This window comes from Lelliottia jeotgali, assembly GCF_977070485.1.
In genome coordinates this window covers 1-55,744 of the sequence record NZ_CDRVFO010000014.1, presented here as the reverse complement: position 1 = coordinate 55,744, position 55,744 = coordinate 1, and the positions used below count along the sequence as shown (strand labels likewise).

General features: G+C 60.8%; 54 protein-coding genes and 1 tRNA gene (1 of these 55 cut by a window edge). 20 read left to right on the top strand and 35 right to left on the bottom strand.

Translation table 11 applies throughout. The features are described from left to right. The 3 genes in view from ssuC to ACW4TB_RS19940 are tightly spaced (at most 44 nt apart) and all read left to right on the top strand, a layout consistent with a single transcriptional unit that may run on beyond the window. Positions 1 to 760 carry the 3' portion of an aliphatic sulfonate ABC transporter permease SsuC gene (ssuC, locus tag ACW4TB_RS19950; RefSeq protein ID WP_012316729.1) on the top strand. It extends 38 nt beyond the left edge of the window, so the window shows 760 of its 798 coding nt (coding positions 39-798); the start codon falls outside the window, past its left edge; the stop codon is at positions 758 to 760. Next, a complete protein-coding gene (gene ssuB / locus ACW4TB_RS19945) occupies positions 757 to 1,569 on the top strand; it encodes an aliphatic sulfonates ABC transporter ATP-binding protein (RefSeq protein ID WP_012316728.1) in 813 nt (270 codons plus the stop codon). The genes ssuC and ssuB overlap by 4 nt, the downstream gene beginning before the upstream one ends. Before the next feature lie 44 nt (positions 1,570 to 1,613). Continuing rightward, positions 1,614 to 1,829, top strand: a complete 216-nt coding sequence (locus tag ACW4TB_RS19940; RefSeq protein ID WP_008095172.1) for a TOBE domain-containing protein — start codon at positions 1,614 to 1,616, stop codon at positions 1,827 to 1,829. A gap of 122 nt (positions 1,830 to 1,951) precedes the next feature. Here ACW4TB_RS19940 and ACW4TB_RS19935 read toward each other — a convergent pair whose 3' ends face one another. The 4 genes from ACW4TB_RS19935 to ACW4TB_RS19920 form a co-directional block, all read right to left on the bottom strand. Then, entirely contained in the window at positions 1,952 to 2,578 is a 627-nt protein-coding gene (locus ACW4TB_RS19935; protein ID WP_012316727.1) for a TetR/AcrR family transcriptional regulator, read from the bottom strand. Then, a complete protein-coding gene (gene gshA, locus ACW4TB_RS19930; protein WP_279933368.1) occupies positions 2,578 to 4,155 on the bottom strand; it encodes a glutamate--cysteine ligase in 1,578 nt (525 codons plus the stop codon). The genes ACW4TB_RS19935 and gshA overlap by 1 nt, the downstream gene beginning before the upstream one ends. Positions 4,156 to 4,309: 154 nt before the next feature. Further along, a complete protein-coding gene (locus tag ACW4TB_RS19925) occupies positions 4,310 to 4,693 on the bottom strand; it encodes a PaaI family thioesterase (protein ID WP_279933370.1) in 384 nt (127 codons plus the stop codon). Further along, entirely contained in the window at positions 4,693 to 6,999 is a 2,307-nt protein-coding gene (locus tag ACW4TB_RS19920) for a Tex family protein (protein ID WP_279933372.1), read from the bottom strand. The genes ACW4TB_RS19925 and ACW4TB_RS19920 overlap by 1 nt, the downstream gene beginning before the upstream one ends. A 227-nt stretch (positions 7,000 to 7,226) precedes the next feature. Here ACW4TB_RS19920 and ompR point away from each other — a divergent pair, with 227 nt between their 5' ends. Both ompR and ACW4TB_RS19910 read left to right on the top strand, forming a co-directional pair. Further along, positions 7,227 to 7,967: an osmolarity response regulator transcription factor OmpR gene (gene ompR / locus ACW4TB_RS19915; protein ID WP_012316723.1), complete on the top strand. Its 741-nt coding sequence runs from the start codon at positions 7,227 to 7,229 to the stop codon at positions 7,965 to 7,967. Positions 7,968 to 7,980: 13 nt separating this feature from the next. Beyond that, positions 7,981 to 9,294 (top strand): ATP-binding protein, encoded by a 1,314-nt coding sequence (locus ACW4TB_RS19910; protein WP_012316722.1) that lies wholly within the window; start codon positions 7,981 to 7,983, stop codon positions 9,292 to 9,294. Between the two features lie 69 nt (positions 9,295 to 9,363). On the opposite strand, the gene rimK is transcribed toward ACW4TB_RS19910, so the two are convergent. Together rimK and rimB are read right to left on the bottom strand one after the other, a co-directional pair. Beyond that, on the bottom strand, positions 9,364 to 10,269 hold the full coding sequence (gene rimK / locus ACW4TB_RS19905; RefSeq protein ID WP_012316721.1) for a 30S ribosomal protein S6--L-glutamate ligase: 906 nt from the start codon (positions 10,267 to 10,269) through the stop codon (positions 9,364 to 9,366). Further along, entirely contained in the window at positions 10,266 to 10,748 is a 483-nt protein-coding gene (gene rimB / locus ACW4TB_RS19900; RefSeq protein ID WP_039603122.1) for a retropepsin-like aspartic endopeptidase RimB, read from the bottom strand. Before rimB ends, rimK begins: the two co-directional genes overlap by 4 nt. 109 nt (positions 10,749 to 10,857) lie before the next feature. Here rimB and ACW4TB_RS19895 point away from each other — a divergent pair, with 109 nt between their 5' ends. Continuing rightward, positions 10,858 to 11,259, top strand: a complete 402-nt coding sequence (locus ACW4TB_RS19895) for an RNA-binding S4 domain-containing protein (protein WP_254466782.1) — start codon at positions 10,858 to 10,860, stop codon at positions 11,257 to 11,259. Between the two features lie 27 nt (positions 11,260 to 11,286). Here the strand turns inward: ACW4TB_RS19895 and ACW4TB_RS19890 are convergent, their stop codons facing one another. Beyond that, positions 11,287 to 12,036: a phosphatase PAP2 family protein gene (locus ACW4TB_RS19890; protein ID WP_455843059.1), complete on the bottom strand. Its 750-nt coding sequence runs from the start codon at positions 12,034 to 12,036 to the stop codon at positions 11,287 to 11,289. 164 nt (positions 12,037 to 12,200) lie between these two features. On the opposite strand from ACW4TB_RS19890, the gene hslO reads away from it, so the two are divergent. Both hslO and ACW4TB_RS19880 read left to right on the top strand, forming a co-directional pair. After that, positions 12,201 to 13,100 (top strand): Hsp33 family molecular chaperone HslO, encoded by a 900-nt coding sequence (hslO, locus tag ACW4TB_RS19885; RefSeq protein WP_279933379.1) that lies wholly within the window; start codon positions 12,201 to 12,203, stop codon positions 13,098 to 13,100. Positions 13,101 to 13,279: 179 nt separating this feature from the next. Beyond that, positions 13,280 to 14,821, top strand: a complete 1,542-nt coding sequence (locus ACW4TB_RS19880; protein WP_012316716.1) for a phosphoenolpyruvate carboxykinase — start codon at positions 13,280 to 13,282, stop codon at positions 14,819 to 14,821. Positions 14,822 to 14,873: 52 nt separating this feature from the next. Here ACW4TB_RS19880 and ACW4TB_RS19875 read toward each other — a convergent pair whose 3' ends face one another. Both ACW4TB_RS19875 and ACW4TB_RS19870 read right to left on the bottom strand, forming a co-directional pair. After that, the gene (locus ACW4TB_RS19875) at positions 14,874 to 15,146 is read right to left on the bottom strand and encodes a type II toxin-antitoxin system RelE/ParE family toxin (protein ID WP_012316715.1); all 273 of its coding nucleotides are present in this window, start codon (positions 15,144 to 15,146) and stop codon (positions 14,874 to 14,876) included. Then, positions 15,146 to 15,610 (bottom strand): hypothetical protein, encoded by a 465-nt coding sequence (locus tag ACW4TB_RS19870; RefSeq protein WP_223255173.1) that lies wholly within the window; start codon positions 15,608 to 15,610, stop codon positions 15,146 to 15,148. The genes ACW4TB_RS19875 and ACW4TB_RS19870 overlap by 1 nt, the downstream gene beginning before the upstream one ends. Before the next feature lie 101 nt (positions 15,611 to 15,711). Here ACW4TB_RS19870 and ACW4TB_RS19865 point away from each other — a divergent pair, with 101 nt between their 5' ends. Next, positions 15,712 to 16,152, top strand: a complete 441-nt coding sequence (locus ACW4TB_RS19865) for an acyl-CoA thioesterase (protein ID WP_279933382.1) — start codon at positions 15,712 to 15,714, stop codon at positions 16,150 to 16,152. Positions 16,153 to 16,199: 47 nt separating this feature from the next. On the opposite strand, the gene ACW4TB_RS19860 is transcribed toward ACW4TB_RS19865, so the two are convergent. The 3 genes from ACW4TB_RS19860 to fdhD form a co-directional block, all read right to left on the bottom strand. Then, entirely contained in the window at positions 16,200 to 16,685 is a 486-nt protein-coding gene (locus ACW4TB_RS19860; protein WP_455843058.1) for a glycine zipper domain-containing protein, read from the bottom strand. A gap of 214 nt (positions 16,686 to 16,899) precedes the next feature. Beyond that, on the bottom strand, positions 16,900 to 19,245 hold the full coding sequence (locus ACW4TB_RS19855) for an FdhF/YdeP family oxidoreductase (protein ID WP_279933384.1): 2,346 nt from the start codon (positions 19,243 to 19,245) through the stop codon (positions 16,900 to 16,902). Positions 19,246 to 19,250: 5 nt separating this feature from the next. Then, on the bottom strand, positions 19,251 to 20,081 hold the full coding sequence (gene fdhD, locus ACW4TB_RS19850; RefSeq protein ID WP_012316710.1) for a formate dehydrogenase accessory sulfurtransferase FdhD: 831 nt from the start codon (positions 20,079 to 20,081) through the stop codon (positions 19,251 to 19,253). Positions 20,082 to 20,273: 192 nt separating this feature from the next. Between fdhD and lysM the strand changes: the two genes are divergently transcribed. Further along, positions 20,274 to 20,714: a peptidoglycan-binding protein LysM gene (gene lysM / locus ACW4TB_RS19845; protein WP_279933387.1), complete on the top strand. Its 441-nt coding sequence runs from the start codon at positions 20,274 to 20,276 to the stop codon at positions 20,712 to 20,714. A gap of 114 nt (positions 20,715 to 20,828) precedes the next feature. On the opposite strand, the gene yrfG is transcribed toward lysM, so the two are convergent. Then, a complete protein-coding gene (gene yrfG / locus ACW4TB_RS19840; protein WP_012316708.1) occupies positions 20,829 to 21,491 on the bottom strand; it encodes a GMP/IMP nucleotidase in 663 nt (220 codons plus the stop codon). A 64-nt stretch (positions 21,492 to 21,555) separates the two neighbouring features. Between yrfG and nudE the strand changes: the two genes are divergently transcribed. Both nudE and cysQ read left to right on the top strand, forming a co-directional pair. Then, positions 21,556 to 22,122, top strand: coding sequence for an ADP compounds hydrolase NudE (nudE, locus tag ACW4TB_RS19835; protein ID WP_046788238.1), 567 nt, complete (start codon positions 21,556 to 21,558; stop codon positions 22,120 to 22,122). A gap of 11 nt (positions 22,123 to 22,133) precedes the next feature. Continuing rightward, positions 22,134 to 22,946, top strand: coding sequence for a 3'(2'),5'-bisphosphate nucleotidase CysQ (cysQ, locus tag ACW4TB_RS19830; protein WP_455843062.1), 813 nt, complete (start codon positions 22,134 to 22,136; stop codon positions 22,944 to 22,946). Here the strand turns inward: cysQ and ACW4TB_RS19825 are convergent. The 5 genes from ACW4TB_RS19825 to rfbC are packed head-to-tail and all read right to left on the bottom strand — an operon-like array spanning position 22,935 to position 28,045. Beyond that, on the bottom strand, positions 22,935 to 23,390 hold the full coding sequence (locus ACW4TB_RS19825; RefSeq protein WP_012316705.1) for a thioesterase domain-containing protein: 456 nt from the start codon (positions 23,388 to 23,390) through the stop codon (positions 22,935 to 22,937). The genes cysQ and ACW4TB_RS19825 overlap by 12 nt on opposite strands. After that, a complete protein-coding gene (locus ACW4TB_RS19820; RefSeq protein WP_279933394.1) occupies positions 23,387 to 24,796 on the bottom strand; it encodes a sigma-54-dependent transcriptional regulator in 1,410 nt (469 codons plus the stop codon). Before ACW4TB_RS19820 ends, ACW4TB_RS19825 begins: the two co-directional genes overlap by 4 nt. Next, positions 24,793 to 26,607: a sensor histidine kinase gene (locus ACW4TB_RS19815; RefSeq protein WP_012316703.1), complete on the bottom strand. Its 1,815-nt coding sequence runs from the start codon at positions 26,605 to 26,607 to the stop codon at positions 24,793 to 24,795. The genes ACW4TB_RS19820 and ACW4TB_RS19815 overlap by 4 nt, the downstream gene beginning before the upstream one ends. Before the next feature lie 38 nt (positions 26,608 to 26,645). After that, positions 26,646 to 27,506, bottom strand: coding sequence for a dTDP-4-dehydrorhamnose reductase (rfbD, locus tag ACW4TB_RS19810; RefSeq protein WP_279933396.1), 861 nt, complete (start codon positions 27,504 to 27,506; stop codon positions 26,646 to 26,648). After that, complete coding sequence (gene rfbC, locus ACW4TB_RS19805; RefSeq protein ID WP_012316701.1) at positions 27,503 to 28,045, bottom strand: dTDP-4-dehydrorhamnose 3,5-epimerase; 543 nt, start codon at positions 28,043 to 28,045, stop codon at positions 27,503 to 27,505. Before rfbC ends, rfbD begins: the two co-directional genes overlap by 4 nt. 191 nt (positions 28,046 to 28,236) lie before the next feature. On the opposite strand from rfbC, the gene ACW4TB_RS19800 reads away from it, so the two are divergent. The 4 genes from ACW4TB_RS19800 to ACW4TB_RS19785 all read left to right on the top strand — a co-directional run bounded on the left by ACW4TB_RS19800 (position 28,237) and on the right by ACW4TB_RS19785 (position 34,524). Beyond that, positions 28,237 to 31,137, top strand: coding sequence for an aminotransferase (locus tag ACW4TB_RS19800; RefSeq protein WP_279933399.1), 2,901 nt, complete (start codon positions 28,237 to 28,239; stop codon positions 31,135 to 31,137). Between the two features lie 153 nt (positions 31,138 to 31,290). Beyond that, on the top strand, positions 31,291 to 32,397 hold the full coding sequence (gene aguA / locus ACW4TB_RS19795) for an agmatine deiminase (protein ID WP_012316699.1): 1,107 nt from the start codon (positions 31,291 to 31,293) through the stop codon (positions 32,395 to 32,397). A 180-nt stretch (positions 32,398 to 32,577) separates the two neighbouring features. Beyond that, positions 32,578 to 32,775 carry a hypothetical protein gene (locus ACW4TB_RS19790; RefSeq protein WP_012316698.1) on the top strand — a complete coding sequence of 66 codons (198 nt, stop codon included), beginning with the start codon at positions 32,578 to 32,580 and terminating at the stop codon, positions 32,773 to 32,775. Positions 32,776 to 33,207: 432 nt separating this feature from the next. Continuing rightward, positions 33,208 to 34,524 carry an OprD family porin gene (locus ACW4TB_RS19785; protein ID WP_455843061.1) on the top strand — a complete coding sequence of 439 codons (1,317 nt, stop codon included), beginning with the start codon at positions 33,208 to 33,210 and terminating at the stop codon, positions 34,522 to 34,524. A 149-nt stretch (positions 34,525 to 34,673) separates the two neighbouring features. On the opposite strand, the gene ACW4TB_RS19780 is transcribed toward ACW4TB_RS19785, so the two are convergent. Then, positions 34,674 to 36,335, bottom strand: coding sequence for an FMN-binding glutamate synthase family protein (locus ACW4TB_RS19780; protein WP_279933741.1), 1,662 nt, complete (start codon positions 36,333 to 36,335; stop codon positions 34,674 to 34,676). A 242-nt stretch (positions 36,336 to 36,577) separates the two neighbouring features. Here ACW4TB_RS19780 and ACW4TB_RS19775 point away from each other — a divergent pair, with 242 nt between their 5' ends. Further along, a complete protein-coding gene (locus tag ACW4TB_RS19775; RefSeq protein WP_279933742.1) occupies positions 36,578 to 37,030 on the top strand; it encodes a DUF2442 domain-containing protein in 453 nt (150 codons plus the stop codon). A gap of 594 nt (positions 37,031 to 37,624) precedes the next feature. Here ACW4TB_RS19775 and ACW4TB_RS19770 read toward each other — a convergent pair. From ACW4TB_RS19770 to ACW4TB_RS19720, 11 genes are all read right to left on the bottom strand, one after another. Further along, positions 37,625 to 37,987, bottom strand: coding sequence for a hypothetical protein (locus ACW4TB_RS19770; RefSeq protein WP_279933743.1), 363 nt, complete (start codon positions 37,985 to 37,987; stop codon positions 37,625 to 37,627). Further along, positions 37,987 to 38,235: a hypothetical protein gene (locus ACW4TB_RS19765; RefSeq protein ID WP_279933744.1), complete on the bottom strand. Its 249-nt coding sequence runs from the start codon at positions 38,233 to 38,235 to the stop codon at positions 37,987 to 37,989. Before ACW4TB_RS19765 ends, ACW4TB_RS19770 begins: the two co-directional genes overlap by 1 nt. Then, complete coding sequence (locus ACW4TB_RS19760) at positions 38,228 to 38,455, bottom strand: hypothetical protein (RefSeq protein ID WP_279933745.1); 228 nt, start codon at positions 38,453 to 38,455, stop codon at positions 38,228 to 38,230. Before ACW4TB_RS19760 ends, ACW4TB_RS19765 begins: the two co-directional genes overlap by 8 nt. Positions 38,456 to 38,468: 13 nt before the next feature. Further along, positions 38,469 to 39,284: an ATP-binding protein gene (locus ACW4TB_RS19755; RefSeq protein ID WP_279933746.1), complete on the bottom strand. Its 816-nt coding sequence runs from the start codon at positions 39,282 to 39,284 to the stop codon at positions 38,469 to 38,471. 29 nt (positions 39,285 to 39,313) lie between these two features. Further along, positions 39,314 to 41,224, bottom strand: a complete 1,911-nt coding sequence (locus ACW4TB_RS19750) for a UvrD-helicase domain-containing protein (RefSeq protein WP_279933747.1) — start codon at positions 41,222 to 41,224, stop codon at positions 39,314 to 39,316. After that, a complete protein-coding gene (locus tag ACW4TB_RS19745; protein ID WP_279933748.1) occupies positions 41,214 to 43,517 on the bottom strand; it encodes an AAA family ATPase in 2,304 nt (767 codons plus the stop codon). Before ACW4TB_RS19745 ends, ACW4TB_RS19750 begins: the two co-directional genes overlap by 11 nt. A 317-nt stretch (positions 43,518 to 43,834) precedes the next feature. Next, a complete protein-coding gene (locus ACW4TB_RS19740; RefSeq protein ID WP_279933749.1) occupies positions 43,835 to 44,110 on the bottom strand; it encodes a hypothetical protein in 276 nt (91 codons plus the stop codon). Continuing rightward, positions 44,107 to 45,087, bottom strand: a complete 981-nt coding sequence (locus ACW4TB_RS19735; RefSeq protein ID WP_279933750.1) for an integrase domain-containing protein — start codon at positions 45,085 to 45,087, stop codon at positions 44,107 to 44,109. The genes ACW4TB_RS19740 and ACW4TB_RS19735 overlap by 4 nt, the downstream gene beginning before the upstream one ends. Positions 45,088 to 46,015: 928 nt before the next feature. Next, positions 46,016 to 47,335: a tyrosine-type recombinase/integrase gene (locus ACW4TB_RS19730; protein WP_279933751.1), complete on the bottom strand. Its 1,320-nt coding sequence runs from the start codon at positions 47,333 to 47,335 to the stop codon at positions 46,016 to 46,018. Positions 47,336 to 47,498: 163 nt separating this feature from the next. Next, positions 47,499 to 47,574 (bottom strand) — tRNA-Thr (locus tag ACW4TB_RS19725). A gap of 98 nt (positions 47,575 to 47,672) precedes the next feature. Next, entirely contained in the window at positions 47,673 to 47,927 is a 255-nt protein-coding gene (locus ACW4TB_RS19720) for a hypothetical protein (RefSeq protein ID WP_039604502.1), read from the bottom strand. 547 nt (positions 47,928 to 48,474) lie between these two features. Between ACW4TB_RS19720 and ACW4TB_RS19715 the strand changes: the two genes are divergently transcribed. Next, the gene (locus ACW4TB_RS19715; protein ID WP_254466761.1) at positions 48,475 to 48,756 is read left to right on the top strand and encodes a hypothetical protein; all 282 of its coding nucleotides are present in this window, start codon (positions 48,475 to 48,477) and stop codon (positions 48,754 to 48,756) included. Then, positions 48,746 to 49,018, top strand: coding sequence for a DUF3077 domain-containing protein (locus ACW4TB_RS19710; RefSeq protein ID WP_279933752.1), 273 nt, complete (start codon positions 48,746 to 48,748; stop codon positions 49,016 to 49,018). The genes ACW4TB_RS19715 and ACW4TB_RS19710 overlap by 11 nt, the downstream gene beginning before the upstream one ends. A 284-nt stretch (positions 49,019 to 49,302) precedes the next feature. On the opposite strand, the gene ACW4TB_RS19705 is transcribed toward ACW4TB_RS19710, so the two are convergent. The 5 genes from ACW4TB_RS19705 to ACW4TB_RS19685 all read right to left on the bottom strand — a co-directional run bounded on the left by ACW4TB_RS19705 (position 49,303) and on the right by ACW4TB_RS19685 (position 53,568). Continuing rightward, entirely contained in the window at positions 49,303 to 50,508 is a 1,206-nt protein-coding gene (locus tag ACW4TB_RS19705) for a methyltransferase (RefSeq protein WP_279933753.1), read from the bottom strand. Between the two features lie 85 nt (positions 50,509 to 50,593). Further along, the gene (locus ACW4TB_RS19700) at positions 50,594 to 51,283 is read right to left on the bottom strand and encodes an ABC transporter permease (RefSeq protein WP_012316687.1); all 690 of its coding nucleotides are present in this window, start codon (positions 51,281 to 51,283) and stop codon (positions 50,594 to 50,596) included. After that, positions 51,280 to 51,975: an ABC transporter permease gene (locus tag ACW4TB_RS19695; protein ID WP_012316686.1), complete on the bottom strand. Its 696-nt coding sequence runs from the start codon at positions 51,973 to 51,975 to the stop codon at positions 51,280 to 51,282. Before ACW4TB_RS19695 ends, ACW4TB_RS19700 begins: the two co-directional genes overlap by 4 nt. A 55-nt stretch (positions 51,976 to 52,030) precedes the next feature. Then, on the bottom strand, positions 52,031 to 52,783 hold the full coding sequence (locus ACW4TB_RS19690; RefSeq protein ID WP_115273105.1) for an ABC transporter substrate-binding protein: 753 nt from the start codon (positions 52,781 to 52,783) through the stop codon (positions 52,031 to 52,033). 11 nt (positions 52,784 to 52,794) lie between these two features. Continuing rightward, positions 52,795 to 53,568 carry an ABC transporter ATP-binding protein gene (locus tag ACW4TB_RS19685; RefSeq protein WP_012316684.1) on the bottom strand — a complete coding sequence of 258 codons (774 nt, stop codon included), beginning with the start codon at positions 53,566 to 53,568 and terminating at the stop codon, positions 52,795 to 52,797. Positions 53,569 to 54,208: 640 nt separating this feature from the next. Here ACW4TB_RS19685 and gabP point away from each other — a divergent pair. Then, positions 54,209 to 55,594, top strand: coding sequence for a GABA permease (gene gabP / locus ACW4TB_RS19680; protein ID WP_279933754.1), 1,386 nt, complete (start codon positions 54,209 to 54,211; stop codon positions 55,592 to 55,594). Positions 55,595 to 55,744: the final 150 nt, after the last annotated feature.

The window sequence follows — 55,744 nt, the reverse complement described above, 5'->3', positions numbered from 1 at the left end:
GGCGCCGTGGGCGCTGCCGGTACTGCTGTTGGCTGTCTGGCAGCTGGCGGTCAGTGCTGGCTGGTTGTCGACGCGCATCCTGCCTGCACCCAGCGCCGTAGTCAGCGCCGGTGTCGAGCTGGTACGCAGCGGTGAAATCTGGACGCACCTGGCCATCAGCGGCTGGCGTGCCGGCCTGGGCTTTCTGATCGGTGGCAGCATTGGGCTGGTGCTGGGCTTCATCACAGGCTTGTCGAACTGGGGCGAACGCCTGCTCGACAGCTCGGTGCAGATGATCCGCAACGTGCCGCATCTGGCGCTGATCCCGCTGGTGATCCTGTGGTTCGGTATCGACGAGTCGGCAAAGATCTTCCTGGTCGCGCTGGGCACGCTGTTCCCGATCTACCTGAACACCTATCACGGTATCCGCAACGTCGACCCGGCGCTGGTGGAAATGGCCCGCAGCTATGGCCTGTCCGGCTTCGGCCTGTTCCGCCAGGTGATCCTGCCGGGTGCGCTGCCCTCGATCCTGGTCGGTGTGCGCTTTGCCCTGGGCTTCATGTGGCTGACCCTTATCGTTGCCGAAACCATTTCGGCCAACGCCGGTATCGGTTACCTGGCAATGAATGCCCGTGAATTCCTGCAGACCGACGTGGTTGTCCTGGCCATCGTCCTGTATGCCGTGCTCGGCAAGCTCGCCGACCTCGCCGCCCGTGGCCTGGAACGTGTCTGGTTGCGCTGGCATCCGGCCTACCAAGTCGCCAGGAAGGAGGGCGCATGACCATTCTCAAGGAGCAACCGCCGCGCTTGTTGCGGGGTATCCCGTTGGCCGCCAATGGCCTGCGCAAGACCTTTGGCCAGCGTGAAGTGTTGCGTGGTATCGACCTGCACATTCCGGCCGGCCAGTTCGTTGCCATCGTCGGGCGCAGCGGCTGTGGCAAGAGCACCTTGCTGCGCCTGCTGGCCGGGCTCGACCAGCCCGGCGCCGGTGAGCTTCTGGCCGGTGCCGCACCGCTGGCCGAGGCCCGCGAAGATACCCGCCTGATGTTCCAGGACGCTCGCCTGCTGCCTTGGAAAAAGGTGATCGACAACGTCGGCCTGGGCCTGTCCGGCCACTGGCGCCCCCGTGCGCTGGAAGCACTGGAGGCGGTTGGCCTGGCTGACCGCGCCAATGAATGGCCGGCAGCGCTCTCGGGTGGCCAGAAGCAGCGCGTGGCGTTGGCCCGGGCGCTGATTCATCAGCCACGCCTGCTGCTGCTGGACGAGCCGCTGGGTGCGCTGGATGCCCTGACCCGTATCGAGATGCAGCACCTGATCGAACGCCTGTGGCGTCAGCACGGCTTCACCGTGCTGCTGGTCACCCATGACGTCAACGAAGCCATTGCCGTGGCCGACCGGGTGATCCTTATCGAGGACGGCGCAGTCGGCCTGGACCTCAACGTCGATCTGGCACGGCCAAGGGTGCGTGGTTCGCACCGTCTGGCCGCGCTGGAAAGCGAAGTGCTCAACCGTGTTCTGTCGGCCCCGGGCACTGCGCCCGAGCCGGACCCTGTAGCCCCTCTGCCCACGCAACTGCGTTGGGCGCACTGAATGACTCACATACCAGACTGAAGCCATAGAGAAGGAAGCACATCATGACTATCAAAGCCATCAACGTCCGCAACCAGTTCAAAGGCACCGTGAAAGAAATCCTCGAAGGCCCGGTATTGTCGGAAATCGATGTGCAGACCGCCTCCGGCATCGTCACCTCGGTGATCACCACCCGCTCTGTGAAGGAGCTGGAACTGCAGGTGGGCAGTGAAGTGATCGCTTTTGTGAAATCGACTGAAGTGTCCATCGCCAAGCTGTGATGTGGGCATTTGGGGCTGCTTTGCAGCCCTTTCGCGACACAAGGCCGCTCCTACAGGGGAACGCGATTTCCTGTAGGAGCGGCCTTGTGTCGCGAAAGGGCCGCAGGGCGGCCCCAGCAAGATCAGCGTTTAGTAAGAAACGGCGGCAGGTACAAGCCCAGGTACGCCTCGAACACCCGCTTGCCTTCCTCGGCCATGCGCGGGGTAATCGCCTCGTGCAACTGTACCGAGCGCGCATACACCCGGTCGCTCAACTCCATGGCCAGTGCAAACACATCCACGTCCGCAGGCATTACCGGCAACCGGAAATGCTGGTCGAACAGTTTGTGCATCAACTCACCCAGCTCCATGTCGTGCTGCCGGTCCGCCTGCACCACTTCGCTCAGGCCATGCTGGGCCAGGATCAGCTGACGCGCTGCAGCATCCTCGTTGTAGATGTCGAGCATGCGCTGTTCGATCAACCGTGAAAGCTCATGCCAGGTGCCAAGCGCGCTGCTGTCTATCGGTGCGCTCAACGCCTCGCGAAAAGCCCGGTGCACATCGGCCGTCAGCGCTTCGAGCAGTGCCGGCACGCTGGCAAAGAAGTGATACACCGACGAGGGTGGAATCTGCGCCCGTTCGGCCACGCTGTAGATCGACAATGCTGCCACCCCTTGCTCGGCCAACAGCTCGCGCGCCGCCGCCAGGATCGCCGCGATCCTGGCCTGGCTGCTGGCGCGCGGCTTGCGCGGGGTGGTGCTGCGGGTCATCAGTTGCTGATCGCCAGGATGCTGGCCTGATAGGCGCCGACGAACAGGTCGAAGTCGCCGACCTCTTCCTGCTCTAGGCGTGACTGCTCGGCCAGCGAATTGCGGGCGAGTGTCTCGTAGGCTTGCTGGCGTTCTGTGGGCAGCGGTTGTTCACGGAACGTTTCAGCGTGCAGGCGGCTCTGGCGCAGAGAGAACTGGATGAAGCTTTCCTCATGCTCGCCCATGCGCGCAAGCACTTGGGCCGATGGCGTCAGCGAAGCGTCGTCCACTTTGGCCTGCTGTGCGGCCAGGGCTTTGGCATGTTCGTCGCCGCCCTGGGCGCGATCGAGCAGCTCAGCCAGCTGGTCGATGCGCCCAAGCAGGTCGCTGGCCCAGGCTTTTAGCTCGATCGGTTGGCCGTCCCGGCGCAGCTCAAGGCCTGGGCGACGGCCTTCCTTGACCACGGTCAGGAAGTTGTCGGTGCATTGGCCGCATTCGCCATTGTCCAGCAGCGGGCTGTCTTCCAGGGCACAGAACAGCAGGAACGCATCGAGGAAGCGCGCCTCGGTCAGGTCGATGCCGACCGGCAGGAACGGGTTGATGTCCAGGCAGCGCACCTCGACATACTGTACGCCGCGTGAGGTCAGGGCCTGGATCGGCCGCTCGCCGGTGTAGGTGACACGCTTGGGGCGGATGTTCGAGTAGTACTCGTTCTCGATCTGCAGGATGTTGGTGTTCAACTGCACCCATTCGCCGTCGACGTGCGTGCCGATCTCGACGTAGGGCGGGTAGGGCGTGCCCACCGCCTTGCGTAGGCTGTCGGTATAGCTGGCCAGGTTGTTGTAGCAGGGAGTGAGGCCGGCCTGAGCATTGCTCTGGTAACCCAGGTCGCTCATGCGCAGGCTGGTGGCGTAGGGCAGGTACAGGGTTTCGGCGTCGAGCTCTTCGAGCTGGTGCGGGCGGCCGCGCAGGAAGCCTTTGTCCAGGGCTGGCGAGGCACCGAACAGGTACATCAGCAGCCAGCTGTAACGGCGGAAATTGCGGATCAGCGCAATGTACGCCGCCGACTGGTAGTCGCGGTCGCTCTGCTCGTTGCCATCGCTGGCGCGTAGCAGCGGCCACAGCGCTTCAGGCAACGAGAAGTTGTAGTGGATGCCGGCGATGCACTGCATGGTGCGGCCGTAGCGCAGGGCCAGGCCCTTGCGGTAGACGTGCTTGAGCTTGCCGATGTTCGAGGCCCCGTACTCGGCGATCGGGATGTCCTCCTCGGCCGGGAGTGTGCACGGCATCGACGGGCTCCACAGCAATTCGTCGCCAAGCTTGCTGTAGACGAAGCGGTGGGTTTGCTCGAGGCTTTCCAGCACCTGGGCCGGGTCGGGCAGGGCCGGGGTGATGAATTCCAGCAGCGACTCGGAATAATCGGTGGTGATCTGCTCGTTGGTCAGCGCCGAACCCAGGCTTTCCGGATGCGGGGTCTGAGCCAGGCGACCTTCGTCGGTGACGCGCAGGCATTCACGCTCAATACCGTGCAGGCACTGCTTGAGCAGGGGGAGATTGGCGCCGAGCAGGCTCAGGCGGCGGTTGAGGAGGTCGCTCAAGATGGTTTCCTTCACGCATCAGTCGCCCCAATATGGGGGTAGAGTTGACGGTCTACAAGGGTAGGAGGAAAGGAACTGGCGTTGTCGCCTGGTTTACGCGGTTACGGCAGTGCCAGCGCACTGCCGCAAAATACCGCAGATACCGTTTGGTGAGCTAGAGAACCGCGAAGGTTCCCTGCGCTTTGGCGACCAGTTTGTCGCCTTGGACTACGTCGGCGTCGACCACCAGGGTGCGGCGCCCGGCGTGCAGCACCCGCGCTGTGCACAGTACCTCGCCGTCACCGACCGCACGCATGTAGTTGATCTTGCATTCGATGGTCACGCTCTGCTGGTCGAAACCATGGCTGGCCGAGCAGGCCAGGCCCATGGCGATGTCCACCAGGCTGTAGATGGCCCCGCCGTGCAGCTTCTGGCCGCGGTTGCGCAGTTGCGGCTCAAGCGCCAGTGCCACCTCTGCCACGCCGTTGTCAAGGCGTTGCAGGCGGCAGCCCAGTAGCTGGCTGTAGGCGCTTTCAACGAGCTCTTTGGGGATCTCCATCACTTCTTTTTCAACTGCTTGGCGTTGGCAAAGAGCGCAGCCATGGCGTTGTTCGCCGGGGCGGCGCTAGCGGTTTCGCGCTGGCGTGGTGCCTGCTGCTGACGGTTGCCGCCACGGTTGCCTTCGACTTTTTCGCCCGGGGTATCGCTCATGCGCATGGACAGGCCGACACGTTTGCGCGGGATGTCCACTTCCATGACCTTGACCTTGACCACGTCACCGGCTTTGACAGCTTCGCGCGGGTCCTTGACGAACTTCTCGGACAGCGCCGAGATGTGCACCAGGCCGTCCTGATGCACGCCGATGTCGACGAAAGCGCCGAAGTTGGTGACGTTGGTGACCACGCCTTCGAGAATCATGCCGGGCTCCAGATCTTTGAGGTCTTCGACGCCGTCCTGGAAGGTGGCGGTCTTGAACTCGGGGCGCGGGTCACGGCCGGGCTTGTCCAGTTCCTGGAGGATGTCGGTGACGGTGGGCAGGCCGAAGGTTTCATCGGTGAACTGCTTGGGGTCCAGGCGCTTGAGGAAGCCGCTGTCGCCGATGAGCGAGCGGATGTCACGTCCGGTGTCGGCGGCGATGCGTTTTACCAGCGGGTAGGCCTCGGGGTGCACGGCGGAGGCATCCAGCGGGTTGTCGCCGTTCATTACGCGCAGGAAGCCCGCGGCCTGTTCGAAGGTTTTCTCACCCAGGCGGCTGACCTTCTTGAGTGCGGCACGGGTGGCGAACGGGCCATTGGCGTCGCGGTGCGCGACGATGTTCTGCGCCAGGGTAGCGTTGAGGCCGGAGATGCGGGTCAGCAGCGCGACCGAAGCGGTGTTGACGTCCACGCCCACGGCGTTCACACAGTCCTCGACCACCGCGTCCAGGCCGCGTGCCAGCTTCACCTGGGATACATCGTGCTGGTACTGGCCGACACCGATGGATTTGGGGTCGATCTTCACCAGTTCTGCCAGCGGGTCCTGCAGGCGGCGGGCAATCGACACGGCGCCACGAATCGACACGTCCAGGTCAGGGAATTCACGGGCAGCCAGCTCCGATGCCGAGTACACCGACGCACCGGCTTCGGAGACCATGATCTTGGTGATCTTCAGCGCCGGGTATTTTTTAACCAGCTCGGCGATCAGTTTGTCGCTCTCGCGGCTGGCGGTGCCGTTGCCAATGGCAATCAGCTCCACCGAGTGTTTGGCGCAAAGTGCGGCCAGTACCGATATCGTGCGGTCCCAGTCGTTGCGCGGTGCGTGCGGATAGACCGTAGCCGTGTCCAGCAGCTTGCCGGTGGCATCGACCACCGCGACCTTGCAGCCGGTACGCAGGCCCGGGTCGAAGCCCAGAGTGGCACGCGGGCCGGCCGGGGCGGCCAGCAGCAAGTCGTGCAGGTTGTGGGCGAAGACGGTGATCGCCTCGCTTTCGGCATTGTCGCGCAACTCACCGAACAGGTCGGTTTCCAGGTGGGTGTACAGCTTGACCTTCCAGGTCCAGCGCACCACCTCGCCCAGCCACTTGTCAGCCGGCCGGTTGCGGTTTTCCACGCCGAAGTGGCTGCCAATCATCATTTCGCACGGGTGCAGGGTGCCCGGCAGCTCTTCGCCAACCTTCAGCGATGCGCTCAGCACGCCTTCGTTACGGCCGCGGAAAATGGCCAGTGCACGGTGCGACGGGCAAGTGCGCAATAGTTCGTCATGGGCGAAATAATCGCGGAACTTGGCGCCTTCCTCTTCTTTGCCTGCCACCACACGGGCGCTGAGCACCGCTTCCTGCTTGAGGAAGTTGCGCAGCTTGTCGAGCAGGGCAGCGTCTTCGGCGAAGCGCTCCATGAGGATGTACTTGGCGCCTTCGAGGGCGGCCTTGACGTCGGCGACACCCTTGTCGGCATCGACGAAGCGCGCGGCTTCGCTTTCCGGCGCCAGTTGCGGGTCGTTGAACAGGCCGTCGGCCAGCTCGCCCAGGCCGGCTTCCAGGGCGATCTGGCCCTTGGTGCGGCGCTTTTGCTTGTACGGCAGGTAAAGGTCTTCGAGGCGGGTCTTGGTGTCGGCCAGCTTGATCTCGCGGGCCAGCTCAGGGGTCAGCTTGCCCTGTTCCTCGATGCTGGACAGGATGCTCGCACGGCGCTCGTCCAGCTCGCGCAGGTAGCGCAGGCGCTCTTCCAGGTGGCGCAACTGGGTGTCGTCCAGGCTACCGGTCACTTCCTTGCGGTAACGGGCGATGAAGGGCACGGTAGAGCCTTCGTCCAACAGGCCCACGGCCGCCTCGACCTGCTGAGGGCGTACGCCCAGTTCCTCGGCGATACGGCTGTTGATGCTGTCCATGTAAACCACCTGACAATTGTGAATACGGGGGCTGCGAGGCGCTTGTTCCGCCCGGCGGCGCTGGAGAAAGCCGCGCATTATACCCATCGGAGAAGGCTTGCGGTGATGGCGCCAGGCCAGTCGCAGAGGCCGGGAAGTGGCGCCGGGGGAAAAATCTGCTAACAATGCTCACGGCACGCGTGGCAATGGCTACGCCATAATGCGCGGCGATCTCAGAGGAGTTATTCATGACCGGCACCGCAAACACCGCTGAAGGTGACAAGATTCTCATCGTCGACGACGATCCGGGGCTCAGCAGCCTGCTGGAACGTTTCTTCACCAGCAAGGGCTACCGTGCCCGCGCGGTGCCCAACACCGAACAGATGGATCGCCTGCTGCAGCGCGAGGTATTCAACCTGGTGGTGCTCGACCTGATGCTGCCGGGCGAGGATGGCTTGTCCGCGTGCAAGCGCCTGCGCCAGTCGAACAACCAGATCCCGATCATCATGCTCACCGCCAAGGGTGACGAACTCAGCCGCATCAAGGGGCTTGAGCTGGGCGCTGACGATTACCTCGGCAAGCCGTTCAACCCGGACGAGCTGATGGCGCGGGTCAAGGCCGTGCTGCGCCGTCAGGCACCTACGGTACCGGGCGCCCCGGGCAGCGAGGACGAGTCGGTCACCTTCGGCGATTACGAGCTGTCGCTGGCCACCCGTGAACTCAAGCGTGGTGAAGAAGTGCACATGCTCACCACCGGTGAATTCGCCGTGCTCAAGGCCCTGGTCATGCACGCCCGTGAGCCGTTGACCCGCGACAAGCTGATGAACCTGGCCCGTGGCCGTGAGTGGGATGCACTGGAGCGTTCGATCGACGTGCAGATTTCGCGCCTGCGCCGCATGATCGAGCCGGACCCGTCCAAACCGCGGTATATCCAGACTGTGTGGGGCGTAGGTTACGTCTTCGTACCGGACGGAAACGCCAGCAAATGAAGCCTGGCCTTCGATGAAAACTCCGGTCTGGTTCCCGCAAAGCTTCTTCGCCCGTACCCTGTGGCTGGTGCTGATCGTTGTCCTGTTCTCCAAGGCGCTGACCCTGGTCTACCTGCTGATGAACGAGGACGTGCTGGTCGATCGACAGTACAGCCATGGTGTGGCGCTGACGCTGCGCGCCTATTGGGCGGCCGATGAAGAAAACCGCGACAAGATTGCCGAAGCCGCAGGCCTGATCCGGGTGACCGGCTCCGGCGTGCCGGAGGGCGAGCAGCACTGGCCCTACAGCGAAATCTATCAACGGCAGATGCAGGCCGAGCTGGGCGAAGATACCGAAGTGCGCTTGCGCATCCACGCACCGCCTGCGTTGTGGGTCAACGCGCCGAGCCTCGGCCCGGGCTGGCTGAAAGTGCCGCTTTATCCGCACCCGTTGCGTGGCCAGAAAATCTGGAACGTACTTGGCTGGTTCCTGGCCATCGGCCTGTTGTCCACCGCTTCGGCGTGGATCTTCGTGCGCCAGCTCAACCAGCCGCTCAAGCGTCTGGTGTTCGCTGCCCGTCAGTTGGGCCAGGGCCGCAGTGTACGTCTGCCGATCAGTGATACGCCGAGCGAAATGACCGAGGTGTATCGCGCGTTCAACCAGATGGCCGAGGATGTCGAGCAGGCCGGGCGTGAGCGCGAGCTGATGCTGGCGGGTGTGTCCCACGATTTGCGCACGCCACTGACGCGCCTGCGGCTGTCGCTGTCCTTGCTGAACAGTGACAACGACCTGAGCGACGACATGGTCCGCGACATCGAGGACATGGATGCGATTCTTGACCAGTTCCTGGCCTTCATTCGCGATGGCCGCGACGAGCCGCTGGAGGAGGTAGACCTGGCCGACCTGGTGCGCGAGGTGGTGGCGCCCTACAACCAGCCGCAAGAGCGTGTGCGTTTGTGCCTGGAGCCTATTCCGCCATTCCCGCTGCGCAGGGTTTCACTCAAGCGCATGCTGGGCAACCTGATCGGTAACGCGCTGCATCATGCGGGCAAGGGGGTCGAGGTGGCCGCCTATGTGTCGGGCGACGAGAGCGCGCCTTATGTGGTGCTGAGCGTGCTGGACCGGGGGGCAGGGATCGATGAGTCGGAGCTGGAGACCATCTTCAACCCGTTCATTCGTGGGGACCGGGCGCGGGGTGGCAAGGGCACCGGGTTGGGGCTGGCGATCGTCAAGCGGATCGCCGCCCAGCATGGCGGTAATGTCGAGTTGCGCAACCGGTCCGGGGGCGGGATCGAGGCGCGGGTAAGGTTGCCGTTGGGGCTTTTGCTACCGCGTAATGCGGTTTGAGCCTTCGCTGTCAGTGATGGCCCTATCGCCGGCTTGCCGGCCATGGGGCTGCACGGCAGCCCCAAAACCTCAGCCTTTGCCCTTGGTTCGGGTCTGATTCGGCCCGCCATTTTTCTCCAGATGCTCGATGATCATCCCGGCCACGTTCTTGCCGGTTGTCACCTCGATACCTTCCAGGCCCGGTGAAGAGTTCACCTCCATCACTAGCGGCCCGTGGTTGGAGCGCAGAATATCCACCCCCGCCACGCTCAGGCCCATCACCTTGGCCGCACGAATGGCGGTTATCCGCTCTTCAGGCGTGATCTTGATCAGGCTGGCCACACCGCCGCGATGCAGGTTGGAGCGAAACTCGCCTGGCTTGGCCTGGCGCTTCATCGAAGCAATCACCTTGTCGCCCACCACGAAGCAGCGGATATCGGCACCGCCGGCCTCCTTGATGTATTCCTGAACCATGATGTTCTGCTTCAGGCCCATGAACGCTTCGATCACTGACTCGGCCGCTTGGGTTGTCTCGCACAACACCACGCCGATCCCTTGCGTGCCCTCCAGCACCTTGATGACCAGCGGGGCGCCATTGACCATCTGGATCAGGTCGGGGATGTCGTCCGGCGAGTGGGCGAACCCGGTAATGGGCAGGCCGATGCCGCGCCGGGACAGCAACTGCAACGAACGCAGCTTGTCACGCGAACGGGCGATGGCCACCGACTCGTTGAGCGGGTAAACGCCCATCATCTCGAACTGGCGCAGCACCGCGCATCCGTAGAACGTCACTGAGGCGCCGATGCGCGGGATCACTGCATCGAAACCCTCCAGCGGCTTGCCACGGTAATGGATCTGCGGCTTGTGGCTGGCTATGTTCATGTAGGCCCGCAGGGTGTCGATCACCACCATTTCGTGGCCACGCTGAGTGCCGGCTTCGACCAGCCGGCGGGTGGAATACAGACGCGGATTGCGCGACAGCACAGCGATCTTCATGCAGCACCTGTGACAGGAGATAGGGTGGCCGGGTAGGCCGGTTTGTCTTGCACGTACTTGAGCCCGGGGTTGACCACCAACTGGCCGTGAATGAGTGCCTTGGAGCCGAGCAGCAGGCGATAGCGCATGTTCTTGCGGCAGGCCAGGGTGAACTCTACCTCCCAGACGCCATCGCCCAACGCCAACGAGGTGCGGATCACGTAACGGGTCTGCGCATGGCCGTTGGAGCTCTTGATGGTCTTCATGGTGACCAGCGGGGCTTCGCAGCGGCGGTGGCGCAATTGCACGATCGAGCCCAGGTGGGCCGTAAAGCGCACCCATGGCTGGCCGTCGCGCTCGAAGGGCTCCACCTCGGTGGCATGCAGGCTGGAGGTGCTGGCACCGGTATCGATCTTGGCGCGCAGGCCCGCCACACCGAGGTCGGGCAAGGCGACCCACTCGCGCAGGCCGATTACAGTCAGATGGTCAAATGTCTTCACGAAGCACACCCTGCGAATGAGGTGGTGAACTGTAAGCACGGCGGGGACTTTTTGCATCCGTCAGTTACGGTAGTACAGTTCGATGAAAGACAGAATTCGAGGCAACGGGATGGCACACAAAGCGGAAGAAGACGACAAGGTACGCCTGGACAAATGGTTATGGGCGGCGCGGTTCTACAAGAGCCGTGCGCTGGCCAAGGCCGCCATCGAGAGTGGCAAGGTGCATTGCCGTGGCGAGCGTTGCAAACCCGGTAAAGAGCCGCGGGTGGGTGATGAGTTCGTGCTGCGTACCGGTTTCGACGAGCGCACCGTGGTAGTCAAGGCGCTGTCGGTGGTACGCCGGGGCGCGCCTGAAGCGCAGGCCCTGTATGCAGAAACCGAGGAGAGTGTGCGCCGCCGCGAGCAGGCAGCCGAGCTGCGCAAGGCCGGGGCCATGGGCGTGACCACCGACGGCCGGCCGAACAAGAAGCAGCGGCGGCAGATTCACCAGCTGCACGGCAATTTTGATTGAATGGGGCTGCGCAGCAGCCCCAGCCGTCTAGCGGACCACCGCCAGGCGCCCGACCAACGGTAGCCTGGCAGCGAGGGCAAACAAAGGCGCCGTCCACCGCACCAGCAATGCGCTACCTTTGGCCGCCAGCGGCGTATGGCAGCTCCAGCCCAACGCTAGGACTGCCATCAGCAAGCCACCGATGTAGTCATCCTGCCCCCAGTGCGCGCCTGCGACCAGGCGCGGCAGCATGAACAGCAACGCCAGGCACCAGATCACGAGGTGCTGGACCAGGCGCCGGCTGAACAGGCTCATGAACAAGGCCCAGATCAGCAATACCGAGGCGTGGTCGCCCGGGAAACTGTTGCTGGAACGGTCTTTCAGCTCCCATGCCTTCTCAAGGTTCGGGTAGTAGTCGCTCAGGTGCACAACGTTGGTGAATACCATTGATGGGCTGTCATGCTGCCAGCCCATTGCATCTACCCACTTGGAAAACAGCGCGCGAATCACCACTAAGAGGATCAGCGTAACCAAAAAGCCGAAGAAGGCTTCACGCACCTGGCTGGCTTTGAACACCCAGTCGCCCCGAATCAGCACGGCCAGAAGGACCAGGCCAACGACGATGTCGAAGGGGCGCAGGCTGCCGATGGTCCAGATATAACGCCAGGTGTTGTTGTCGGCCAGGGGTGCATTGAGGCTGTGGAACAGCCATTCGTCGAAAGTCAGGCACAGGATCTGGCCAAAGGGCCATAACCAGAAACACAGTAGAGCGATGGGCAGCAAAGTGCAGGCTGCCAAGGGGCCCCAAGACCACCTTGCTTTTAACAGTGGTCGATTGTCCATAAAATACCTCTATTGCAATCAGGAATCGGAGCGCCTTGTGAGCGCTCTGTCACGGGAACTCGCGAGTGTTCGACATCCCGTGTAACCATTTTGTCATCATTTCTAGATAGCCAAAACCTATGAGCGATTTGCCGGATACCGATTTCACCCAACGTTTCATCTTCGACGACCGCGATATTCGCGGCGAGTGGGTGGCACTCGATGACAGCTACGCCGCGGTGTTGGCTCGTCATGCATACCCACAGCCCGTTGCCACATTGCTCGGTGAGCTGATGGCCGCTACCTCGCTGTTGGTGGGCGCGCTGAAGTTCGACGGCCTGCTGATCCTGCAGGCGCGTTCTGCTGGCCCCATCCCCCTGCTGATGGTGGAGTGCTCGGGCGAGCGCGACATCCGCGGCATGGCGCGTTACGAAGCGGACCAGATAGCAGCCGACGCGACCCTGGCTCAGCTGATGCCCGACGGCCATCTGACCCTGACCATCGACCCGGTCAAAGGCCAGCGCTACCAGGGTACCGTCGAGCTCGACGGCAAAAACCTGTCCGAGTGCTTCACCAACTACTTCGTGCAGTCTCAGCAGCTCAACACGCGCTTCTGGCTCAACGCCGAAGGCGGCAAGGCTCGCGGCCTGTTGCTGCAGCAGTTGCCGGTGGATCGCCAGCGTGACGAAGAAGAGCGCGAGGACAGCTGGCAGCATGTGATTGCCCTGGCCAACACCCTCAAGCCGCAGGAGTGGGCCGAGGCCAACGAAACCTTGCTGCACCGCCTCTATCATGAAGACGCGGTACGCCTGTTCGATATCCAGCCGCTGCGCTTCAAATGCAGCTGCTCGCGCGAACGTTCCGGCAATGCGCTGGTCAGTCTTGGCGAGCAGGATGCCAAGCAGCTGGTTGAGGAGTGCGGGGGCAAGGTCGAGATCGATTGCCAGTTCTGCAACGAGCGTTATTTCTTCGATGCCAGCGATGTGGCACAACTGTTTGCCGGTGGTGGCACTGACACGGCGTCAGAAAATCGCCACTGAAACGTTTAATTTCAGGGAAATCTCCTGTCGAATTGCGCAAAAGGGCAGTTACGACAGGAGGGGCCTACTTTTTTTGGGCGTTTCTGGCATAATCCGGCCACTTTTTTCGCTGTAGTAGTTTTTTACAGACAACTACAAAACGTTTGGAGCACTCGGCCTCGGGCCGGATGGGGTATCTCATGACGCAAGCCAACAACACCGTGTACACCGACCTGAGCGTCGATGAGCTGGTAAAAGAAGCGCTGCAACGCGGTGAAGGCGTGCTAGCCGATACCGGCGCACTGGTCGTCGAGACCGGGCACCGTACTGGCCGTTCGCCGGCTGACCGTTTCATCGTCGAAGAACCTTCCACCCAGGACGCCATCGCCTGGGGCCCGATCAACCGCAAGTTCCCGGCCGACAAGTTCGATGCCCTGTGGGACCGCGTCGAGGCGTTCAACAACGCCCAGGATCACTTCGTTTCCTACGTTCACGTAGGGGCTGCCGCCGAGCACTACCTGCCGGTGAAGATGACCACCCAGACCGCCTGGCAGAACCTGTTCGGCCGTTGCCTGTTCATCAACCCTGAGCAGTTCAACCCGGCAGGCCGCGACCAGTGGCAGGTCCTCAACGTTGCCAACTTCGAGTGCGTGCCTGAGCGTGACGGCACCAACTCCGACGGTTGCGTCATCATCAACTTCGCCGCCAAGAAAGTGCTGATCGCGGGCATGCGTTATGCCGGCGAAATGAAGAAAGCCATGTTCTCGGTGCAGAACTTCCTGCTGCCGGCTGCCGACGTGCTGCCAATGCACTGCGCTGCCAACATCGGTGAAGAAGGCGACGTCACCCTGTTCTTCGGCCTGTCCGGCACCGGCAAGACCACCCTGTCGGCTGACGAGAGCCGTTACCTGATCGGTGACGACGAGCACGGTTGGGGCGAAGGCGTTGTCTTCAACATGGAAGGCGGCTGCTACGCCAAGTGCATCGACCTGTCCGAGAAGAACGAGCCGGTCATCTGGAAAGCCATCAAGCATGGCGCCGTGCTGGAAAACGTCGTCCTGGACGGCAACAAGCACGCCGACTACGCCGATGTCAGCCTGACCCAGAACAGCCGCGCCGCCTACCCGCTGGAGCACGTCGCCAAGCGCGCCGAAGCCAACCTGGGTGGCGAGCCTAACGCAGTCATCTTCCTGACCTGCGACCTGACCGGTGTTCTGCCGCCAGTTTCGATCCTGAACAACGAGCAGGCGGCCTACCACTTCCTGTCGGGCTACACCGCGCTGGTCGGTTCCACCGAAATGGGTTCGGGCGGCGGCATCAAGTCGACCTTCTCCACCTGCTTCGGCGCACCGTTCTTCCCGCGCCCGGCTGGCGAATACGCCGAGCTGCTGATCAAGCGTATCAACGCCTTCGGCTCCAAGGTCTACCTGGTCAACACTGGCTGGACCGGTGGTGGCTATGGCGTCGGCAAGCGTTTCAGCATCCCGACCACCCGTGGCGTGATTGCTGCCATCCAGAGCGGCGCCCTGGTAGGTACCGAGACCGAGCACCTGGACATCATCAACCTGGACGTGCCTAAGGCCGTTCCGGGCGTCGAGACCGAGCTGCTCAACCCGCGCAACACCTGGGCTGACAAAGCTGCCTACGACGAAGCTGCAAAAGGCCTGGCCAAGCTGTTCACTGAAAACTTCAAGAAGTTCGAAGTGTCCGACGCCATCAAGGCTGCTGGCCCACAGCTGTAAGCTGTCGCCGGTTGCAACGAGAAAGCCGCCCCCAAGGGGCGGCTTTTGTGTTTCAGGGCCATTGCTGCCTTGCATGCAGGATGCGGATGATTTCCACGGCTTCCCTTGTAATCCGATAGACCATCACGTAGTTGGGGTGGATGATGATTTCCCGGGTCCCCGGATAGCGCCCGGGTTTGTACATGGAAGGAGTCTGCGCAGCGAGCCTGGCTTTTTCGGCAAATTTTTCGTCTAGTGAAATGGCGGCAGCGGGATTGTCCTGGGCTATATGGTCCATAATGCGAAAGCGATCATTGCGGGCCATCTCACGCCAAGCCAGGCGCATCAGCGGACTCTGGCTTTGAGTTCGCTGCGGCGAGCCGCGAACAGCAGCTCTGCTTCTTCATCCTCCATCGCGGGCGACGAATCATTCAGGCTTGCTTCGACTTGTTCTGCGAACCACGCCTCGTAAGCGGCTGCTTCATGAGCCCGCTTCAACGCTTGAGCGCGATCAGGACGTTGGTAAGTGCTCATCAGGCCAGGGTCAAAGGCTGAGGTGTCCACCTCGAAATGGTCGATGCCCATCTCACGCAGGTAGATGACCAAGGTTTCAAACTTTTTGAAAAGCCTTACATTGCCGCTACGTTGGGCAATCAGCAGGTGCTCTTGCTGATTGATATCGACCTGGATGGCCCAGCCACCTGGCTGGCCGACGATGTGCGTAGCGTTGATTCGGCCTGATTCCACCAGTCGGCTCAAGTTGGCATGATCTAATTGATGAGTTGGCATCGGTGTCTTTCTCAGTTTCATCAGATACACCATGGTATGCAATCTATAGTTGATTGCGACTATAGTCCTTCCTGTCTTGGTGTGGGAAGCTTCCTCACGGTGTAACCAATTGTGGATATCTCATGACCGAATCCCCTCAGCGCAGCGCGTTCTCCCACTTCCACCCCATCCTCACCCGCCCCCAAGACAACGACCATAACGGCCACATTGCCGGTGCCACAGTGCATGGTTTCTTCGAAACCGCCATCCAGGCCTTTCTGGTCGAGCAAGCTGAATTCGACCTGCGTGAAGGTGAGCTGGCGGCGTTCGTGGTCAGTTCGGCAGCAGACTTTTTCGCGCTGCCGGGCTTTCCGGACGTTCTAGAGGTGGGTCTGGGCGTAACTCGCCTTGCAGGCAGCACGGTGGAGTACCGGCTGGCGCTGTATCGCCCGGGGGAGGCCGATGCTTGTGCGGCAGGGACCGTGGTGCAGGTGTTCATCGAGCGAGCCAGCGGCCGGCCGGTACCGCTGCCGGCGGCGCTGCAAGTCATTTTGTCGGGCCTGCAGCTCGGTTCGCAGGCATGAAAAAGCCCCGCTGGTGAGGGCGGGGCTTTTGCTGCCTGAGGATGGTCTCAGGTATCAGTCGCGCCAGTGACGCTTGTGCTTGCGGTGGCCGTAGTGGCGGCCACGGTCGTAATGACGGCGGTCGTCGTAGCCGCGACGGTAGCGGCGGTCGTCGTGACGGTCGTCATCATCGCCTTGTTGCCCAGGTAGTTACCGAGCGCGCCACCGGCGCCGCCGCCTGCGGCTGCACCAATGTAGCTGCCGGTGGTACCACCCACCGAGCGACCGACCACGTTACCGCCTGCAGCGCCCAGTGCGCCGCCGATAGCGGCCTCACCACGCTGGCGCTTGTCGGCACCTAGGGCACCACCGGCCGCACCGCCCAGGCCGGCACCAATGGCGCCGCCAGTGCTACCACCGATGGAGTTGCCCACTACGGAGCCGAGTACCCCACCCAATGCGCCGCCAATGCCGGCCTCGGTATTGCCACCGGCCATGGCAACGCCGCTGAGCAAGCTGAAAGACAACAACAGAATCGAGGAGTACTTCTTCATCAAGAGAGCCTCATAAGGATGACGAGGGCGAATTTGCAGTTCCTTGAGGCGGCTGGCAACGAAAATCCGACGAGTAGCACGAGTTGTACACAATTCTCTAAGTTACTGTTTTCACGATGAAACTTTATCGATTTTCGTGTGTCTGAGGTAATTGTGACAAAGCCCTGAACCCCTGTGGAACAGGGCTTTTTTCGTTTTTACCCGTACGGTTCGATTACACGATTCGCCCGTCGTCGCGCGCCCGCTCCAACTTGATGGCGACGAACTTGGAGGTCGGTGTATGGCTGCCCTCACCGATGCTTTCCAACGGGATCAGCGGATTCACTTCCGGGTAGTACGCCGCCGCCTGCCCAGCCGGGATATCGAAAGCCAGCAGGGTGAAGCCCTGTACACGGCGCACATGCGAATCGCCCCACAACGAGACGATGTCGACCTTCTGCCCTGGCTGGAAGCCCAGGCGGATGATGTCGGCCTCGTTGACGAACAGCACGTCACGCTGGCCGCGCACGCCACGGTAGCGGTCGTCCAGGCCATAGATGGTGGTGTTGTACTGATCGTGCGAGCGCATGGACTGCATGATCAGGTCCGGTACCTGGCCGCTGGCGCGAACCCGCTGGTCGAGCAGGGTGTCCGGCAGCAGGTTGGCCTTGAAATTGGCGCGGCCGTTGGTGGTCTTCCACTGGCGGCTGGCTGCACTGTTGCCCAGGTAGAAGCCCCCTGGGTGGCTCAGGCGCTGGTTGAAGTCGGCAAAGCCTGCAATCGTGTCGCCGATCAAGTCCCGGATACGGTTGTAGTCGGCCACAAGCCAGTGCCAGTCGACCGGGTTTTTGCCAAGTGTGGCAGCGGCGATGCCGGCAACCACTGCCGGCTCGGAGCGCATCTGGGTCGATAGCGGCTTGAGCTGGCCGTTGGAGGCATGGACCATGCTGAAAGAGTCCTCAACGGTGACCGCCTGCGGCCCGTCGGCCTGCAGGTCGATATCGGTGCGGCCCAGGCACGGCAGAATCAGCGCCTGTTTGCCGTGGATCAGGTGGCTGCGGTTGAGCTTGGTGCTGATGTGCACGGTCAGCGCGCAGTTGCGCAGGGCCTGGGCGGTACGCTCGGTATCCGGGGTGGCCTGGGCGAAGTTGCCACCCAGCCCGATGAACACCTTGGCGCGGCCGTCGAGCATGGCGTGGATCGCTTCGACGGTGTTGTGGCCATTGTGCCGCGGTACCGGGAAATTGAAGCGTTTTTCGATGGCATCGAGCAGCGCCACCGGCGGGCGTTCATTGATACCCATGGTGCGGTCGCCCTGCACGTTGCTGTGGCCGCGTACCGGGCACAGCCCTGCGCCAGGCACTCCGATGTTGCCGCGCAGCATCTGCAGGTTGACGATTTCCTGAATGGTCGGCACCGAGTGGCGGTGCTGGGTGATGCCCATCGCCCAGCACATGATCACCCGTTTGCCACGGCAGTACATGCGTGCAGCCAGCTCGATGTCAGCAAGCTCAAGGCCCGACTGCTCCTGAATGTGCGCCCACGAGGTGGCGTCCACTGCAGCCAGGTACTCATCGACACCGTGACCATGCTCGGCGATGAATACGTGATCGAATACCGCCGGCTCGCCTTTGGCCTGCGCCTCACGCTCCCACTGCAGCAGGAATTTGGCCATGCCGCGCAACAGCGCCATGTCGCCGCCCAAGGCCGGGCGGAAGAACGCCGTGTTGGTCGGCCGGTCGCTGTTGGTCAGCATTTCCAGCGGGTTCTGCGGGTGCTGGAAGCGCTCCAGGCCGCGCTCCTTTAGCGGGTTGATGCACACCACCTGGGCGCCACGCTTTACGGCATCGCGTAGCGGGTCGAGCATGCGGGGGTGGTTGGTGCCGGGGTTCTGGCCCCAGACGAAGATCGCATCGGCGTGCTCGAAATCATCGAAGGTGACAGTGCCCTTGCCCACACCGATGCTTTGCCCCAAGGCTACGCCGCTAGCCTCGTGGCACATGTTCGAACAGTCGGGGAAGTTGTTGGTGCCGTATGCACGCACGAACAGCTGGTACAGGAACGCCGCTTCGTTGCTGGCCCGCCCGGAGGTATAGAACTCGGCCTGATCGGGGCTTGCCAGGTTGTTCAGCTCTCGGGCGATCAGGGCAAAGGCTGCCTCCCAGGCGATCGGCTGATAGCGGTCGCTGGCCGGGTCGTAGACCATCGGTTCGGTCAGGCGGCCTTGGTATTCCAGCCAGTAGTCGCTCTGCTCAAGCAGCGCGCTGACGCTGTAGCGGGCGAAGAAGGCCGCATCGACTCGGCGCTTGGTGGCTTCCCAGTTGACGGCCTTGGCGCCGTTCTCGCAAAACTTGACCATGCCGCTTTCGGGCGAGTCGCCCCAGGCGCAACCGGGGCAGTCGAAGCCGCCATTCTGGTTGGTCTTGAGCAGGGCGCGAAGATTCTTCAACGCATTGTCGCTGCCGACCCAGGCCTTGGCCACGCTGCGCAAGGCGCCCCAGCCACCGGCGGGGCCGTGGTAGGGCTTGTAGCGTGGTGGGGAGGCTGGGGCGTTGTCTGGAAGAGGCTGGTACGAGGTCACGGCTATTACGACTCCGCCGCTGGGCTATAGACCCGCGGTGCACTGTGTTTGGGCAGATGAATGAGGTTGAGGTTGTGCTTGCGCGCCCATTGCAGGGCAAGCCCGGTAGGGGCCGAGAGGCTGACCAAGGTCTGGATGCCGGCACGCAGGACTTTCTGGATCAGCTCCAGGCTGCAGCGGCTGGTGACGATCGCCAGGCCGCCTTCGGTGGCGATGCCCTGGCGCAGCAGGGCGCCGATCAGCTTATCCAGGGCGTTGTGGCGGCCGATGTCTTCGCGGCCGAGCAGCAGTTCGCCCTGGGCGTTCATGAACAATGCCGCATGCACGGCACCACAGTGCTGGCCCAGAGGCTGGAAGGCATCGATACGCTCACGCAGGCCCACCAGCCACTGCGCCGGTGGCAATGGCGCGCCAGGCAGCTCGGCCAGCTCCGGCAGCGCCTGCTCCAGGGCTTCGACGCCACACAGGCCGCAACCGCTGGTGCCGGCCAGTTGGCGGCGCTGGTTTTTCAGGTTCCAGAATGCGCGGCTGGAAATCTCCAGGTCGGCGTACAACGCCGAGCCGCTGCCGGAGAGCTTCAGGTCGTAGATGTCCGCGGTACCTTCGACAATGCCGCTGCCAACGCTGAAGCCGACCGCAAAGTCTTCAAGATCGGTGGGGCTGACCAGCATCACGGCCTGGTTGAGGCCGTTGTAGACGATGGCCAGGGCGACTTCTTCGGCCAGCGGCGTGCTGGCGCGCGCAGCGTCGTCGAGCTGGACGTAATCGTAGGTGTTGCTGGCGGCAGGTAATGCCAGAGGCGTCGAGGCCGCGCAGACCGGAGGCTTGCTGTTCATCGGGGCTGGTTGTTCATCGGTGCTGACTACCGGCGGCTTTTTGATAGCACCAGCCTAGGCCTGTGGGCCGGTCACGTCTAATCGCTAGGGTCTATGCCTTGATAGACCGCGTCGATTGGTCGCAGTGGGGCGGGGTAGGAAATCCTGGCCTAGACTCGTGTTTCCGAGGTTATCGTCAACATGGAGAACGCAATGAGCCTTTTCAGTTTCGTGAAGGAAGCCGGCGAGAAGTTGATCGACCTGCTGACCCCAGGCAATGCCAATGCCGAGGAGCAGTTGAAGAAACACGTGGAGAGTGTCGGCCTGGGCAACCCGAACATCACCGCTACGGTCGAGGGTGACAAGATCATCCTCAAGGGCGAGGTGGCCAGCCAGGAGGAGAAGGAGAAAATCATCCTCGCGGCCGGCAACATAAGTGGTGTGGCCAGCGTTGATGATCAGATCACTGTAACAGGGCCGGTGGTTCAGGCTGCGCGGTTCGTAACCGTGAAAAAGGGTGACACGCTGTCAGCCATTGCCGTGGTCGTGTATGGCAACGCCGGCCAGTACAACAAGATCTTCGAAGCCAACAAGCCGATGCTCAAGCACCCGGACAACATCTATCCGGGGCAGGTGCTGCGGATTCCGGACTGACAGATTTCTATCGTTTGCTCCGGCCAATCGCCGGCAAGCCGGCCCCCACAGGACAACCACAGCTCTGAATAGGTGTGGAGTACCTGTGGTAGCCGGCTTGCCGGCGATCTGGCCTTAAAGGCCTACCAGCAACTCCCGGTAATCCTCGACTGCCGCAAACTCCTGGGTATCGCGCGGCGCCGCCTGGCTATCGGGCTGGCGCACGGCCAGCAAATGCCCCACGCCAAACCGCCGGGCACTGCGCAGAATGGCCAAGGTGTCGTCGATGAACAGGCTGCGCCCAGGCTCGAACCCGATATCAGCCTGCAACGCATCCCAGAACTGCGGGCTCTCTTTCGGGTAGCCGTAATCATGCGAACTGATCAGCCGCTCGAAATACGGCGCCAGCTCCACCCGCTCCAGCTTCAACGACAGCGAATCGCGGTGCGCATTGGTGATCATGACCACGCGCTTGCCGGCCTGGCGGATCGCTGCCAGGAAGGTATCGGCGTCTGGGCGCAGGGCGATCAGGTCGGCGATCTCGCGCTTGAGTTCGCGGATCGGCAAGTTCAGCTCGCGGCTCCAGAAGTCCAGGCAGTACCAGTTGAGCGTGCCGGCATTGCGTTCGAACAGCGGCTGCAGCTCCATTTCGGCCATCGCCCGGCTTACGCCGTGCACCTGGGCGTAGCGCTGGGGCAGGTGCTCCAGCCAGAAGCGGTTGTCGTAGTGCAAATCGAGCAGCGTGCCGTCCATGTCCAGCAGGACAGTATCGATGGCAGACCAGGGAAGAACAGGCATGGGAAACTCTCGTTCAGTCGGCAAGCCACGGTATAGTAACCCGTTCACGCCAAGGAGCCGCCCCATGCGCCAGAAACCCACCGTTCTCAGCCGCGAGATCGTCGCCAGCAGCCGCTTGTTCCGCGTCGAGGCCGTGCAGTTGCGTTTCAGCAACGGCAACGAGCGTACCTACGAGCGCCTGGTCGGGCGCGGCAATGGATACGGCGCCGTCATGATCGTGGCCATGCTCGATGCCGAACACGCGGTGCTGGTGGAGGAGTATTGCGGTGGTACAGATGAATACGAACTGTCCCTGCCCAAAGGCCTGATCGAACCGGGCGAGGATGTGCTGGCAGCGGCTGACCGGGAGCTCAAGGAAGAAGCCGGCTTTGGCGCGCGTCAGCTGGAACACCTGACCGAGCTGTCGCTGTCCCCCGGCTACATGAGCCAGAAGATCCAGGTGGTGCTGGCCACCGACCTTTACGAAGAGCGGCTGGAGGGCGACGAGCCGGAGCCGATGCGGGTGGACAAGGTCAACCTTCGCGAACTCTCGGCGCTGGCCATGCACCCCCAGTTCAGCGAGGGGCGGGCGCTGGCGGCGTTGTACCTGGCGCGTGACTTGCTGATTCAGCGGGGGCTGCTCGACGTATGAACGACCAGCAACTGATGCATGAAGTGGTGAAACTGGTCGGCTTGGCAGGGCAGGCGATCCTGCCGTTCTGGCGCGCCGACGTGGCGGTGACCAACAAGGCGGATGATTCGCCGGTGACCGCCGCCGACCTGGCCGCACACCGGGTTATCGCCGACGGCCTGCAGGCGCTGGCGCCGCAGATCCCTGTGCTGTCCGAGGAAGACTGCAATATCCCGTTGGCCGAGCGCCAAGGCTGGCAGCGCTGGTGGCTGGTCGACCCTTTGGACGGTACCAAGGAGTTCATCGCGGGCAGCGAAGAGTTCACCGTCAATATCGCGCTGATCGAAAACGGCGAAGTTGTGTTTGGCGTGGTTTCTATGCCGACCAGCGGCCGCTGCTATTTCGGTGGCCAAGGCCTGGGCGCCTGGCGGGCAGAGGCAGGCGGCGAGCCGCAACCGGTCCACGTCCGTAACGCGCCACCTGCCGATGGTCGTTTCACCGTGGTGGCCAGCCGTCGCCATTCCAGCCCACAGCAGGAAGCGTTGCTGTCTGGGCTCGGCGCTGCTGTCGGTGAGCTGGAGCTGGCCAATATCGGCAGCTCGCTCAAGTTCTGCCTGCTGGCCGAAGGCAGCGCCGACTGCTACCCGCGCCTGGCGCCGACCTCGCAGTGGGACACCGCTGCGGCGCAAGGCGTGCTGGAGGGGGCAGGCGGCGAAGTGGTCGGCGTGGACGGCCAGCCGTTCCGCTACCCGCCACGCGAATCCCTGCTCAACCCCTTCTTCCTCGCCTTGCCCGCGGCTGCCAGCTGGCGTCAGGCGCTGATCCAGCTCGCCTCAGCGATGTAACACATACTGCCCGCTGAACCTTACGGCGGGCTCGTCGCTGCCAGCATTGCAAACCGTGGTGTCCAGCGTCAGCCGCGCACGGCCGCGGCGCTGATACATCGCAATGAAGCGCCCCCAGGTTTTTTCGTCCGGTGCGGCGCAGCGCGCCACTGCCGTGCCGGTGACCGGTAGCGGATAGCTGATCTGGCCTTCCTGAATGACGATATGCCCGTCGTCGATGCCCAGCTCGCGCAGGCGCAGGTGCAACCAGCCCCAGCCCACCAGCACGGCGGCGCAGTACAGGCTGCCGCCGAACATGGTGCTTTTGTGGTTGACGTTGGCGGCCAGCGGCAGCTGCAGGCGCAGGCTCTGGCCTTGCCAATCGATGACCTGCAGGCCCATTTCACGGGTCAGGGGAATGTCGCTGTGCAGGACGCCCTGCAGGTACTGGCTGTCGCTGTTCATGGGCGGTTGTCCTCGTGGTCGTCAGGCCCGCTGTGGCCACCGTCAAAACTGAGGCCGTGCTTGCGCAGCTTGTCATGCAAGGTTTTGCGCGGGATACCGAGTGCCTCGGCCAGGCTGCGCATGGAGCTGTGCGGCTGGCCCAGTTCGGCGGCAATCAACGAACGCTCGAACTGCTCTACCTGTTCGCTGAGGTTGCCCAGCTGAAGCGGGGCTGTGGGTGCTGGGGCCGCGGGAGCCTGGTTATCGAGCGCCAGCTCCAGGCCAAGGGCGAAACGCTCGGCGGCGTTTTGCAGTTCGCGCACATTGCCTGGCCAGGCATGGCGCAGCAGCATGGCCCGGTGCGCCGGCTGCAGGGTTTGCGGTGGCAGGCCGTGACGTTGGCTGGCGGTATCGGCGAAATGCTGGAACAGCACCAGGATGTCATCCCCTCGCTCGCGCAGCGGCGGGATGCGCAGCGGTGCCACGTTCAGGCGGTAGTAAAGGTCGGCACGGAAGCGGCCTTGGTCGGCGGACTGGCGCAGGTCCTCCTTGGTTGCGGCAATGATGCGGATGTCCAGCGGGATCAGCTGGTTGCCGCCCAGGCGCTCGACTACTCGCTCCTGCAGCAGGCGCAGCAACTTCACCTGCACGTCCAGGCTCATGCTTTCGATTTCGTCGAGGAACAGCGTGCCGCCATTGGCGAACTCGAACTTGCCGATGCGGCGCTTCTGCGCGCCGGTGAAAGCGCCGGGCTCATGGCCGAACAGCTCGCTTTCGACCACCGACTCGGCCAGTGCGCCGGCATTGATGGCCACGAATGGCCCATCGCGGCGGCTGGACAGATCGTGCAGGGCGCGGGCCACCACCTCCTTGCCAGCGCCGGTTTCGCCGAGGATGAGCACGTCGGCGCGGGTACCGGCCAGGGCACCGATCTGTTCGCGCAGGCGCTGCATGGCGGGCGAATGGCCGACCAGGCGGGTGGCCAGTTGCTGGCGGTCGCTCAAGGCCAGGCGCAGGCTGCGGTTGTCGAGCACCAGCCGGCGCAGGGCCAGCGCGCGGCGCACGCTGTCGAGCAGGGCTTCACTGGCAAAGGGCTTTTCAAGGAAGTCGTAGGCGCCAGCGCGCATGGCCTGCACCGCCAGGGGCACATCGCCGTGGCCGGTGATCAGCAGCACTGGCAGTTCGTTGTCACGCCCGTGCAATTGTTCGAGCAGTTGCAAGCCATCGATGCCGGGCATGCGGATGTCGCTGACGACCACGCCAGGCCAGTCGGGCTCCAGGCGCTCGGCCAGGCCTTGGGCGTCGGCCAGGGCAACCACCTTGAGCCCCGCCAGGTCGAGGGTTTGGCTCAAGGCCTGGCGCAGGTGTGGGTCGTCGTCGACCAGCAGCACCTGGGCCTGGCTGTCGATCTGTATCTCGGGGGTCATGCCGAGGGGTCCTCCGATGGTTGCAGGTTGGCGCCGGGCGCTGCCACACGCATTTGCAGGGTGAGCAGGGCGCCGCCTTCCGGGTGGTTGGCCAGCAGCAGTTCACCGCCCAGGGCACGCATCAGGCTTTCGCAGATGGCCAGGCCCAAGCCCAGGCCCTGGGTGCGGGTCTTGGTGGTGAAGAACGGCTCCTTGGCGTGCTCAAGGGCCTGCCGGCTGAAGCCCGGGCCATTGTCGCGGATGAACAGGTAGACGTAGTCATCGCGTTTTTCGGCACTCAGCCACAGCCGGCGCGGGTTGGCTTTTTCAGTCAGGGCATCGAGGGCGTTGGCCAGCAGGTTACCGAGCACCTGGCGCAGGCGTGTCTCCCCGGCCTGCACCCACAAGGTGGCATCAGGCAGGTCACGGATCAGCTCAACGGCCATCGCTCGGCGACGTTTGGCCAGCAGAGCCAGGGCGTCGTCCAGCGCCGGCTGCAGGGCCACGCTTTCCGGCGCATGGCGGTCCCGCCGGGCGAAGGCCCGCAGGTGAGCGATGATCGAGGCCATGCGCCCGGTCAGTTCGCCGATCAGCTTGAGGTTGCCGCGGGCATCTTCAGTGCGCTGGTGATCGAGCAGGATCTCGGCGTTTTCCGCGTAACTGCGGATGGCTGCCAAGGGCTGGTTGAGTTCGTGGCTGATGCTCGCCGACATGGTGCCGAGCACCGACAGCTTGCCCGCTTGCACCAGCTCGTCCTGTGCGCGCACCAGCTCCTGCTGGGCATTCTCGCGCTCCAGTACCGCGCTTTTCAGGCGGTTGTTGAGGCCTTCCAGGTCGGCGGTGCGCTGGGCCACACGATTTTCCAGCTCCTGGCGGCCCCGGGCTTCGAAGTCGATGCGGTCGATATAGTGCCGGCGGCGTTGCATCACCAGGCCGGCCAGCAGCATCAGCACCAGCAGTGTGCCGCCACCGATGGCCATGACGGTTTGCACCGAGCGGTCGACCAATATGCGCGGTGCGAGGATGCTGACCTGCCAGCCGGTCTCCTTGATGTCACGCGTCTGGGCCAGCCAGGCGTCCTGGTTGAGCACCAGCGGCTGTGGCGCCTGGGTCGGGTAGGGCTGGATGGCGATGATTGCCTGGCGCTCGGCCTCGGTCAGCTCGCGCGTGGCGCGAAAGCGCCAGTCGGGCCGCGAGGTGAGGATCACCACACCGTTGTGGTCGGTTAGCAACAGTTGCTCAGGCGTATTGCCCCAGAGTGTCTCGGTGTGGTCCAGGTCGACCTTGACCACCAATACCCCGACGATGCGTTCACGGTCATGGACTGCTGCGGCAAAAAAATAGCCGCGCTTGGCCGATGTGGTGCCTTGGCCGAAGAAGCGCCCAAGTTGCCCGGCCATGGCCTCGTTGAAGTACGGGCGGAAGGCGAAATTACGGCCAACGAAGCTGTCGCGCTTGTCCCAGTTGGAGGCGGCCAGGGTATTGCCGCTGACGTCCATCAGGTACATCACCTCGGCACCGGTCTGGTGGGCGATGTCTTTGAGCAGGCGGTTGGCGTTGGTTACCGCTTCGAGCTTGAACGGGTCGGCCAGTACGCCGCGCAGCGCCGGCAATTCGCCAAGAATTTGCGGCAGGGTCTCGTAGCGGTGCAGGGTGCCGAGCAGGTTGGCGACGTACAGGTCCAGGGTCTGGCGATTCTGCGACGCCAGTTCGTCCTGATAATAGCGTTCGGCAAGGTGATGCAGCGGCCACAGCAAAGGGGCCAGGCACAGGGCCAACAGGGCCAGGCTGCGCCAGCGGGGACGGCGTGGGTGCGTGGGTTTTGCAATCATCGCGTAAATGCGCCAGAAGGGTCTGGCGCAATTATGCGCTACTTGAGGCAGTCGATCAGCGCCTGCTGCCAGTGCGGTAGCGTTACGTCCCATTCGCGGGCCAGGCGTGAGCAGTCCAGGCGCGAGTTGGCCGGCCGGCGCGCGGGCGTAGGGTATTCGCTGGAGGGTATCGGCAGCAGCTCGGCGCAGGGCAGGCCACGGGCCTTGAGCTGCTCGCCGATGGCCTGGGCAAAGCCGAACCACGAGGTCTGGCCCTGGGCTGTCAGGTGATAGGTGCCCCAGGCACCGGCCCTGCCGGCCTGCCAGCGCTCGATCAGCGCGCGGGTGCTGATGGCGATGGTCGAGGCCCAGGTTGGCGCGCCGATCTGGTCGTTGACCACTCGCAGTTGCGGTTTCTCCTGCAGCAGGCGTTGCATGGTCAGCAGGAAGTTGCGCCCGTGCAGCGAGTACACCCAGCTGGTACGCAGAATCAGGTGTGCGCCGCCCACGGCAGCGATAGCCTGCTCACCGGCAAGCTTGCTGCGCCCGTAGACACCGAGCGGGTTGGGTACATCCTGCTCGGTGTATGGCGCGGCCTTTTCCCCGTCGAACACGTAGTCGGTGGAGTAGTGAATCAGCGGTGCGCCAAGGCGCAGCGCTTCTTCGGCAAGCACGCCAGGGGCTTGGGCATTGATCGCAAAGGCGGTGTCCGGCTCGCTTTCGGCCTGGTCCACTGCGGTGTAGGCGGCAGCGTTGATGATCAGCTCGGGGGCAAGCTGGCGCAGCGGTTCGCGCAAGGCCTCGGGCTGTGCCAGGTCCAATTGGTCGCGGCCCAGCAGGTGTACCTCGCCCAGGCCGGCCAACTGCGTTTTCAGCGCTTGGGCGACCTGGCCATTGTGGCCACACACGAGCACCCTCATGGGAACAGGTCCGCGTCAGCCAGCAGCGCGCCGGCCTGGTCCTTGGCCGATAGCAGCGGTGCTTCCACGCCCCAGTCGATGGCCAGCTGTGGATCATCCCAGCGGATGCAGCGCTCGGCGGCGGGGTTGTAGTAGTCGGTGGTCTTGTACAGGAAGTCAGCCGATTCGCTCAACACCAAAAAACCATGGGCGAACCCTGGCGGGATCCAGAACTGGCGGTGGTCTTCGGCGCACAGGCGGGTGGCTACCCAGCGGCCGAATGTGGGTGAGCTACGGCGGATGTCCACGGCCACATCCAGCACTTCGCCCTGAACAACCCGCACCAGTTTCCCCTGGGGGTTATCGATCTGGTAGTGCAGGCCGCGGAGCACGCCGCGCTGTGAGCGGGAGTGGTTGTCCTGGACGAAATGGGCGTCAAAGCCTGTCAGCCTGGCAAACTCGCGGGCATTGAAGCTTTCGAAGAAAAAGCCGCGGCTGTCACCGAAGAGCTTGGGCTCGATGATCAGTACGTCGGGTATGTCTGTAGCGATTATGTTCATGGCAATTTTCTGACCAGTGTACTCAGGGGTGGACCGTACCGGCCTCGTTCAATGTAGCCGCCTTGGCGCTTTGCAGCCCGGATTGCCATCATGACCGAGCGTGGACGCACGATCATCATTTCATCATTGCCACTTGTGTATCGGCCTTGGCAGTGGCGAGATAAGCGAAAAGTAAAAGAGGTTCCATCTTCATGCCCCTCAGCACCCTGATCCAGCGTTCCAGCCTGCCAAGCCCTTCGCTCAGCGAAGCCCAGGCGCATGCCTTGCTTCAGGCGCATTACGACCTGGCCGGCAGCCTGACTACGCTGGGCAGCCAGCAAGACCTGAACTTGCGTCTGGATACGGGGCAGGAGCGGTTTGTGCTCAAGGTTTGCCACGGCAATTATGCCCAGATGGAACTGGAGGCGCAGCATGCGGCGCTGGCTTACCTGCGCGGGCAAGGGTTGCCGGTACCTGTCGTACGCCCGGCACGCGACGGCCAGTCGCTGTTGGCACTGAACATCGATGGCCAACCGCTGCGCGCCCGTCTGCTCGATTATATAGAAGGGCAGCCGCTGACCCGCCTCAAGCACATGCAGCCTCGCCTGATGGCCGAACTGGGCGCGCTGTGCGCCCGGGTCGACAAAGCCTTGGCCGATTTCGACCACCCAGGCCTGGTGCGCACCCTGCAATGGGACCCGCAGCACGCCCAGGCGCTGATCGAGCATTTGTTGCCAGTACTGCAGGATGCCGGGCAGCGCTCCCGCCTGGAGCAGGCCACCCGCCTGGCCGCCGCGCACCTGGCACCGTTGGTCGACGACCTGCCGAGCCAGGCCGTGCACCTGGACATCACCGATGACAATGCCGTCTGGGCCCGCGATGAGCAGCGCCAGTGGCAGCTGCAGGGCATCATCGATTTCGGTGACCTGGTGCGTACCTGGCGCATCGCCGACTTGTCGGTGACCTGCGCGGCCTTGCTGCACCATGCCGAAGGCGACCCGCTGCGCATCCTGCCGGCCGTGCGCGCCTACCAGGCCCTCAACCCGCTGAGCGAAACCGAGTTGCGCGCCCTGTGGCCGCTTGTGCTCAACCGCGCTGCCGTGCTGGTGCTCAGCAGTGAGCAACAACTGGCCGTGGACCCCGGCAACCAGTACACCCGTGACAACATCGCCCATGAGTGGGAGATCTTCGATACCGCTACCGCCGTGCCATTCGCGCTGATGGAAGCGGCCATTCTGCAGGCCGCCGGCATCGAACCGAGCCGACCGGACCTGGCCGATTGCGCCCTGTTGCTGCCAGACCTCGCCCGTGAGGCGGTCACGCGCGTCGACCTGGGCGTGCTGAGCCCCCTCTGCGAGGCCGGTAACTGGGAGCAGCCCGGCTTCGATCAGCGTCAGCTGACGGCCCAGCCCGCGCCTGCTTGCAGCCTGCATGGCCAGTATCGCCTGTCGCAAACCCACATCGACCGCCCTGATGAGCCGGCCACCTGCGCCCTGGGCGTCGAACTGCACGTGCCTAACGGCAGTGCGGTACAGGCCCCGCAAGCCGGGACCTGGCAGCGCCATGGCGATGGCCGTGGCTGCTTGCGCACGGCACAGTGGGCCTTGTGGCTCAGTGGCCTGGAAGATACCCCCGCAGATGGCCAGGCCGTGGCCAAGGGGCAGGCGCTGGGCAACAGCTGTGGTTTTCTCAGCGTGCAACTGTGCCTGGACGCCAGCATCCAGCCGCCACTGTTCGCTGCACCTTCCCAGGCTGCCGCCTGGCTGGCGCTGTGCCCCTCGCCTGCAGCTTTGCTGGGTTTCGACTGCGATGCCGAGCCGCTGGCCGACCCCCAGGCATTGCTGGCCCGCCGCGACGCCAGCTTTGCCCGCTCGCAGAAGCACTACTATGCACAGCCACCACACATCGAGCGCGGCTGGCGCAACTACCTGATCGACATGCAAGGCCGCTCCTACCTCGACATGCTCAACAACGTCGCGGTACTCGGCCATGGTCACCCTCGCATGGTGGCCGAGTCGGCACGGCAGTGGTCGTTGCTCAATACCAACTCGCGCTTCCATTACGCGGCCATTGCCGAGTTTTCTGAACGCCTGCTCAAGTTGGCGCCGGCGGGCTTTGACCGAGTGTTTCTGGTCAATAGTGGTACCGAGGCCAACGACCTGGCCATTCGCCTGGCCTGGGCCTACAGCGGCGGTCGCGACCTGCTCAGCGTGCTGGAGGCCTACCATGGCTGGTCGGTGGCGACCGATGCCATTTCCACCTCCATTGCCGACAACCCGCAAGCCCTGGAAACCCGGCCCGACTGGGTGCACCCGGTCGAGGCGCCGAATACCTTCCGTGGCCGCTACCGTGGCGCAGACAGTGCCGGTGACTATCTACGCGACGTCGATGCCAAGCTCGCCGACCTCGATGCCCGTGGCCGTCAGCTGGCCGGCATGATCTGCGAGCCGGTTTATGGCAACGCCGGTGGCATCTCGCTGCCTGCGGGTTACCTGAAAGAGGCGTATGCCAAGGTCCGTGCCCGCGGCGGTGTGTGCATCGCCGATGAAGTGCAGGTGGGCTATGGCCGTCTGGGTGAGTACTTCTGGGGCTTCGAGGAGCAGGGTGTGGTGCCCGACATCATCACCATGGCCAAGGGTATGGGCAACGGCCAGCCACTGGGGGCGGTGATTACCCGGCGCGAGATTGCCGAGGCGCTGGAGGCGCAGGGCTACTTCTTCTCCTCGGCTGGCGGCAGCCCGGTGAGTTGCCGTATCGGCATGGCGGTGCTGGACGTGATGGACGAGGAGGGGTTGTGGCAGAACACCCGTGAAACCGGGCGGTATTTCAAAGCGCGCCTGCAAGCGTTGGTCGATAAACATTCGCTTGCCGGTGCCACGCATGGTTCGGGGTTCTACCTGGGCCTGGAGCTGGTGCGTGACCGCCAGACGCTGGAGCCGGCTACCGAGGAAACCATGGTGCTGTGCGACCGCCTGCGTGACTTGGGGATCTTCATGCAGCCGACCGGCGACTACCTGAACATCCTCAAGATCAAGCCGCCGATGTGCACCACGCGCGCCAGCGTGGACTACTTTGTGAACAGTGTGGACCGCATCCTGTCCGAAGGGTTGTAAGCATCAGCGATGCCGCTCATGTCGATTGTTATCGGCCTGAGCGGCATTTTTATCTGCCGTTCAGCGTTTTCATCCTTTTAATGCCGATATATATCGGTTATAAAATCGGCATCCAAATTGACCATCGGCCTAGGGCCTTTGCAGAGGTTACCCATGAAAACCCTCAACTCCACCCCCCGCGCCGACGGTTTCCACATGCCCGCCGAATGGGCGCCGCAAAGCCAGGTGTGGATGGTCTGGCCCGAGCGTTCGGACAACTGGCGCCTGGGAGGCAAGCCTGCCCAGGCTGCCCACGTCACCCTGGCCAAGGCCATCGCCCGCTTCGAGCCGGTTACCGTTGCTGTTTCTGCCGGCCAGTACGAAAACGCCCGTCGGCAGCTCGACCTGCCCAACATCCGTGTGGTGGAAATCAGCAACGACGACGCCTGGGTGCGTGATACCGGCCCGACCTTCGTCATCAACGATTCGGGCGAAGTGCGCGGTGTGGATTGGGGCTTCAACGCCTGGGGCGGCTTTGACGGCGGCCTGTACGCGCCGTGGAACCGCGATGAGGAGTTGGCAGCCAAGGTGCTGGAGATGGAGCGTTGCCAGCGCTATCAGACCGAAGGCTTCGTGCTTGAGGGCGGCTCGATCCATGTGGATGGTGAGGGCACCCTGATCACTACCGAAGAATGCCTGCTCAACCGCAACCGCAACCCGCACCTGAACCGTGAGCAGATTGAAGAGATCCTGCGTGAGCACCTGGCGGTTGAGACCATCGTCTGGCTGCCCGATGGCCTGTACAACGACGAAACCGACGGCCACGTGGACAACTTCTGCTGTTACGTTAGCCCAGGCGAAGTGTTACTGGCCTGGACCGATGATTCCAACGACCCCAACTATGCGCGCTGCCATGCCGCCTATGAGGTGCTGAAAAACAGCCGCGATGCCAAAGGCCGCGAGTTTGTGGTGCACAAGATGCCCATTCCTGGCCCGCTGTTCGCCACTGAAGAAGAGTGCGCCGGCGTCGATCACGTGGTCGGTAGCCAGGAGCGAGACCCGTCGGTACGCCTGGCCGGGTCCTACGTGAACTTCCTGATCGTCAACGGCGGCATCATCGCGCCAAGCTTCAATGACCCGGCAGATGCCCAGGCCAGAGCCATTCTGGCCAAAGTCTTCCCGGACCACGAAGTGGTGATGATCCCCGGGCGTGAACTGCTGCTGGGGGGTGGCAACATCCACTGCCTGACTCAGCAGCAACCGGCGCCGGTCAAGCGCTGAAGCAACGCTGCAGAAAAAGCCCGTCGCCTGACGGGTTTTTTTTGGCCGCGACGTCCGGCATGTCGAAATGGCATATGTTTTGTATTGTTTTCAGGGAGTTAACTCAGCAGTACGGTCACTCCGTTCTGTAACAATCAAGACGTAGATTAGCCGCTCACGGGGTAAGGAGTACGTGTAGACATGAACACAGCAAGTGAGACGGCTTTGCGCCCATCGGCAGTAAATCACCAAGCGCTGAAAACCTTGGCACATTGGTTGAAACACCATGGAAGCAATCGGGTCAGGACGACCGACCCACGACGTTTGCTGGATGGCCGCTACCCGCAGGGCCTGATCAGCGATGCGGAGCTGGAAGCGCTGCTGGGCGTGTGGCACTGAACAGGGCAGGAGCCCGCACCACCCTTGAGAAACGCCACCGCATTTGCGGTGGCGTTTTCATTTCTGGGGGCCAAGGCCGGGCCTGTAACACTTAATCCCAGAATTGCCCTACGCGACAAAGCGATTTATCCAGCCAAAGACAAAATGCCCGCTGATAGCGCGAACATGCAAGGAAATGCCCTGTTCGATCGCATTATTTTGGTTATATCGACCTGCATTTCACGAGTTTTTGACATTTGTAATCGCACGCGGCTAGGATTCGGCCAACGCCTGCTGGCCATGACCTGGCCATGCTGCTGCACAAGGCCCGCCACACAACCACCGGCGGGCCTTTCAGTTCGGATCCGCATAGCGTCGAACCTACGAAGGGGCGTTGGTTCCTGGCGTCATATTGCAGAGCGTTTTTGATTACGAAATAAGGAAAACAAGATGTTGAAAACCAGGATCAGCCTGGTCGCTTTGGCGATGATCGCCGCGACCCAGGCCCAGGCCAACGAGCAGGCCGAGAGCAAGGGCTTTATCGAAGACAGCCACGCAAACGTTCTTCTGCGTAACGCTTACATCAACCGTGACAAGAAACACGGTACCGATGACCAGATCGAATGGGGCCAGGCGGCAATCGCCAACTTCTCCTCCGGCTTCACCCAAGGCACCGTGGGCGTGGGCGTTGACGCGTTCGGCCTGTATGCCGTACGCCTGGACGGCGGCAAGGGCCACAATGGTGGCGCTGGCGTTGACTTCTTCAAGCCAGGAAACACCAAGAACGCCGACGGCAACGCCAGCGGCCCGCATGACCTGGCCCGTGCCGGCGCGGCTGTGAAGTTCCGCATCTCCAACACCGTGCTCAAGTACGGTGACCAGATGCCGTCCCTGCCAGTGCTGCAGTACGATGATGGCCGACTGCTGCCAGAAAGCTTCACCGGTACCCTGATCACCTCCAAGGAAATCCAGGGCCTTGAGCTGAACGCCGGCCGCTTCACCCAAGAAGCGCGCAAGAGCGCCGAGCGTCGTGACGGTGGCGGCCTGAAGTCGATCAACGTCTTCGGCGGCAGCTACAAGTTCACCGACAACTTCACCGCTTCGCTGTACACCGCAGACAACGAAGACGTGATGAAGAAGCACTACCTGGGCCTGAACTACGTCTTCCCGATCGCCAACGACCAGTCCCTGACCCTGGACTTCAACGGCTACAAGTCGGACATCGACAAGCAGTACGTCCAGGCCGCCGGCCTGAACGGCGACTCCAACACCATCTGGAGTCTGGCCGCTACCTACGCCTATGGTGCACACTCGTTCACCCTCGCGCACCAGCGCAGCACCGGCAGCACCGGCTACAACTACGGCTGGTACCAGAACGAAGGTGGCGTGGGTGACGGTGGTTCGACCATCTACCTGGCCAACTCCTACTGGTCCGACTTCAACGCCGAAGACGAGCGTTCCTGGCAGCTGGGCTACGGCCTGGACTTCGGTGCCTACGGCATCCCGGGCCTGACCTACAAGTTGGCCTACGTGGTGGGTGACAACATCAACACCCGCAACAACGCTAACCCGCAAGGTTTCGGCGAAGGCAAAGAGCGCGAGATCTTCAACCAGATCCGCTACGTCGTCCAGGACGGCCCGGCCAAGGACCTGTCGATCAAGCTGCGCAGCTCGTTCCTTCGCACCAACAACGCTGTACAGCAAAACGGCTACAACGACGACGGCAACGAAGTCCGCGTATTCGTCGAGTACCCGATCAGCATCTTCTGATACTGATCTGGCAGAGGGCTGCCTCGCAGCCCGTTCGCCGGCAAGCCGGCTTCCACTGGGTTTTGAGCTGAGCTTGAGAGCAGCGGGGTACCTGTGGGAGCCGGCTTGCCGGCGATGAGGCCGGTGCAGATGCCCGGCAATTCTGCCCTTCAAGCAGGCTCTGCTTCTTTTGTGCGAGCCGTTTTCGTTATAACCACTTCCCCCGTCTCCGGTGCAAAGCTGTCGCTGCGCGCCATCCGCCACATCCGCGCATAGAACTCGCTTTCGATCGAGCCGCTGAGCAATTCGCCGGGCTTGAGGAACTGATGCAAATCCGAAAACAGGCTGATCTCGCTGGTGCTGATACGCCGTGCCAGGTGCTTGGGCTTGAGCTCCGACGGGTGCTCCAGGCCGGCGGCCGCCAGCATCTCGGCCAGGGCATGGAGGGTGTTGCGGTGGAAGCTGGCGACCCGCTCGGCCTTGTCCGGCACCACCAGCGCACGCTGGCGCAACGGGTCCTGGGTGGCCACACCTGTCGGGCACTTGTTGGTATGGCAGCTCTGCGACTGGATGCAACCGATGGCGAACATGAAACCGCGCGCCGAGTTGACCCAGTCGGCGCCGAGGGCAAGCACGCTGGCGATATCGAAGGCGCTGACGATCTTGCCCGCCGCACCGATGCGGATGCTCGAGCGCAGGTTCAGGCCTACCAAGGTGTTGTGCACGAACATCAGCCCTTCACGCATGGGCACGCCCATGTTGTCGCTGAACTCGCGCGGCGCCGCGCCGGTGCCGCCTTCCTTGCCGTCGACGACGATGAAATCCGGCGTGATGCCGGTGGCCAGCATGGCCTTGGCGATGCCCATGAATTCCCACGGGTGGCCCAGGCAGAACTTGAAGCCCACGGGTTTGCCACCGGACAGCTCACGCAGTTGAGCGACGAAGTGCAGCAGCTCCAGCGGCGTGCGAAAGGCACTGTGCGCCGCCGGTGAGATGCAGTCCTCGCCCACACGCACGCCACGGGTGGCGGCGATTTCAGCGCTGACCTTGTGCCCTGGCAGAATGCCGCCGTGGCCGGGCTTGGCGCCCTGGCTGAGCTTGATCTCGATCATCTTCACCTGCGGGTCGCGGGCCTGGGCGGCGAAGCGCTGCGGGTCGAAGCGACCTTGCTCGGTACGGCAGCCGAAGTAACCACTGCCGATTTCCCAAATCAGATCGCCGCCATGCTCACGGTGGTAAGGGCTGATGCTGCCTTCACCGGTGTCATGGGCAAAGCGGCCCATGCGCGCGCCCCGGTTCAGCGCGGCGATGGCGTTGGCGCTGAGTGCGCCAAAGCTCATGGCCGAAATATTGAAGATCGACGCCGAGTAGGGCACCCGGCACTGCGGCCCGCCAATGGCGATACGGAACGAGGCAGGGTCCGGGGTTGCCACCGGCACCATCGAATGGCTGATGAATTCGAAGCCGGGTTTATAGGCATCGTTGAGAGTGCCGAAGGCTTTCTCGGCGCTTTCGTTCTTGGCCCGGGCGTAGACCAGCGACCGTTGCGAACGGGAGAAGGGCAGCTTGTCGTCATCGCCTTCTATCAGATACTGGCGGATCTCCGGGCGGATGGTTTCGATCAGGTAGCGGATGTTGCCCAGGATCGGGTAGTTGCGCCGTACTGCGTGATGGCTCTGGCGCAGGTCGTTCAGGCCAACCAGGCTGAGCAGGGCGGTGATCACCGTCAGCGGCCAGAGCCAGGTGAGCGTGGCAAGCAGGGGAAGGCTGGCACAGGTGAAAATCAGGCAGATGGCCAGGCAGGCGTAACGGCTGGGTAGAGAGTGTTTCATGGGTCCATCGCAGGCAGGATGACCGGGGCAAGGATAGGGAAACTGGGCGCGCGGAAAACCATGGCAATTGGTAAAACACTGTTACCTGATGACGGGCTGTGGTGTGGCTTTGTGCACGATTCCTGGAATTAAATGGACTCTGGGTTGAGAGTGACGGGCGCAGCGCCTCGTCGCACCTGTTCAAGGTATCGACCACCTATCGCCGGCTAGGCCCAGGCCGATCTTTTGAAGGAGTGGATGAAATGGCATCGATGAAACGTCCGCGCCTGCGGGCTGTTCAAGCACGGCCCGGCGCACGGCTGGAGCTGACTTTTACCAATGGCCAGCGATTCGACTTGGATATGAGTGACGCGCTTGCCGCGTATCCCGGCTTGGCACCTCTTGCCAAGCGTGAGGCGTTCCAAGGTGCTGTATTGGGTGACGGGGGCTGGTCAGTGGAATGGCCTGCGCTGGATATTCAAATCGGTGCAGACACCTTGTTGCTGGACGCCCTTGCCCAGACAGCGCCGGATGACAACACGCGGATTTTCATCCGCTGGCGCCTGCGGCATCGGATGACGCTCGACCAAGCTGCCGAAGCACTGGGCGTTAGCGCACGTAGCATCAGCCGATATAGCAGTGGTCGAGAAGCTGTGCCGCGTACATTGGCGTTGGCCTGTTTGGGCTGGGAAACGTTGGGGCAGAAGGTTGCCTGAGCTTGTCGGGGCAGACCCGTTCTGGACTGCGAAAACAAAAAAGGCCCACCTTACGGTGAGCCTTTTTTGATACTGCGAATGGGCACCAGGAGTCGAAAAGTTGTATAACTATATGTGGCGCAATGTTTTTAATTGAATGGTTTTGAGTTCTACCCCTAAAACTATCCTGGGCGCTTACCGCTCGATTGAAAACTTTTATGGGTTGGTTTGACTGGTAATGATTTTTTCGGTGTTCTGTTTGAGAGTTTGTGAGATTTATTTTTGTATAATCAAATTGTCGAGCGTAACTGGTTAAGTTGGCGATTTTTTTGTGCGTGAGTTGCCTTGTGGTGTCGTTTTAAGCGGAGTGTGGATCTGAATCGCACAAATCTCGTGGTGATTAAGCCGAGCTAAAAGTAGCGTCGGCTTAAGTTTTTACTAGATATTTGGTACCCATCCATTACGTTCTGCCAGTACTTGCCACTCCGGCTTTCCAGTTGGGATTAAGTCAGAGCAGTATTTTACAAGGTCTTGTATCGGGTGTTCTTGTGCATTAATTAGCTTCCCACTGTTCTAGATTTCTAATCTCTTGGGGTTTCAGTTTTTATGAGTTGCTTAACTATATGATAGATAAATGTTCTCACTGGATTTTAGTTGTTGGTATATGAATGTTAATTCTTTGATGTATGAAAAGCTTTCCCTGATTTCTTTCACGGTCGGACTGTTATCCAATTGTTTGAAGATTGAAAGGAGTACCTCTTGCCGTTCATCTTCAACCATTTCAAGTAGAGATCTGCGGTTTTTGTCAGTGAGCTCTGTGGCGTTAACTTCATGCTTTTCTCCCTCGACAGTTAGGGAAACATCTTCGTACTTAACCTTACTTGATAGCCCGATTTTTGCTAGTCGCTCGTAACAAAAATCCGAAACGGAAATTGTTGTCTGTTCATTCTTGTTGTCAAAAAATGTAATATCTAACATTATTCGGTTTCCTTCTTCTCTTTTGTCTCTAGCTCTTTTTTAATGGTTTCCCTTAGCCGGTCTATTTCAGCTGGCTCAACACCCTCGTATAACGTAACACCTCCTCGATCGAGAATTGCCTTTGTTTTGTCGGAGGCCTTGGCTTGGATTATGAGAATGCCTACCGTCCCTTTATCAACAATATCTTGTGCTTGAGATGGGAAAATGTTTTTCTTTGTTTTAACTTCTCCGAAATCGTCGTCACTCATCTGTTTCTTCTCCTGAGTGCTTGTACTGTCCTAGGTATAAATCTAGTGCCGCAATTAATTCAGATTTTTTGTCTGCTGGGTAAATAAAATCCCCCCTAGGATCATTGTTGACGGAAGGAGTGACACTAATTCCATGAAGTTGGCCTATCTCAACGACAAGCTTGATAGCATCTCTATGTTCTTCAAGTTTTTTTATCATTTTATCTTCGTCAGTAGACAACGCGGTTACCTCCTTATTTCTGCCTTTGTTTTAGGGTGATTTCATGAAAGGTCTGAGCTTCTTGGAATTCTTTAATGTCTAGATTTCCTTCGGTGCTTGAGGTTATGTTTCGCATGTAAGCTCTAGAAATAATGGATTTTATTTCTCCAAGAGTATATTTTTTCTCTAGATATGATTTGTATATCTGGTTGGTTGCGGTGTCGTCAATTTTTATGTCGGCAATTTCGCACATTTGCAGGAAGGCACGTTTGAATTGCTTGTTGTCTAAAACTATATTGAAGTCTTCTTTGAAGTAAAATCTTCTTAGAATGGACGTGTCAATGCTTTCTTTAATGTTGGTGGTGGCGAATACGATATATTTATATATGTCTTTGGTTCTTACAAGTTCGTCTATTATTGTATTGAATGTTAGTAAGATTCGCTTTATGCTTTCGTTATCGTTTTGATGTCGACTAATTGTGAATGAGTCTACTTCATCCATAACTAAAAAGCAGTGAGAGTTGTTGTCTTCTATTTCTCTTTGTATGGCGTTGAAATACTCTCTCAAATTGGAGGACGATTCGCCAAAGTTATGTGAAATTAACTCGTCAATGTTCAATCTTTTTAAATCTATATTGTGATCTTTTTTTAATCTTTGATAGATAGCGGTTGCGGCCGAGCTTTTGCCTGTGCCAGGGTATCCGTCCAGTAAGAATGTTGGATATATTGATAGTAGCGAAAATTTTTCAATTCTATCGTTTTCGATATCCAAGAATGCTTTGCAGTACGTGTAGATTTGGTCTAGTTTTCCTTCCAAGCCATACAGATTTTCAAATGGATTTTGATTCATATGCTTCTCAATTAAATCCTGGTTTGAAATTACAGTCTCTCGATTTCTTCCGCAGTGAACCAATTGTTACGCAGCGCCGCGGCAATAAGCGCTTCCGGATCCTTCGTATAAGCCACCAATGCCAAGCTTTTTTGTGCACGAGTACATGTCACATATAGTAAGCGCCGTGTACGAGCGGTAGCATCCTCGGCCGTCTCTGCAGTAGGTGTACGGCTACCCCCTGTCACTGGAGTCGCTTCGAATAGTTTGTCGTAAGAAAACAGAAAGCCGCGGGCATCACTATCGTCGAGGATCACCAGGACGCGTTCAAATTCCAGCCCTTTCACGCCCTGATGTGTACCCAGGGGACCTTTATCACTTACGTACTCCGCGAACGGGATCGACTGCCTATACGGAGTCTCCAAGAATGCTCGCCAAGCCTCCAGGCTGGCTGGTGACCTCTCTTCTGGCGCTTGCTCTTCTCCCGGCTCGCTCTCTTCGTCGGCCAGATCGATGTCGCTCTCTTCAACTCCATCGGCAACAAAGGGGCGTAGAGCATCAGGAATTTCGAATAAACGATGTTTTGCGACGCACTCCAGCACAGCTAGAAACTTTGTTTCCTGATGGCCCGTATCCAGGGCAATGAGTGCATCTACAGCGTCGCGGATTGGTAGTAGCGGATCATCAGTATGAGCGAGCCGCGCGATAGCTATGCGCTGAAGAAGGGGCGACGTAGCACGCAAATGCGCCATCACTGCGAAGCCATCCCCCATACGCGCGGCGGCAATAAGCGGGGCGACCCGATCGGTGAATAATCTGAGCCCGGCGAGGTCCCCAGTGCGCAGTCCTGTCGAAAGGCGTGAGTCTTGGTTGAGCGCTTGAAACATTTCCAGAAAGCCACGTCGTGATGCTGCCATGTGATGCTCGAGCGTCAGGGCTTTTACCGCCCCTTCTTCAAGCCACTCGAGGTCGTTGCACAAATCGGCCATTCGGTCACGCACGCGTCGCTCAAGGGCGGGCTTATCATGAACATCGTTGGGAGATACAAAAAGGCGGACAACACCGATTTCGCTGTCTTCGCGGGCAACCTGGTGTTTGCCATCAACCGGCTCCCGGAGGACGTTTCCGAGGGCGATCACGCGTTGGGGGGAGCGATGGTTAAGGAGCTTAGCCGGACGTGCCCAGTCAGCGGGGACCAAACGTTCAAGCTCAGGGTGACCATCTAGGAAAATGCGTTGCATGGTATCGCCGAATAGGCCGATCGCAAATTTTCCCTTGTGCGCGGAAGCCAGAGCAAAGAAGGCTTCCATCAGTCCTTTATTCGTATCCTGGCTCTCGTCTACAAGCAAGAAGGGGTATCTGTTGACTAAGATCGCCTGCATCGATGGCTTGGTTTCGATAAACGCAGCGGTGATTTTTAGCACCTCAGAGTGAGATAACGAATCCTGCCCGAAGTTGTCACCGTTGGGGCTATAGGTAAACCGCCGAGGGACACTAAGCCATTCAATTCGCTTCATCGTGGATGCGATGGCTCTCTCGCGGTCTAACGCGGCCTTTGTGCCAGGACGCCCCTTTGCCTGCTTCTCGTGTAAGTCGGCCAGTTCGGCCGGAAGTCTGCTAAGAAGCCACGCCTGGATATCACTATGGTAGGACTCAATATGGCGCCAGCAGAAACTATGGATCGTCGATATAGGAAACAGTGGATCCTCTCCGACGCGTTCGGCGATTTCGTCGGCCGCGACATTCGTATAGGTAATCACTGCGATCTTCTTGCCTGCCCGCCGGAAGGTCGCACCATAATCCTCGCGGAAGGTGTCGAGCGCCCTTTTCAGAGAGCGCGTCTTACCAGACCCTGCCCCGGCGTAAAGAAAGAAGCTCTGAGGGGCGGCGGGATTCAAGCAAGCCCGGATTAGCGCATCAGCGCTCTCATCGAAGTCTGGCGCTACCTTTTCAATTATCATCTCGGTCCTCAGCTCCCTGCATTTCGCTCTGAGCGATGTCCTTACCGACTGCCCCTTCAAACCATCTGAGACCGGCCGCGATATAGCTTGGCGGTTTGAGCGCTTTGGGGTCTTCTAGCATGAGGCAGTCGAGCGCGAACGCTGCTTTCTCGGCCGTTTTCAACAATTCAAAAAGCTCATCCTCAAGGTCATCTCCGGACAGATCCTGAGCGACAATGCCGCGAACCTTAGCCGAAGTGATCGAGCCTTCGATTTTTCCAGCAACCGCTAAGTTCTCCAAAATCAAGGCGTCTTCAAAGGTCCGCGGAATGATGAGATTGCCGTCTTCAGCAGCCCCCTTTACTTTGACTGGCTTTTGATAGGCGACATAAAGCTCATAGTCGCCGCCAGCCTTTGAGATGTGCCCATCGGGCGGTAACGCGACGAGCTCATCAATGAGTTTTTTCCTAGGGTGCCACTCTTTGAGGACTGAGTTTGCGGTTTGCTGAGCTTTGCCCTGTTCGGGGCGAGATGACTTCCAGCGAGTTGTTTCTCGCTTATTTTTGTCAACAATCTTTATCGCGGAAGTCGCATCTAAATCGCCAATGATCAGGGTTGCGATACCGAGCGCGTCGACCAGATTGCGGAAGCTGTGCACGTGACTTCCGCCTAGCTCGAGCAGCGTAACGTAGCGCCGCGAGAGTTCAGGGAAATGATGGCGGATAAAATGAGGCACCAGAATGCGCTCTGCCTGCCCCTCGACGAAGATGACACCGTCTGCGAAAAAAAGATCGCAGTGAGTCGCCTTGAGGTAACGTTTTACGAAGCGCTTTGTCTCGTCCCCGTCACCGAATATGTAGGATAGGTTTGCCACAGTGGTGGTCGGCGTCTCCCCCATACTCGCCGCCGGCCGGCGCCGAAAATAGCGCAAATTTGCGAAGTCCGCTTCGTGCGCGACGTGGCTTGAGTGCGTGCTGACGATCAGTTGAGTGCAATAATTTTCAGCAGTACCGAGATCAGTGTGCTTTCTGAGCAGGTCATAAGCTTTATTAATGAAGACTTGCTGGACTTGTGCATGTAGATGGGCTTCGGGTTCCTCTACGAGTACGAGATGCAGTGGCTGTATCTCGTGTGACACGTCGGTGCCCTCGACAATGCCTGCCTTTTCTACACGCATCCACTCATCGCGGAAGCCCATCAACATGAACACCATGGCGATCAGGTTCTGGTAACCGAGCCCTGAATAGTCCTCGGGTAGTTTGAGAGTGTTGGTGCCGTCTCCTGAGGGATCCGCAACCTGATACTGCACGGACGATCCGTGCTTGAGCCCATCCGTACCCCTAAGAAGCGTGGATATTTTGAGCTTGGGGTTACTCATGCCGGGATAACCCAGATCCTCCAGCTCTTGAAAGGCAGAAGAAAAGCCTTCCTCAAGTCGCGCGTCAAAGCTGCGCTCAGCCGCTTGAATTGCACCGAGCGCTTCGTAGTCCTTATCCGAAGGTGTCTTCGACGGGTCGAGATGGCGATCGTAATAGGAGCGTAACTGGTCCGACAGGCGACGTTTGAACCGACGATTGTTCGCCTCCCCTTTGTCGTCACTCCCGTCGTTGCTGGTAGCGTCGGCAAAGTCGCGCTGCGCGGCGATTTCATCAATCTTGATGAGTTTTTTGAAAGGCGGATGCTCGAAAGCAAGTGCGCTGGCGGGGAGCGTTTGTGGCGTCGCTAGACCGCTTCTTCCAGGCGGAGCAACAGCCGCAGGATCAAGAGGGTAGGCTAAGAGCTCAAGGTGTGCCTGTAGCCGGCGCTCAAGGAAGTCAGTGAGATTGCGGGGCCAGACCGCAATTTTGATCGACTCACCGCTCGGCCCAACGATAGCGGCGTCCCGCGCCGCACCACGTTGCGCAATATACTCGCTCCTTAGGTTTTCAAGATTTTTTATTCGAAACGCAAGTCGAACCCCCAGCAGCCCGCCGGACCAATCTAACGTTGGTAGGATATCGACGACATACTGGATCTCGCGAAGCGGAACATCAAGCCAGACATCCAACGAAGGAAGGAGCGAATCCAGGTCTACGGTGGGCGCCGTACCGACCTCCCACTCGCTGCCCAGTAGATCGATCTTGGTCCAGTTGGCAATCGTAACGTCGCGAAGCACCAAGCGCTTTGGCGATAGTAGGAAGATGCGCAGCGCCAACATCGCAGAGGTCTTTCCGCTGTTGTTGGCACCGACCAAAATCGTCGTATTTTTATCAAAATCGAGATGGGTAGACTTCAGCTTTCGAAAATTAGACAGCTCCACGAACTTGATTCGCATAGCACCTCCCGTGTGCCTTGGCTCTATCGAAGACGAGCGTAGTATGTATCTGGTGCGTCCCATCTACCCGAAGATCGGTCAGAATAATGCCTCTAGGAACTCCATTTCCAGCTCTACCGAGGGTAAGCGAGGTAGAAAATAAACTGGTCATTCGGTAATTTGCGCATGCACGATCTGACAGACGTTTACGCGACGACCTGATGTTTTGGCATCAGGGGTACCTCCATCTTGTCGCGTGCCTCTTCTCTATCGACAGGTGGTGACGTCCGCTTGTGGCCCGATCGCTGTCGGTCCTGACCATTAGCACCAGGTCCCACTCAGAGATTGAAAACCCATGACTTTTCTAGACGTCGAGCGAGCAGCCGGACCGTTAGCATGTAATAGTACCGTGTCTCCTCACTGCGGTGGCTTAAGCGATGCTCGAGAAACCAAGCCACATGCTTTCTCTGCCAACCCCAAGGCGTTTCTCGCTGCCAGCGCTCTGCAATTTCAGCCTGGACGATTTTCGCTTGGCGCACATGACGCTGTCGGGTTGCGTGCGAGCCGGTCAGCACTCCAGCCAAGAACAGTTGCATGTCGAATTGCTTACTCATCTTCGCCCACCGATGTAGGCAGCGACTACGTCAATCCGTCCATGGCCAAGCTCATGGCTGATCTGCCTCCGGGTCTCACGATCTAGATACCGATCTACCTGGCAATATTGGCCGCTGTTAATAGGCGCAGGGTATTGGGTGATTTGCTCATAGCGCTCACATGCGTAGGCTGCTCGTAGCTCATGGAAGCCTTGCAGATTGTGTGCATGCAGTATGTCCCGCGCAGGGCGGATGATTTCTCGTAGAACATTCAGGTAGCTTTCGTGTGGAGCAATCAGGTTGTGGCTACCTGCAGGTGTCGCCTGCAGTGCAACCCTAAGTGCACGTCGGACATTTTCGTCCACTGCGATCCAACGTGGCGCCGAAGCGCCGGCGCGGCCGCCCTTGGTGCCGTCTTGAATGTTAATCCTCCCTAGGTCGTTAGCCTCGCGGTTTAGCCGTGGCAGGTCAGCCAAGATGGCCTCACGCAAGCGCATGCCGGTGGCTCGCGCCAATAGAACGATCGCGGCAGCGCGTGGGTGATGATGACGGCATAGCGCATCGGCGATCTGCTTAGCCTGTTCGCGGTCTTGGCCTTGCGGCACCGACAGTCGAACTCCAGTGCGCTGCATTCCCAGCGCCTTGCTCGGACTGTGCAACTTCACGCACTGATCACCGCGAAGCGCCGCCATGGTCCTGTTAACGCTAGATAGCCGATTTTGTGCGGTGCTGATGGCGAGATCACCGCGCCCAACCAGGTCACGCAGATACGCCGCATAGTCGGTCAACACCTTCCGATCAATCTGTCGCGTATCATTGAAACCGGGGCCCTGATCGGAGCGGCACCACTTCTCGAATGCCTGCCACCGATCACAGTGTGCCTTGACCGTGCCGTAGTGGCCGCCGCCGAACATGTCTTTCAACGCCTGCGGCCCTGCGTAGCTCAGTTGCCTGCCGTAACCGAAATTGCGGCCATTGCGTCTACCTACCAATGCCATGTCGATCACCTCATCTACCGTTCTCCGATCCTCGCCCCACGTCATCCCGTCAAGAATGTTGAGTGTTATCAGGGATCAAGGCCCCTGCGACCTGTGGGGAATGTCCACTACGCGGGACTGGCGGCTCCTTACGACCGGGAGCAAGGGCATCTCATGATCTGGCCTCCTGAGCACCGTTACCGGTGGGCGGGTGGAGGCTGCATTGGCTGACGAGACCAGTGCCTGAAGATCCTGAGCCGGGTGAACGCAGCGGTGCGATGACCGGGGCATGCCTGACTGTCAGTCCGGTGCAGTCCATTCCCTGGTCTGCGGCACCATCATCTGCAGCGCTGTTGCTGATGACATCGGCGTTTGTCACGTCGATTGTCACGAGTGAAGTTGCCGCAAAGCCTATTGCGATGAGGGCTGCAGCAGTGTCAGGAGCGCCCGTCTCTTTCCGGTGAAAGAGACGGGCGCAGATTGGCGCACGTAAAATGGCCAAGCGGATAGGTTGCTGCTGAGCAGATGGGTAGGGTGGTTGCCGCAGGGGCAACGATATTGAGTTGGCATCCATCACATGGGTAGTGACCGTACGAGCTGCCGGACGCGAATCGTACTTGCGGGTGAGCCACCGCGGGAGCGGCGTGACCTTTAAGGTTCGGGTCACCTGGGGTGCTGTCATCGACAGCTCTTGCCACTCCCGGTCTACGCTTGTGGACAATATTCGTCAAGCAGCGCGATATCAGGGATTTAGCGCCTGTGGATAAAACTATCCCCCGGTGGACATCAGTGGTTTTCCACAGACGTAAGCTGTGCCAGCAGTTTTTTCTTAGGTATGGTCCTTTCAAACGGGGCGGCTTTGCAGCCCCGTTTGAAAGGACCCGCGCGGAGGAGCTTCATGCGGTGCTGTGGGTAACTTCACAGCGAATTGAGGTGGTGGTGCGGCGGTTTACTCGGTCCTCTTGGCACTGCGAAGGCGCGTGACGTTCTCGCCCGTCTGCTTGGCAAACTCATGCGGCGTCACATGGTCCTCGCAGTTCGCCTCCAGAAACCGGCTCCACCAGGTCATGATCATCCGGCGCTCTTCGAGGAACTCGGCCTTGTGGGTATAAGCTGCCCGGACGTTGTTGCGTTCCTTGTGGCTCATCTGCCGCTCGATGGCCGTCTCTGACCACAGCCCGGACTCGACCAGCGCACTGCACGCCATGGCTCGAAACCCGTGCCCGCAGATATCCACCTTGGTGTCGTAGCCCATCGCCCTGAGCGCGGCATTCACCGTGTTCTCGGACATCGGTTTCCACGGCTTGGCATCCCCCGCGAACACCAGCTCGAACTTGCCGGTGATCGCGTGGATCTGCTCAAGCAAGGCCACAGCCTGTGGCGATAAGGGTACAACGTGGATGTCACCGGCCATCTTCGTACCCCTTGTGGAGAAGGGCACTCCGTCCAGCGCCGGGCGGGTGTCGGGGATTTCCCAGATTCCGCGATTGAGGTCGAACTCGTTCCAGCGGGCGAAGCGCAGTTCACTGGAGCGTACGAATACGTGCAAAGACAGCATCACCGTGAGGCGCGTGAGCGGGCGACCTTTGTAGTCCTCGATGCATGCCAGTAGCTCTGGCAGCCGCGATAAGGGTAGTGCGGGTCTGTGAGTGACCCGTGGTGTCTTGATCGAGCCATCGAGGTCGTGAGCCGGATTCGCCGTGATCAGCCGCAGCCGTTTGGCCTCGCGCATGATGCTTTGCAGGTAGTTCTTGATCCTGAGCGCCACGTCGATGGTGCCGCGCTTCGTCACGGCTTCCAGTGGCTGCATGAGGTCGTGGGTGTCCAACTCAACGATTGCTCTGGCACCGATTAAAGGGAACACGTGGGTCTTCAATCGGCTGAGTACAGTCTTGGCGTGGCCGGGCGCCCACTTGGGCACCATGCTCGCGTGCCAGTCGAGCGCAACGCTTTCGAAGGTCCGGCCGTTGATCACGGCCTGAGTCTTGGTTTGTTGTTTGTACTGGATAGGATCTATGCCGTTGGCGAGCTGCTGCTTGATCTCGAAGCGCTTGCGGCGTGCGTCGCCGAGCCCGACCACCGGGTAGCTGCCGAGGGCGGTCAGGCCTTCGCGGCCATCGGGTTTCACGTACCTGAGCCGCCAGCCTTTGCGGCCGTTGGGTTGCACAAGCAGGTAAAGACCGTCGCCGTCGAAGAGCTTGTACTCGCGCTCTCTGGGCTTTGCCGTGCGACAGGGGGTGTCTGTAAGCGGGGCAGTGGTGCGGGCCATAAGGGTAGTCTCCGATATCGAAACGGACCTCTATCCTTAAAACTACCCTTATTAGCGCTGGCTACCCTCGGAATCCGACGGAACGCCAAAACGAAAAAACCCGCCAGAAGGCGGGTTTTTCGGGGGTTCCAGAGACTTTGAAAGCTTTCTATGGAACCTTGAATGGTGCCGGCACCAGGAATCGAACCCGGGACCTACTGATTACAAGTCAGTTGCTCTACCATCTGAGCTATACCGGCAATGGGGCGTCATTATAACGATCGGTTGGCGCCTGTAAACCACTTCCTTGCGATTGTTTGAAAATGACCTAAGTCACCGGCTTAAAAGGAGAAATTTCCTACCAGCCGCGGTGGATGGTGTTGACGTTTGGTTCGGTCTTGGCGGGGTTGAAGAACAGCTTGTCGTTGTCGCAGCCACGCTTGCGGCAGGGGCTTTCTACGCGAAGGGGCAAGCCGTTGTCGCCGCCCAGCTGCATGCCGGGGGTGTTCCAGTCCAGGTTGCTGGTGTGCTGTGGCGTGGTGCCGCTGCCATTGGAGCAGGCAGTCAGGGCCAGGGAGAGGGTCAGCAGGGCAAGGGATTTGGCGTGGGGCACGATGTCTAGGTCCGTTAGTCCATGTCGGTTCTGGCGCAACGCCAGACGGTCGCGGGGCTGGCGGGGCAGCGCGCGACGTAGCTTTTTAATGATTTGGGGGGCGGATCATACACCGTTGGGCCGGGCTCGCGGTGGATCTGCTTCGCATTGTGATGACTGTGCAGACGTCTTCGCGGGTAAACCCGCTCCCAAAGTTGCGGTGGTGCTCTTTCGCTCGGAGCGCAGTTGTAAGGTATTTCTGAATCTGAAACCAAATGCTTCAGTAACGGAGCACTTGGGAATTATCCTACGCAGCTTGCCGAAGCTTCACTGTTGGCGGGGAAGTGCCCCAGGGATACCGTTCCTGGGTCGCCAATACCCTGGTGACCGGGTGTGAGAAACCCGTTGTGGAGCTACTTGGCTAGCCTGTTATGGCGGTCGTACGCGGGCAGACTTCGGTCTGGCCGAGCTTTGTAGCTCCCTCGGTTTTCTCACCCCGCGTATGACTGCCACCTAGATCTGTGAGAAAGATCCGCGTGGCGGTTTCCAACTCAACGGAGCTGCTGCCATGAAGAAAATCGTTCCAGACCCACCTCGTCCTCTCATCTCCACCCCTTACTTCACCATCCACAGCGACATCTCCCCTCCCGACGCCATCGCCCACGCCGGCCAGCTTTTGCGTGTCGTAGTCGAAACCCTGGACGACCACTGCCGTGACCACGCAGGCGAGCCCGGCCTGAACCTGCTGGCAAACGCCAACCATGCGGCGTATTCGGCCTATGTGCTGATCCAGCATGCGAAGGGGCGTTTGGACGATGCGCAGGATGGGAGTCGTTCACATGAGTCTTGAAAAAAAGCCTGTCACCACAGCCGGTATCGAGACGTTTCTCGAAGTCGGCAACCCGCCCGTGAATCTCTTGCGCGTACAACCCGGCATCCCTGCGGACGACGCCTACGAACAGGTTTCGATATTGCTGGGCTACATCAAGCATCTGGTGCGCGAAGGCGATATGGAAGATGACCACAAGCTTCTGGGCGCCGCCGATTACCTCAGCGTGTTGGCCAAGGCACTGATGAACGATATCGAAATGGCGAAGAACAAGTTGCACTGAGTTGGAACGCACCTGTGGGGGCCGGGAAGCCGGCGCCCACAATCAGGCAGCGGCCGCACCAATCCAGCGCTGTTTGCCTAATCGAATTTTTGTTTATGCACAAGAGGCATCAGCCACTCGCGCGAAAGGCGTGCCGATACGACGCACCGCTGGTCTTTGCGCAAAGGCCTGTTTTTACTGGGGTTGCAGCGGCAGCGGGAATAAGCCGAACGTTTGAAATAACGCTTGGATCCAAACATTCATCACAAGCTTGTTCACAGACTTATCCACAGGTTGTGCTGTGCCTAACGGTCGCGCTCGGCAAGCAGCAGCAGGTTGCGTGGGGTGAGTGGATAATCGCAAAACGTGCCCAGGCGTACGGCGTAGCCGTGCTCTTCAAGAAACAGTGCGCGGTCGAGCACCAGCCACATTTCCAGTGGCCTTCTGAACAGGTTGCGTACCCGTTCCAGGTTGCGCACCTGGGCAAGGCGCTGCCAGCCCTCTGCTTCCAAGGCGTCCCAGTCGGGGTTGATGGTCAGTTCCAGCTCGCGCAGTTCGGCCAGATCGCGGCAGTACTGCTCGAAAGGTTTGGCCAGCCAGGCAACTGGCAACGAGGGTGTGGGCAGGTATTCATCACGCTGGCGCTGGCGGCGCTGCAGCAGGTCGAAGCCCAGGCGCCTGGCCATGGAGCAGTCGCGCTGGTGGCGAACCCGGGCGCCGGCGGTCACGGTTTCGCTCAGCGGCAGGCCTAGGTCGAGGAGCGACAGCTGCAGCGCCGAGCGCTGCGCAGCTGTGGATAACGGCTGGTACTGCTCGCCCTGGATGCGGTTGTAGCAGCAGGGCGCCACGGCGAGATGGCGGCAGCCTTGCTCACTGGCCACGCGCAGCAAGTGCACATGCAGGTCGCCGCAGGCATGCAGGGCCACCACGCTCTTGTCGCTGCCCAGGTGGCGGCGGCTGTCCGCTGCCATGACATCCTGTTGCACGTGGGTTGCCGGCAGCTGGTGGTGGTCGCTCAGGGCTTGGCCGGCGCTGACCAGTTGGGCGTCGTACTCCAGGCAGGTCAACTGCTGGCCGGGCTGCAGCAGGCGGCGGCCGAGGTAGCCTTTGCCTGAGCACCAGTCCAGCCAGTGGTGGGTCTGCGTGCGAAAGTTCAGGCGGCGGCTGAAGGCCTCGATCTGCTGCCACTTACGGCCCGGCACGTTGACGTCCAGGCGGTGTGCGGCGGGGGGCAGGCCGGTGTCGGGCAGCTCGCCCAGGGCGCTGAGCTGTTGGGCTTGCCGGGCAAGGTGTGGAAAAGGTGCGGGCACGCCCTGCGGGTCAAGGTCGGCTTCGGCATCGCTCAGGCTGCATTGGCGCAGGTGGGCGGACAGTGCGGGGTGTTCGGCTTCCCAGTCCAGGCGCAGGGTGGTGAAGGGCCTGGGTTTCCACAGCTGCTGGTGCTCGGTCAGGAACTGGTCGAGGGCCAGGAAGCGTTCGCGTAGTTGGTGGCTGTGGAGGAAAGGGGGCATGGGGCTTGGCACTGGTTGAGGTGAAGGGCCCCACCGCCATCAAGCCGGCTTGACGGCGGTGGGTTGCAGAGCAGCCCGTGGGGTTTTAACGCCCTTGGCAGGCATCCACCCGCAACCAGCGCTCCAGCAGCTTGAAGCCTTGCACCAGCAGGAACGAGATCACCAGGTAGAACACCCCGGCAGCGAAGAAGATCTCCACCGGCAGGTAGGTACGGGCAATGATGGTCCGTGCCATGCCGGTCAGCTCCAGCAGGGTCACCGTGCTGGCCAGGGCGCTGGCCTTGAGCATCAGGATCACTTCGTTGCTGTAGGCCGGCAGGCCGATGCGCGCAGCGCGGGGCAGCATGATGTAGAACAGCGTCTTGCCACGGGACATGCCCAGCGCTCGCGCCGCTTCAATTTCACCCTTGGGGATCGACTGCAGCGCGCCGCGCAGGATCTCGGCGATGTAGGCCGCAGTGTGCAGGGTCATGGTCAGCACCGTGCACCAGAACGGATCGCGCAGGTAGGGCCAGAGGCTGCTCGAACGCACTGCGTCGAACTGCGCCAGGCCGTAGTAGACCAGGAACAGCTGCACCAGCAGGGGTGTGCCGCGGAAGAAGAAGATGTAGCTGAAGGGCAGGGCGCGCACGTACCAGTGCCGCGACGAGCGGGCGATACCCAGCGGGATCGCCAGGATCAGCCCGGCAACGACCGCGATGGCTACCAGCTCCAGGGTCAGGGTGGCACCCTGGGCCAGGCGCGGCAGCCACTTGATGATCACTTCCCAGTTCATTGTTCGGCCCTCGCAAAGCCGCGAGCGGCGCGTTTTTCCATGAAGTGCATGCCGGTCATGGCGACCACGGTCAGGCCCAGGTAGATGCAGGCCGCGACCATGTAGAAGGTGAACGGCTCTTTGGTCACGGTCACGCCGATCTGCGCGTGGCGCATGATTTCTTCCAGGCCGATCACCGACACCAGGGCGGTGTCCTTCATCAGGATCATGAACAGGTTGCCAAGGCCCGGCAGGGCGATGCGCCACATTTGCGGGAGGATGATCCGCGACAGGATGCGCGCTTTGGACAGGCCCAGCGCCAGGCCGGCTTCACGGTGGCCCTTGGGGATCGCGAGGATGGCGCCACGGAATACTTCAGTGGCGTAGGCGCCGAAGCACAGGCCCAGGGCGATCACGCCGGCGGCGAAGGCACTGAGTTCCAGGCCAGGCATGTTGAGGGCTTCGCCGAGGCTGTTCATCAGGCCGACGGTGCCGAAATAGATAAGCAGAACCCATAGCAGCTCGGGCACGCCGCGAACCAGGGTCGAGTAGAAGCCGCCAAGCCATTGCAGTGGCTTGAGCGGGGAGGTTTTGGCCAGGGCGCCGAGCAGGCCCAGGACCAGCCCCAGCAGCAAGGCGCAAAGCGCCAGTTTTACGGTCATCAGGGTGCCAGCCGCCAGGGCCGGACCGAATCCGTGCAGGTCGATATTCATGGGCAGGGTCGTTCTAGGGACCGGCGCGCCGCAAGGGCGCGCTGGTCGGGGCGAATCATTCGATGCTGAATGGGAAGTACTTGTCGTTGATCTTCTTGTACGTTCCGTCAGCCTTGATTTCTGCCAGGGCTTTGTTCAGCTTCTCGCGCAGCGGGTCACCCTTGCGTACGGCGATGCCGATCTTGTCGCTGTCGACCACAGGTTCGCCTTTGAACTCGAAGTTCATGCCGTCCTTGCTCTTGAGCCACTCGTACTGCACGTACTTGTCGGCCAGGATGCCGTCCACTCGGCCAGAGATCAGGTCGAGGTAGGCGTTTTCCTGGGTGTCGTACAGCTTGATGTCGATGTCGCTGCCGTAGGTGTCTTCCAGCCAGGTACCGGCCAGGGTGGCGCGCTGGGTGCCGATGATCTTGCCTTTGAGGTAGCTCGCGTCGGTCTTGAAGTCGACGTTCTTCGGCGCGATGAACTGCAGCTTGTTGGAGTAGTACGGGTCGGTGAAGTCGACAGCCTGCTTACGCTCGTCGGTGATCGACAGCGACGACACCAGGAAGTCGAACTTCTTGGCGTTGAGGGCCGGGATGATGCCGTCCCAGTCGGAGGTGACGACCGAGCATTCGACTTTCATCTTGGCGCACAGGGCGTCGCCGATGTCTTTGTCAAAGCCGACCACGTTACCGCTGGCGTCCTTGTTGTTGAACGGCGGGTAGGCCGCCTCGATACCCATGCGCAGTTTTTCTGCAGCCATGGCGTTGGCCGAAAACACCAGCGTGGCGGCAGCTGCCAGGAGGAATTTCTTGTAAGTCTGCATGTGTTGCTCCGTTAGCGGTGGCTGGACATGAATTGCTTGCAACGCGCCGAGGTCGGGTTTTCGAAGACCTGCTGCGGCGATCCTTGCTCTTCAACCAGGCCCTGGTGCAGGAAAACCACTTCACTGGACACCTGGCGGGCAAAGTTCATCTCGTGCGTCACCAGCAGCATGGTACGGCCTTCTTCGGCCAGTGCGCGGATAACGTTAAGCACTTCCTGGACCATTTCCGGATCGAGCGCCGAGGTTGGCTCATCGAACAGAATGACTTTAGGCCGCATGGCCAGGGTGCGGGCGATGGCAGCACGCTGCTGCTGGCCACCGGAAAGCTGGGCGGGGTAGCTGTGGCGCTTGTCGTAGATGCCGACCTTGTTCAGCAGCGCTTCGGCGGCTTCGGTGGCTTCGGCCTTGCTCTGGCCGAGCACGCGGCGTGGCGCCTCGATGATGTTGTCGAGGATCGACATGTGCGGCCACAGGTTGAAATTCTGGAAGACGAAGCCGATCTCGCTGCGCAGGCGATTGATCTGGCGGTTGTCGGCAGCGATCAGGTCGCCGTTCTTGGCGGCCTTGAGCTTGAGAGCCTCACCGGCAACCAGGATTTCGCCCTGGTGCGGGTTTTCCAACAGGTTGATGCAGCGCAGCAGGGTGGACTTGCCGGAGCCGGACGATCCCAGAATGGAGATCACGTCACCGTCACGCGCGGTCAGCGAAATGCCCTTGAGAATTTCCTGGTCGCCGTAGCGTTTGTGCAGGTTGCGGATTTCCAGCGCGGGCGTGGCCTGGGCCATGTGCGGTCCTCATGTGTTCGGGTGCGTTCCCAGCTGTTGGCGGCCTTCCTGGCGTGCGCCAAGCTAGCATAGCGGCATCAGGGCGGCCAACAGGGTCGCAAGGGGCTTTGGGCAATGCTGGGGCAGTTTGTCGCATCGCTGCAGCGCAACGTCGCGCAGATGTCCGCGAGGGTCTCGCCCAGCTCCATAGCCTTGATGAAAAAAGGCGCGATGGTGCCAGCTTTGGGCAGCACTGGGAAGCGCTTTTGGGCCATTTGCGGCTAAAGGCGCTGTCGCTGGCGAGTATTCGGGGTTACCCGACAACAGGCCCATCCAAGTGAAGGGTTGTACCACAGGGTTGCACTTTGATGCCTTGCAACAGTGCAAAGGTGTTACCGAGGAGCACCTTTGGTGCGATTGTAAGTGGGTATTTCTGTAATCTGGCCTTTGCTATGGCTTTTGATGGCCTTTCGGTCAGGGCTTGGCCGAATGCCCTGCAAGCCGCTTGTTTTGCGGCCTGCCAACTTCGGCTGATGAATGTATGGGATAGGTGGCCCGCTTATTGCCCTATGCAAACCGCCGATTGCAGCGACGCCTAAATCAACCCCCGGGCGCGCTTTTACTGACAGTCGGGCGGTCCACTCCTTACAAAGGTAGTTTTATGAGCGGTAACAATTCCAATGACCTCGCTCAGGGGCTCAAACAACGGCATGTGACCATGCTGTCCATTGCTGGCGTTATCGGCGCCGGCCTGTTCGTCGGCTCCGGCCACGCCATCGCGGCTGCAGGCCCTGCCGTGCTGCTGGCCTACGCCGCTGCCGGTACCCTGGTAGTGCTGGTGATGCGCATGCTGGGTGAAATGGCGATCGCCTCGCCGGATACCGGTTCGTTCTCCACCTACGCCGACCGCGCCATTGGCCGCTGGGCCGGTTTCACCATCGGCTGGCTGTACTGGTGGTTCTGGGTGCTGGTGATCCCGCTGGAGGCCAACGCCGCTGCCGCAATCCTGCATGCCTGGTTCCCCGCCGTCGACCTCTGGGCCTTCTCCCTGCTGATCACCTTGGCGCTGACCCTGACCAACCTGTGCAGTGTGAAGAACTACGGTGAGTTCGAGTTCTGGTTCGCTCTGCTCAAGGTGCTGGCGATCATCGGTTTCATCGTCGTTGGCTGTATCGCCATGTTCGGCCTGATGCCGAGCAGCCAGGTGAGCGGTGCCAGCCACCTGTTCGACACCCAGGGCTTCATGCCCAATGGCCTGGGCGCCGTGCTGGCGGCCATGCTGACCACCATGTTCTCGTTCATGGGTACCGAGATCGTCACCATCGCTGCTGCCGAATCGAAAGACCCAGGCAAGCAGATCAGCCGTGCCACCAACTCGGTGATCTGGCGTATCTGCCTGTTCTACCTGGTATCGATCTTCCTGGTCGTGGCCCTGGTGCCGTGGAACGACCCGGCGCTGGCCGAGACCGGCTCGTACCAGACCGTGCTCAGCCGCATCGGCGTGCCGAATGCCAAGCTGATCGTCGACATCGTGGTGTTGATCGCTGTAACCAGCTGCCTGAACTCGGCGCTGTACACCTCGTCGCGCATGCTGTTCTCGCTGAGCAAGCGCGGTGATGCCCCGGCTATCGCACAGCGCACCACCAAGGCTGCGACCCCGCATGTAGCCGTGTTGCTGTCCACCGCGGCGGCGTTCCTGTGTGTGTTCGCCAACTACGTGGCGCCTGCCCAGGTATTCGAGTTCCTGCTGGCAAGCTCTGGCGCCATCGCGCTGCTGGTTTACCTGGTGATCGCCATTTCGCAGCTGCGCATGCGTAGCCAGCGTGAAGCGCGCGGTGAAAAGATCGACTTTAAGATGTGGCTGTTCCCGGGCCTGACCTGGGCGAGCATTGCCTTCATCGTTGCCGTGCTGGTGGTGATGGCGCTGCGTGAGGACCACCGTGCGGAGATCATCGCGACGGCGCTGCTGAGCATTGGGGTGGTGGCGGCTGGCTTGCTGGTGCATCGTAAGCGCCAGGCTGCCGGGCGGGTGGCGCTGGATAACTGATCCGCGCTGGCTGCAATGAAAAGGCCGCGCCCTGTGAAGGGTGCGGCCTTTTTTGTTTGCCTGGTCTGGCCCTATCGCCGGCAAGCCGGCTTGTATGGTAGGACTCGAAGGGGTGGGTGGGACCTAAAGCCGGCTTCTGACTGTTCGCAG

Coding starts and splice junctions, on each gene's coding strand:
- gabP (WP_279933754.1), top strand. CDS start 54,209: ATGAGCGGTAACAATTCCAATGACCTCGCTCAGGGGCTCAAACAACGG.
- ACW4TB_RS19920 (WP_279933372.1), bottom strand. CDS start 6,999: ATGGACAGCATCAACAGCCGTATCGCCGAGGAACTGGGCGTACGCCCT.
- fdhD (WP_012316710.1), bottom strand. CDS start 20,081: ATGAACAGCAAGCCTCCGGTCTGCGCGGCCTCGACGCCTCTGGCATTA.
- ACW4TB_RS19765 (WP_279933744.1), bottom strand. CDS start 38,235: ATGAGTGACGACGATTTCGGAGAAGTTAAAACAAAGAAAAACATTTTC.
- ACW4TB_RS19735 (WP_279933750.1), bottom strand. CDS start 45,087: ATGGCATTGGTAGGTAGACGCAATGGCCGCAATTTCGGTTACGGCAGG.
- hslO (WP_279933379.1), top strand. CDS start 12,201: ATGAGCGATTTGCCGGATACCGATTTCACCCAACGTTTCATCTTCGAC.
- ACW4TB_RS19910 (WP_012316722.1), top strand. CDS start 7,981: ATGAAAACTCCGGTCTGGTTCCCGCAAAGCTTCTTCGCCCGTACCCTG.
- yrfG (WP_012316708.1), bottom strand. CDS start 21,491: ATGCCTGTTCTTCCCTGGTCTGCCATCGATACTGTCCTGCTGGACATG.
- ACW4TB_RS19695 (WP_012316686.1), bottom strand. CDS start 51,975: ATGAATATCGACCTGCACGGATTCGGTCCGGCCCTGGCGGCTGGCACC.
- ACW4TB_RS19880 (WP_012316716.1), top strand. CDS start 13,280: ATGACGCAAGCCAACAACACCGTGTACACCGACCTGAGCGTCGATGAG.
- ACW4TB_RS19865 (WP_279933382.1), top strand. CDS start 15,712: ATGACCGAATCCCCTCAGCGCAGCGCGTTCTCCCACTTCCACCCCATC.
- ACW4TB_RS19935 (WP_012316727.1), bottom strand. CDS start 2,578: ATGACCCGCAGCACCACCCCGCGCAAGCCGCGCGCCAGCAGCCAGGCC.
- rfbC (WP_012316701.1), bottom strand. CDS start 28,045: ATGAACATAATCGCTACAGACATACCCGACGTACTGATCATCGAGCCC.
- ACW4TB_RS19815 (WP_012316703.1), bottom strand. CDS start 26,607: ATGATTGCAAAACCCACGCACCCACGCCGTCCCCGCTGGCGCAGCCTG.
- ACW4TB_RS19800 (WP_279933399.1), top strand. CDS start 28,237: ATGCCCCTCAGCACCCTGATCCAGCGTTCCAGCCTGCCAAGCCCTTCG.
- ACW4TB_RS19690 (WP_115273105.1), bottom strand. CDS start 52,783: ATGCAGACTTACAAGAAATTCCTCCTGGCAGCTGCCGCCACGCTGGTG.
- ACW4TB_RS19730 (WP_279933751.1), bottom strand. CDS start 47,335: ATGGCCCGCACCACTGCCCCGCTTACAGACACCCCCTGTCGCACGGCA.
- ssuB (WP_012316728.1), top strand. CDS start 757: ATGACCATTCTCAAGGAGCAACCGCCGCGCTTGTTGCGGGGTATCCCG.
- ACW4TB_RS19700 (WP_012316687.1), bottom strand. CDS start 51,283: ATGAACTGGGAAGTGATCATCAAGTGGCTGCCGCGCCTGGCCCAGGGT.
- ACW4TB_RS19750 (WP_279933747.1), bottom strand. CDS start 41,224: ATGATAATTGAAAAGGTAGCGCCAGACTTCGATGAGAGCGCTGATGCG.
- ACW4TB_RS19940 (WP_008095172.1), top strand. CDS start 1,614: ATGACTATCAAAGCCATCAACGTCCGCAACCAGTTCAAAGGCACCGTG.
- rimK (WP_012316721.1), bottom strand. CDS start 10,269: ATGAAGATCGCTGTGCTGTCGCGCAATCCGCGTCTGTATTCCACCCGC.
- ACW4TB_RS19895 (WP_254466782.1), top strand. CDS start 10,858: ATGGCACACAAAGCGGAAGAAGACGACAAGGTACGCCTGGACAAATGG.
- ACW4TB_RS19875 (WP_012316715.1), bottom strand. CDS start 15,146: ATGCGCCTGGCTTGGCGTGAGATGGCCCGCAATGATCGCTTTCGCATT.
- ACW4TB_RS19825 (WP_012316705.1), bottom strand. CDS start 23,390: ATGAACAGCGACAGCCAGTACCTGCAGGGCGTCCTGCACAGCGACATT.
- nudE (WP_046788238.1), top strand. CDS start 21,556: ATGCGCCAGAAACCCACCGTTCTCAGCCGCGAGATCGTCGCCAGCAGC.
- ACW4TB_RS19820 (WP_279933394.1), bottom strand. CDS start 24,796: ATGACCCCCGAGATACAGATCGACAGCCAGGCCCAGGTGCTGCTGGTC.
- rfbD (WP_279933396.1), bottom strand. CDS start 27,506: ATGAGGGTGCTCGTGTGTGGCCACAATGGCCAGGTCGCCCAAGCGCTG.
- ACW4TB_RS19925 (WP_279933370.1), bottom strand. CDS start 4,693: ATGGAGATCCCCAAAGAGCTCGTTGAAAGCGCCTACAGCCAGCTACTG.
- ACW4TB_RS19685 (WP_012316684.1), bottom strand. CDS start 53,568: ATGGCCCAGGCCACGCCCGCGCTGGAAATCCGCAACCTGCACAAACGC.
- ACW4TB_RS19755 (WP_279933746.1), bottom strand. CDS start 39,284: ATGAATCAAAATCCATTTGAAAATCTGTATGGCTTGGAAGGAAAACTA.
- ACW4TB_RS19710 (WP_279933752.1), top strand. CDS start 48,746: ATGAGTCTTGAAAAAAAGCCTGTCACCACAGCCGGTATCGAGACGTTT.
- ACW4TB_RS19745 (WP_279933748.1), bottom strand. CDS start 43,517: ATGCGAATCAAGTTCGTGGAGCTGTCTAATTTTCGAAAGCTGAAGTCT.
- ACW4TB_RS19705 (WP_279933753.1), bottom strand. CDS start 50,508: ATGCCCCCTTTCCTCCACAGCCACCAACTACGCGAACGCTTCCTGGCC.
- ACW4TB_RS19860 (WP_455843058.1), bottom strand. CDS start 16,685: ATGAAGAAGTACTCCTCGATTCTGTTGTTGTCTTTCAGCTTGCTCAGC.
- lysM (WP_279933387.1), top strand. CDS start 20,274: ATGAGCCTTTTCAGTTTCGTGAAGGAAGCCGGCGAGAAGTTGATCGAC.
- ACW4TB_RS19790 (WP_012316698.1), top strand. CDS start 32,578: ATGAACACAGCAAGTGAGACGGCTTTGCGCCCATCGGCAGTAAATCAC.
- ACW4TB_RS19715 (WP_254466761.1), top strand. CDS start 48,475: ATGAAGAAAATCGTTCCAGACCCACCTCGTCCTCTCATCTCCACCCCT.
- ACW4TB_RS19870 (WP_223255173.1), bottom strand. CDS start 15,610: ATGAAACTGAGAAAGACACCGATGCCAACTCATCAATTAGATCATGCC.
- ACW4TB_RS19740 (WP_279933749.1), bottom strand. CDS start 44,110: ATGAGTAAGCAATTCGACATGCAACTGTTCTTGGCTGGAGTGCTGACC.
- ACW4TB_RS19770 (WP_279933743.1), bottom strand. CDS start 37,987: ATGTTAGATATTACATTTTTTGACAACAAGAATGAACAGACAACAATT.
- ACW4TB_RS19780 (WP_279933741.1), bottom strand. CDS start 36,335: ATGAAACACTCTCTACCCAGCCGTTACGCCTGCCTGGCCATCTGCCTG.
- ompR (WP_012316723.1), top strand. CDS start 7,227: ATGACCGGCACCGCAAACACCGCTGAAGGTGACAAGATTCTCATCGTC.
- aguA (WP_012316699.1), top strand. CDS start 31,291: ATGAAAACCCTCAACTCCACCCCCCGCGCCGACGGTTTCCACATGCCC.
- ACW4TB_RS19775 (WP_279933742.1), top strand. CDS start 36,578: ATGGCATCGATGAAACGTCCGCGCCTGCGGGCTGTTCAAGCACGGCCC.